This is a genomic window from Haematobacter sp. (assembly GCF_032102465.1).
GTDB lineage: Bacteria > Pseudomonadota > Alphaproteobacteria > Rhodobacterales > Rhodobacteraceae > Haematobacter.
In genome coordinates, this window is record NZ_DAMDHB010000031.1 from 1 (window position 1) to 46390 (window position 46390).

At 66.3% G+C, this 46390-nt stretch carries 42 protein-coding genes, 1 tRNA gene, 1 pseudogene and 2 riboswitches; of the genes and pseudogenes, 16 read left to right on the top strand and 28 right to left on the bottom strand.

Annotation, left to right across the window (positions count from 1 at the left end; translation table 11 throughout):
* Together RT513_RS16055 and RT513_RS16060 are read right to left on the bottom strand one after the other, a co-directional pair.
* On the bottom strand, positions 1-324 hold a 324-nt coding region (locus tag RT513_RS16055), incomplete at its 3' end, for a transposase (RefSeq protein WP_313534151.1).
* Positions 325-938: 614 nt separating this feature from the next.
* Positions 939-1595 (bottom strand): recombinase family protein, encoded by a 657-nt coding sequence (locus tag RT513_RS16060; RefSeq protein ID WP_290690678.1) that lies wholly within the window; start codon positions 1593-1595, stop codon positions 939-941.
* A 455-nt stretch (positions 1596-2050) separates the two neighbouring features.
* Between RT513_RS16060 and RT513_RS20855 the strand changes: the two genes are divergently transcribed.
* Together RT513_RS20855 and RT513_RS16065 are read left to right on the top strand one after the other, a co-directional pair.
* Positions 2051-2464 carry an excalibur calcium-binding domain-containing protein gene (locus RT513_RS20855; protein WP_290690748.1) on the top strand — a complete coding sequence of 138 codons (414 nt, stop codon included), beginning with the start codon at positions 2051-2053 and terminating at the stop codon, positions 2462-2464.
* Complete coding sequence (locus tag RT513_RS16065) at positions 2461-3297, top strand: abortive infection family protein (protein ID WP_290690680.1); 837 nt, start codon at positions 2461-2463, stop codon at positions 3295-3297. Before RT513_RS20855 ends, RT513_RS16065 begins: the two co-directional genes overlap by 4 nt.
* 112 nt (positions 3298-3409) lie before the next feature.
* On the opposite strand, the gene RT513_RS16070 is transcribed toward RT513_RS16065, so the two are convergent.
* From RT513_RS16070 to RT513_RS16100, 7 genes are all read right to left on the bottom strand, one after another.
* A tRNA-Ala gene (locus RT513_RS16070) sits at positions 3410-3485 on the bottom strand.
* 144 nt (positions 3486-3629) lie between these two features.
* On the bottom strand, positions 3630-6467 hold the full coding sequence (gene gcvP, locus RT513_RS16075; RefSeq protein WP_290690682.1) for an aminomethyl-transferring glycine dehydrogenase: 2838 nt from the start codon (positions 6465-6467) through the stop codon (positions 3630-3632).
* Positions 6468-6485: 18 nt separating this feature from the next.
* Positions 6486-6833, bottom strand: a complete 348-nt coding sequence (locus tag RT513_RS16080) for a VOC family protein (protein WP_088216544.1) — start codon at positions 6831-6833, stop codon at positions 6486-6488.
* The gene (gene gcvH / locus RT513_RS16085) at positions 6830-7189 is read right to left on the bottom strand and encodes a glycine cleavage system protein GcvH (protein WP_088216577.1); all 360 of its coding nucleotides are present in this window, start codon (positions 7187-7189) and stop codon (positions 6830-6832) included. Before gcvH ends, RT513_RS16080 begins: the two co-directional genes overlap by 4 nt.
* A 30-nt stretch (positions 7190-7219) precedes the next feature.
* Positions 7220-8335, bottom strand: coding sequence for a glycine cleavage system aminomethyltransferase GcvT (gene gcvT / locus RT513_RS16090; protein ID WP_290690685.1), 1116 nt, complete (start codon positions 8333-8335; stop codon positions 7220-7222).
* A 69-nt stretch (positions 8336-8404) separates the two neighbouring features.
* Positions 8405-8467, bottom strand: a riboswitch (glycine riboswitch).
* A gap of 3 nt (positions 8468-8470) precedes the next feature.
* A riboswitch (glycine riboswitch) is annotated at positions 8471-8559 on the bottom strand.
* Between the two features lie 128 nt (positions 8560-8687).
* On the bottom strand, positions 8688-10049 hold the full coding sequence (locus RT513_RS16095; protein WP_290690688.1) for an ammonium transporter: 1362 nt from the start codon (positions 10047-10049) through the stop codon (positions 8688-8690).
* Positions 10050-10077: 28 nt separating this feature from the next.
* A complete protein-coding gene (locus RT513_RS16100) occupies positions 10078-10416 on the bottom strand; it encodes a P-II family nitrogen regulator (protein WP_088216578.1) in 339 nt (112 codons plus the stop codon).
* Positions 10417-10712: 296 nt separating this feature from the next.
* On the opposite strand from RT513_RS16100, the gene RT513_RS16105 reads away from it, so the two are divergent.
* A complete protein-coding gene (locus tag RT513_RS16105; RefSeq protein WP_290690693.1) occupies positions 10713-12920 on the top strand; it encodes a transglycosylase domain-containing protein in 2208 nt (735 codons plus the stop codon).
* 290 nt (positions 12921-13210) lie between these two features.
* On the opposite strand, the gene RT513_RS16110 is transcribed toward RT513_RS16105, so the two are convergent.
* The 5 genes from RT513_RS16110 to RT513_RS16130 form a co-directional block, all read right to left on the bottom strand.
* Positions 13211-13831, bottom strand: coding sequence for an ABC transporter substrate-binding protein (locus RT513_RS16110; RefSeq protein ID WP_313534152.1), 621 nt, complete (start codon positions 13829-13831; stop codon positions 13211-13213).
* Positions 13812-14630 carry a VacJ family lipoprotein gene (locus RT513_RS16115; RefSeq protein ID WP_290690698.1) on the bottom strand — a complete coding sequence of 273 codons (819 nt, stop codon included), beginning with the start codon at positions 14628-14630 and terminating at the stop codon, positions 13812-13814. The genes RT513_RS16110 and RT513_RS16115 overlap by 20 nt, the downstream gene beginning before the upstream one ends.
* A 107-nt stretch (positions 14631-14737) precedes the next feature.
* Positions 14738-16231 (bottom strand): UdgX family uracil-DNA binding protein, encoded by a 1494-nt coding sequence (locus tag RT513_RS16120; RefSeq protein WP_290690701.1) that lies wholly within the window; start codon positions 16229-16231, stop codon positions 14738-14740.
* Positions 16231-17415, bottom strand: a complete 1185-nt coding sequence (locus RT513_RS16125) for a putative DNA modification/repair radical SAM protein (protein ID WP_290690702.1) — start codon at positions 17413-17415, stop codon at positions 16231-16233. Before RT513_RS16125 ends, RT513_RS16120 begins: the two co-directional genes overlap by 1 nt.
* Before the next feature lie 92 nt (positions 17416-17507).
* Positions 17508-18422: a 2-hydroxyacid dehydrogenase gene (locus RT513_RS16130; protein ID WP_088216551.1), complete on the bottom strand. Its 915-nt coding sequence runs from the start codon at positions 18420-18422 to the stop codon at positions 17508-17510.
* A 168-nt stretch (positions 18423-18590) separates the two neighbouring features.
* Between RT513_RS16130 and RT513_RS16135 the strand changes: the two genes are divergently transcribed.
* Together RT513_RS16135 and RT513_RS16140 are read left to right on the top strand one after the other, a co-directional pair.
* The gene (locus RT513_RS16135) at positions 18591-19214 is read left to right on the top strand and encodes an exopolysaccharide biosynthesis protein (RefSeq protein ID WP_088216552.1); all 624 of its coding nucleotides are present in this window, start codon (positions 18591-18593) and stop codon (positions 19212-19214) included.
* 12 nt (positions 19215-19226) lie between these two features.
* Positions 19227-19886 carry a sulfite oxidase-like oxidoreductase gene (locus RT513_RS16140; RefSeq protein WP_088216553.1) on the top strand — a complete coding sequence of 220 codons (660 nt, stop codon included), beginning with the start codon at positions 19227-19229 and terminating at the stop codon, positions 19884-19886.
* Here RT513_RS16140 and RT513_RS16145 read toward each other — a convergent pair.
* The 11 genes from RT513_RS16145 to coxB all read right to left on the bottom strand — a co-directional run bounded on the left by RT513_RS16145 (position 19874) and on the right by coxB (position 29804).
* The gene (locus RT513_RS16145) at positions 19874-21325 is read right to left on the bottom strand and encodes an FAD-binding oxidoreductase (protein ID WP_088216554.1); all 1452 of its coding nucleotides are present in this window, start codon (positions 21323-21325) and stop codon (positions 19874-19876) included. The two genes, RT513_RS16140 and RT513_RS16145, sit on opposite strands and share 13 nt — an antisense overlap.
* 60 nt (positions 21326-21385) lie before the next feature.
* Positions 21386-22198 carry an MBL fold metallo-hydrolase gene (locus RT513_RS16150; RefSeq protein WP_290690704.1) on the bottom strand — a complete coding sequence of 271 codons (813 nt, stop codon included), beginning with the start codon at positions 22196-22198 and terminating at the stop codon, positions 21386-21388.
* Positions 22199-22270: 72 nt separating this feature from the next.
* Positions 22271-22852, bottom strand: a complete 582-nt coding sequence (locus tag RT513_RS16155; protein ID WP_088216556.1) for a GNAT family N-acetyltransferase — start codon at positions 22850-22852, stop codon at positions 22271-22273.
* Positions 22852-24108 carry a pitrilysin family protein gene (locus RT513_RS16160; protein WP_290690705.1) on the bottom strand — a complete coding sequence of 419 codons (1257 nt, stop codon included), beginning with the start codon at positions 24106-24108 and terminating at the stop codon, positions 22852-22854. Before RT513_RS16160 ends, RT513_RS16155 begins: the two co-directional genes overlap by 1 nt.
* A complete protein-coding gene (gene thrC, locus RT513_RS16165) occupies positions 24109-25497 on the bottom strand; it encodes a threonine synthase (RefSeq protein WP_290690707.1) in 1389 nt (462 codons plus the stop codon). It abuts the gene before it with no gap.
* Positions 25494-26198, bottom strand: a complete 705-nt coding sequence (locus tag RT513_RS16170) for an SURF1 family protein (RefSeq protein ID WP_290690708.1) — start codon at positions 26196-26198, stop codon at positions 25494-25496. The genes thrC and RT513_RS16170 overlap by 4 nt, the downstream gene beginning before the upstream one ends.
* Before the next feature lie 71 nt (positions 26199-26269).
* Entirely contained in the window at positions 26270-27076 is an 807-nt protein-coding gene (locus RT513_RS16175; RefSeq protein WP_088216560.1) for a cytochrome c oxidase subunit 3, read from the bottom strand.
* 25 nt (positions 27077-27101) lie between these two features.
* The gene (locus RT513_RS16180; protein WP_290690711.1) at positions 27102-27674 is read right to left on the bottom strand and encodes a cytochrome c oxidase assembly protein; all 573 of its coding nucleotides are present in this window, start codon (positions 27672-27674) and stop codon (positions 27102-27104) included.
* Positions 27671-27871 (bottom strand): hypothetical protein, encoded by a 201-nt coding sequence (locus tag RT513_RS16185; RefSeq protein ID WP_088216562.1) that lies wholly within the window; start codon positions 27869-27871, stop codon positions 27671-27673. The genes RT513_RS16180 and RT513_RS16185 overlap by 4 nt, the downstream gene beginning before the upstream one ends.
* 2 nt (positions 27872-27873) lie before the next feature.
* Entirely contained in the window at positions 27874-28815 is a 942-nt protein-coding gene (gene cyoE, locus RT513_RS16190) for a heme o synthase (RefSeq protein WP_290690715.1), read from the bottom strand.
* Between the two features lie 89 nt (positions 28816-28904).
* The gene (gene coxB, locus RT513_RS16195) at positions 28905-29804 is read right to left on the bottom strand and encodes a cytochrome c oxidase subunit II (RefSeq protein ID WP_290690717.1); all 900 of its coding nucleotides are present in this window, start codon (positions 29802-29804) and stop codon (positions 28905-28907) included.
* 165 nt (positions 29805-29969) lie between these two features.
* On the opposite strand from coxB, the gene tldD reads away from it, so the two are divergent.
* From tldD to RT513_RS16250, 11 genes are all read left to right on the top strand, one after another.
* Positions 29970-31394, top strand: a complete 1425-nt coding sequence (gene tldD, locus RT513_RS16200) for a metalloprotease TldD (protein ID WP_290690720.1) — start codon at positions 29970-29972, stop codon at positions 31392-31394.
* A gap of 200 nt (positions 31395-31594) precedes the next feature.
* Entirely contained in the window at positions 31595-32773 is a 1179-nt protein-coding gene (gene dprA / locus RT513_RS16205; RefSeq protein ID WP_290690751.1) for a DNA-processing protein DprA, read from the top strand.
* Positions 32774-33372: 599 nt separating this feature from the next.
* The gene (locus tag RT513_RS16210; RefSeq protein WP_088216564.1) at positions 33373-33618 is read left to right on the top strand and encodes a glycine zipper 2TM domain-containing protein; all 246 of its coding nucleotides are present in this window, start codon (positions 33373-33375) and stop codon (positions 33616-33618) included.
* 14 nt (positions 33619-33632) lie between these two features.
* On the top strand, positions 33633-33989 hold the full coding sequence (locus tag RT513_RS16215) for an EF-hand domain-containing protein (RefSeq protein WP_088216565.1): 357 nt from the start codon (positions 33633-33635) through the stop codon (positions 33987-33989).
* Between the two features lie 117 nt (positions 33990-34106).
* Positions 34107-36752: a type I DNA topoisomerase gene (gene topA / locus RT513_RS16220; protein WP_290690725.1), complete on the top strand. Its 2646-nt coding sequence runs from the start codon at positions 34107-34109 to the stop codon at positions 36750-36752.
* A gap of 83 nt (positions 36753-36835) precedes the next feature.
* Entirely contained in the window at positions 36836-37561 is a 726-nt protein-coding gene (locus RT513_RS16225; RefSeq protein WP_088216567.1) for a CoA transferase subunit A, read from the top strand.
* Complete coding sequence (locus RT513_RS16230; protein WP_035709430.1) at positions 37561-38208, top strand: 3-oxoacid CoA-transferase subunit B; 648 nt, start codon at positions 37561-37563, stop codon at positions 38206-38208. The genes RT513_RS16225 and RT513_RS16230 overlap by 1 nt, the downstream gene beginning before the upstream one ends.
* Positions 38201-38494, top strand: a complete 294-nt coding sequence (locus RT513_RS16235; RefSeq protein ID WP_290690732.1) for a GNAT family N-acetyltransferase — start codon at positions 38201-38203, stop codon at positions 38492-38494. The genes RT513_RS16230 and RT513_RS16235 overlap by 8 nt, the downstream gene beginning before the upstream one ends.
* 771 nt (positions 38495-39265) lie before the next feature.
* Positions 39266-41719 carry a ligase-associated DNA damage response DEXH box helicase gene (locus RT513_RS16240; protein ID WP_290690735.1) on the top strand — a complete coding sequence of 818 codons (2454 nt, stop codon included), beginning with the start codon at positions 39266-39268 and terminating at the stop codon, positions 41717-41719.
* Entirely contained in the window at positions 41716-42381 is a 666-nt protein-coding gene (gene pdeM, locus RT513_RS16245) for a ligase-associated DNA damage response endonuclease PdeM (RefSeq protein ID WP_290690737.1), read from the top strand. Before RT513_RS16240 ends, pdeM begins: the two co-directional genes overlap by 4 nt.
* A gap of 61 nt (positions 42382-42442) precedes the next feature.
* A complete protein-coding gene (locus RT513_RS16250) occupies positions 42443-42883 on the top strand; it encodes a PaaI family thioesterase (RefSeq protein WP_290690740.1) in 441 nt (146 codons plus the stop codon).
* 264 nt (positions 42884-43147) lie between these two features.
* On the opposite strand, the gene folD is transcribed toward RT513_RS16250, so the two are convergent.
* The 3 genes and pseudogenes from folD to RT513_RS16265 all read right to left on the bottom strand — a co-directional run bounded on the left by folD (position 43148) and on the right by RT513_RS16265 (position 46175).
* Positions 43148-44041: a bifunctional methylenetetrahydrofolate dehydrogenase/methenyltetrahydrofolate cyclohydrolase FolD gene (gene folD, locus RT513_RS16255; RefSeq protein ID WP_290690743.1), complete on the bottom strand. Its 894-nt coding sequence runs from the start codon at positions 44039-44041 to the stop codon at positions 43148-43150.
* An 83-nt stretch (positions 44042-44124) separates the two neighbouring features.
* Positions 44125-44421 (bottom strand): annotated as a pseudogene (locus tag RT513_RS16260) (chorismate mutase); the annotation flags it as partial.
* Positions 44422-44504: 83 nt separating this feature from the next.
* Positions 44505-46175, bottom strand: a complete 1671-nt coding sequence (locus RT513_RS16265) for a formate--tetrahydrofolate ligase (protein ID WP_290690745.1) — start codon at positions 46173-46175, stop codon at positions 44505-44507.
* Between the last annotated feature and the right edge of the window lie 215 nt (positions 46176-46390).

The window sequence follows — 46390 nt, forward strand, 5'->3', positions numbered from 1 at the left end:
CGTCGGCGATCTGCTGCAGTCGGAGATCGCCGAGAAGTTGGCACGATCCTTGCGCAGGATCTCGTTCGTCTGGCGCAGCTCGCGGTTCTCGCGTTCCAGTGCCTTCACCTTCTCAGCCATCTCGGTCGGAATACCCGCCCGCTTGCCGCTGTCGACCTCGGCCTTCTTGACCCACTCGTTCAGCGTATGGGCAGAACAACCGATCTTCGCCGCAATCGACACGATTGCCTGCCAGCGCGACCCATGCTGACCCTCGTTGTCGAAGACCAGCCGCACCGCCCGTTCACGCACTTCAGCGGAAAACTTGTTCGTCGTCTTGCTCATGATGCTCCATCCTACTCAGGAGTTGGAGCCTCCGGCAAAACCGGGGCGGTTCAGTTGACCTCCACCTTGAGCTTCTCAATCTCCACCTCTGCGCGCGCTGTCATGCTCATGCTCATGCTGTCCACCTCGGGCATGGAAAGGTCTCCTACAGAAGATAGGCACGGTTGCCTTGACGATCCAGCAAAAAGGCCCCCGAAAGGGCCTCGTAAGGTCGGGTTGGGATGTCGGAGGGGAGGCTGTGTTAGCTGCCCGAGAGAGCCTTCAAGACGAAGCCGGTGATACCCGCTACGCCCAGGACGAAGCCCGCCCCTGCCGCAAAAGGTAGCCACAGAGGTTGGCGATTGATCCTCGCGGTTTCCTCAATCAGCCAGGCAATCTCCGCCCGCATCTTGTCGTCGGCAAGGGCTTGCTCCGCAGGTGTCACGTTGGGGCTCGATTGAAGGTGCGTTGTGGCGACAGTCTAGCACCCTAACGACGATCACAAAACAGATAGGGGCACCTACGGCTTCCGTCCGCGACCGACAGATATGGGGCCGAAGAGCCACATAAGTCCCGCGACCGCCCCGATAGCTGGAGGACAATGACGACGTAATCGACAACTTGGGCGACGGCGATCATGCTCCCGTCCTCCCCCGCATTTCCCACTTCACCAGCACCGCCTCCGCCGCAGCGAGGTCCTTAGTGATCCTTTGGGCCGTCGGTCGGGTGAGCCCTGCGGCCTTCGCTATGGCAGATGCCCCGGCCCCCTGCGCGAGCATATCCCGAACCATAGCCAACTGGCTCCGGTCATAGCTTGGGGCGCGTCCCGGATACTTCTGCGGTTCATTATCCCTCGCAGCCGCTATGCCCGCCTTCTGGGCCTCCTTCTTGGCCTCCGCCTGTGCCTGTGCCGTCGCGGCCATGAAGCCGATGAGCGCGTTTCTCACGGCTTGCTGGACAGGGTCAGAGGTTGCCCCGTCGAAGGTCATGGTGTTGATCACGGTCTTGATGATTACACCGCGCCGCATGAGGTCGCGTATGGTGTCCGTTACGTCGGCGTAATTGCGCCCCAGGCGATCCACCCAACGCACCACGAGGACATCCCCGCGCCGGAGCATGTCAAAGAGCCTCCGCCCCTCAGCCCTCTCCCGGAGCAGTGTGGAGACGCCGGACACACCGTGATCCGCCACAACCTCATCTATCGTGAAGCCCGCTCTCTCCGCCTGAGTGCGCTGGTGGTCTAGCGTCTGGTCCGCAGTGGACACACGAGCGTAAAGGATGGTCTTGGACATAAGCGCTCCGCCAACAAGGGTAATGCCCATATACATAACCGACCACAATCACAAGTCAACCCTTATGGGCACCTTTCCTCTCACCTCTCGGAGTGATCGTTAGAGTATACCCCGTGGGCACGAGCCCGAATTCCGCTTGCCGCAGGGCGTCGAGGTGTTAACCATTCGTTAATATTTGGAGAAGTGCTTTGCGCTGTTTTGCTTTTGCTGCCGCCATTGCGGTCCTTTTGTTAGGCTGTACTACGCCTCCCCCAACCGCGCGGTATGCTGCGATGACGACACCAGAGCTTTGGCGTCAGCATCACACCGTAAGTGCCCCTTATGATCTTGCCGTGATCGAAGCAGAGCTGGGCTATCGTGGGCAGAGCGTGAGCGGATCGGACTACGTCGGGCAACGCACCTCGTCCGGAGTTGGCACGAAGAGCTATGCACGGACGTTACCCGTCACCAACGACATGAATTGCGCGGACTTCCCGTCCCCGGCTGCGGCGCAACGTTTCTTCCTAGCGAATGGGGGCCCCCTCCAAGACCGTCATGGATTGGATCGAGACGGTGATGGGATGGCCTGTGACTGGGGCAGAACCGTCAAGCGCAACGCCGCCAAGACCCGACCCAAGCCGGTGGTTACGAGTTCAAGAACCTACTCCAGCAGTCGGTGCTACGTTGGCCCACGGGGTGGGACGTACACGATCACCGCCAGCGGTCGAAAGAACTACGGGGGCTGCGAAATCGACCCACACCGGGGGGGGTGTCATGGAACCTTGCCGGTCGAGGTCAGGGCCTCGGATTTTTGCGGCAAAATTCGTTTGGACGGGTGCGGACGTTCGGCGAATAGTGCAGAGGATGGCGACTATAGGGCATCCAGTTGAGTGAACGCATTCCGTCCCAGGTTGTTGGTGTCGTTGGTGACGTTTTCAACGATTGCTACACTCATTCGGATATAGACCGCCTTTTCGCATATGCGGATGCCCCTGGAGATCCCCCGGACGGTAACAAGGTCAAGAAGACCGTTGAATGGCTTCGGCGGACAAACAAGTATTCATCAGCGCCGCTCAAAGTGCTTGGGGCATTGCTTGAAGAGATCATGGAGAAAGACCCCGATGGGCTGAGCGTCGCCCCTCATTGGGCGCAAAATTCAGAACAGGCCGACAAGTTGCGCAAGCACCAAATAAAACTTGCGGATGCTCTTGCGAGAGCGGGTCTGAGTTACGCGAACGGGGGCCACATCACCGATGCGTCGGCAAGTCCAGTTTTCTCACTGCGCGACATTATCGAGCAGGGGGGACTATCTGCCGTCGCTATCGAGATGGAGCGATCTTTGAAGCAGGTCGATGCCGACCCGAATGCCGCCGCTCACTACGCTGCGAACATCTTGGAGGCCACACTCAAAGCCTATCTCGTGAAGAAAGCCATTCCTTTTAACGACGAAAGCGACACGCTCAACAAGCTGTGGGAATCTGTCCGTGACCATATCGGCATCAACCCGAAGGACCTCGCAACGAAGGACCTCAAGAAAATCGCCTCTGGTCTGAACAGTATTGTGGATGGCACGATGTTCTTACGGAACAAGAAAAGTGGTGCCCACGGTCGCACGGAGCAGCAGACCAAGGAGAACGCTCTTCGTCCGCGCCATGCACGGTTGGCGATTCATTCGGCCCACACGCTTGCGGCGTACGTTCTGGAATGCCTATCCGGGAAGTAGTTGACCGGATTTGTTCGTCCGGTAGGGCAACTGGTCAGAATGGATTCTGGGGGCAAGAATACACACCCCTAACCTATTAATTATGCTAGCAATATCTGGAAACCGGATGAGTTGGTGGAGCAGAGGGGGATCGAACCCCTGACCTCGTCATTGCGAACGACGCGCTCTCCCAACTGAGCTACTGCCCCTCACCGTGGTGGGCTTTTGGACCATGTGAGAGAGAGTGTCAAGCGAGCGCTGCGGATTTTCCGCGCCGATCGACGTTCGCCGCGGCAGCCGGACTGGCGGGGGCTCGCTGCCCCCGTCAGTCCGACTCCTTCAAACGGGCTCCGTCATTCGGCCGCTTCGGCATAGGCCTCCATCGGCGGGCATATGCAGATCAGGTTGCGGTCGCCCCAGACGTTGTCCACCCGTCCCACGGGCGGCCAGTATTTGTCTTCGCGGAAGGAGCCGGGCGGGAAACAGCCTTGCTCCCGCGCGTATTTCCGATCCCAGTCGGCCACGAGGTCATTCACCGTATGCGGCGCGAAGCGGAGTGGGCTTTCGGAAGCCAGAAGCTCTCCACGCTCCACTGCGGCGATCTCCTCGCGGATGGCCAGCAGCGCAGCGATGAACCGGTCCAGCTCCGCCTGCGTCTCCGATTCGGTCGGCTCCACCATGAGCGTTCCGGGCACCGGGAACGACATCGTCGGGGCGTGGAAGCCGTTGTCGACCAGCCGCTTGGCAATGTCGTCCACCGTGACGCCCGCTTCCGCGAACGGGCGGGTATCGAGGATGCACTCATGCGCCACCCGGCCCGCGCGCCCCTTGTAGAGAACCTCATAGGCCCCTTTCAGCCGCGCGGCGATGTAGTTGGCGTTCAGGATCGCCACGCGGGTCGCCTGCGTCAGCCCGGCCCCGCCCATCAGCAGGCAGTAGGCCCAGGAGATGAGCAGGATGGAGGCCGAGCCGAAGGGCGCGGCGGAGACTGCCCCCTCCTCTCCCGTCTGCGGATCGGTGGGCAGGAAGGGCGCGAGATGCGCCTTCACGCCGATCGGCCCCATGCCCGGTCCACCGCCGCCATGCGGGATCGCAAAGGTCTTGTGCAGGTTCAGGTGGCTCACGTCGCCGCCGATCTCGCCCGGCTTCACGAGGCCCACCATCGCGTTCATGTTGGCGCCGTCGATATAGACCTGCCCGCCGTGCTCATGGGTGATGGCGCAGATCTCGCGCACCGTCTCCTCGAAAACGCCGTGGGTGGAGGGGTAGGTGATCATGACCGCGGCAAGGTTCCCGCCCGCCGCGGCGGCTTTCGCGCGGAAATCCTCCACGTCGATGTCGCCGTCCGGCATTGCCTTCACCGGCACGACCTTCATGCCCACCATCTGCGCCGAGGCCGGGTTGGTGCCATGGGCGGAGACCGGGATCAGGCAGATGTTGCGATGCCCCTCCCCCCGCGACCGGTGATAGGCAGCGATGGTCAGCAGCCCGGCATATTCCCCCTGCGCGCCGGAGTTCGGCTGCATGGAGAAGGCGTCATAGCCGGTGATCGTGCAGAGTTTCTGCGACAGGTCGGCCACCACCTCGGCATAGCCCTCTGCCTGATCGGCGGGCGCGAAGGGGTGCAGCGTGTTGAAGGCGGGCCAGGTGATGGGCATCATCTCCGCCGCCGCGTTCAGCTTCATCGTGCAGGAGCCGAGCGGGATCATCGCCCTGTCCAGCGCCAGATCCCTATCCGACAGGCGGCGCATGTAGCGCATCATCTCGGATTCCGCCCGGTTCATCTGGAACACCGGGTGGGTGAGATAGTCGGAGCGGCGGATCAGCGCGTCGGGAAAGCCGATGTCAGCGGCCTTGGGCGCGTCGCCCTCGACCCCAAAGGCCTTCAGCAGGCGGCCCAGCACCTCCTCATCCGCGATCTCGTCCATGGAGATGCCGACACGGTCAGTCCCCACCTTGCGCAGGTTGATGCCCTGCTCCCGCGCGGCGGCGAGAATGCCCGCCTGCCCCACGCCGACCTCGACCGTGATCGTGTCGAAGAATGCCTCCGGGCGCACGGGAAGGCCCGCCGCTCTCAGCGCCGCCGCAAGCCGGACGGTGCGGAAGTGAATGCGTTCGGCGATGGCGCGCAGGCCCTTCGGACCGTGGAACACCGCGTAGAAAGACGCCATCACCGCCAGCAGCGCCTGCGCCGTGCAGACGTTGGAGGTCGCCTTCTCCCGCCGGATATGCTGCTCACGCGTCTGCAGCGCGAGCCGGTAGGCCCGGTTGCCGCGCGCATCGACGGAGACACCGACGATCCGGCCCGGCATGTTGCGCTTGAACTCGTCCCGGCAGGACATGAACGCGGCATGCGGGCCGCCATAGCCCATCGGCACGCCGAACCGCTGGGCGGAGCCGACGGCGATATCCGCGCCCATCGCCCCCGGCTCCTTCAGCATGGTGAGCGCGAGCAGGTCGGTCGCCACCACGGCCAGCGCCTTGGCGCCGTGCAGCGCGGCGATCAGGTCGGTGAAATCCCGCACATCGCCATGGGTGCCGGGATACTGGAAGATCGCGCCGAACACCGATGCCGGGTCCAGCGTCTCCGGCGCGCCCCTGACGATCTCGATACCGAGGGGGGCGGCCCGCGTCTCGATGACCGCGAGGGTCTGCGGGTGCAGGTTCTCATCGACGAAGAACGCCGTGGCCTTGGACTTCGCGCTCCGCTGGGCCATCGTCATGGCTTCGGCGGCGGCGGTTGCCTCGTCGAGCAGCGAGGCATTGGCCACCGGCAGCCCGGTCAGGTCCGACACCATCGTCTGGAAATTCAGCAGCGCCTCCAGCCGCCCCTGCGCGATCTCCGGCTGGTAGGGGGTGTAGGCGGTGTACCACGCCGGGTTTTCAAGGATATTCCGCTGGATCGCGGGCGGCGTCACCGTGCCGTAGTAGCCCTGCCCGATCAGGCTGACCATCACCCGGTTCTTCGCGGCGACATCGGTGAGCTTCTGGAGCAGCTTGTGCTCCGCGAGCGGCGCCCAGTCGAGCGGCTCCGGCTGCCGGATGGAGGCGGGTATCGTCTGGTCGATCAGCTCGTCCAGCGACGCGACACCGACAGCGGCCAGCATCTCCTCCATCTCGGCGGGCGAAGGCCCGATATGGCGGCGGTTGGCAAAGTCGTAGGGGTCGTAATCGGTGCGCTTGTAGGTCATGGCTCCCACTCCCGGGCGTCAGGCATGGCTCAGAACGTTGACGAGATTGCCCGCCGGATCGCGAAGAAAGAACCGGCGGACGCCCCATGGCTCGACCATGGGACCGTATTCGATGGCTGCGCCCTGCGATGTCGCACGGTCCAGCACGCTGTCGAGATCATCGACCTCGATGGAGAGGGCGGGGAGCGGGGTGCCGCTGCCGCCCTCGGAGGCGAGGCTCATCTGGGTGGTGGATGCGTCCCCCGCAAGGGTGACGATGAAACCGTGATCCATCACCGGCTGAAGCCCGAACACTGCCTGATAGAAGGCGGCAAGGCGCTGCGGATCCGCCGAAGGCAAATTCGGCACGATCCGCAGGACGGTCACGAGATGAAGTCCTTGTAGGCGTCCTCATCCATGAAGTCTTCGATCAGGTCGATCGAATCGAGCTTCATCTTGAAGAACCATGCCGCCCCCTGCGCGTCGTCGTTGACGAGGGCGGGATTCTCGGACAGCACGGTGTTCACCTCCACGATCTCGCCCTCCAGGGGGGCGAGGATGTCGGAGGCGGCCTTCACGCTCTCGATCACCACGACCTCGTCGCTCTGGGCGACCATGGTGCCGGGCTCCGGCAGTTCCACGAAGACCACGTCGCCCAACTGCTCGGCGGCATAGTCCGTGATTCCGACCACGACGAGGTCACCCTCGACGCGGAGCCATTCATGTTCTTCCGTAAACCGGATCGTTCCGTTGGCGACGCTCATTTTCCCTCGCTAGCGTTTGTAAGTGGCGGGACGGAAAGGCATGTCGGTGACGGTGGCGGCCAGACGCCGGCCCCGCACCTCGCCCCAGACAGTCGTGCCGGAGGCGGAGAGTTCCATGGGAAGATAGCCCATCGACATCGGTCGCGCGATACTCGGCCCGAAACCGCCCGACGTGACTTCTCCCACGGGATCACCGCCCGTTTCGGCGGCGTAAAGGGCCGTGCCCTCCCGCATGGGGGCGCGCCCCTCCGGCAGCAGGCCCACGCGCCGCCGGGCGGCGCCGGTTTCCAGCTCTCCCAGAATACGCGGCGCGCCGGGGAAGCCGCCCGCGCGGGCGCCTCCCGTGCGGCGCACCTTTTGCATCGCCCATTCCAGCGCGCCCTCCACGGGCGTTGTCGTGGTGTCGATGTCATGCCCGTAAAGGCACAGGCCCGCCTCCAGCCGCAGGCTGTCGCGCGCACCGAGGCCGATGGGCAGCACCTCCTCCATGGCGAGGAGGGCCTCCGCCAGTGCCACGGCCTTCGCCTCCGGCACGGAGATCTCGAACCCGTCCTCACCCGTATAGCCGGAGCGGGAGATCCACAGATCCGCCCCCTCCCACGCATGGGTGGCGACATCCATGAAGCGCATGTCCGTCACACCGGGGACCAGCCGGGCGAGCGCGGCCTCCGCCTGCGGCCCCTGCAGGGCGAGCAGCGCGCGGTCGGTCAGCGGCTCCACCGTCAGGCGGCCACGGAGGGCGCGCTGCATATGGGCGATATCGTCGTCCTTGCAGGCGGCGTTCACCACGACGAACAGATGGTCGCCCCGGTTCGCTACCATCAGATCGTCCAGAATCCCGCCGTCATCGTTCGTGAAAAGCGCGTAGCGCTGGCGCCCTTCCTTCAGCCCGAGGATATCGACGGGAACCAGCGTCTCCAGCGCCTCTGCCGCGCCGTCACCGCGCAGAATCACCTGCCCCATGTGGCTGACGTCGAACAGGCCCGCGGCTTCGCGCGTATGAAGGTGTTCCTTCATCACGCCGGCAGGATATTGCACGGGCATGTCGTAACCCGCGAAGGGCACCATCTTTGCGCCGAGGCGCAGATGCAGATCGTGAAGGACCGTTTGCTTCAGCCCGGTCATCGCAGTCTCCCCGTCTCGCCGGAAAGACCCGGCACCCTGGAACGGATTACCCCCGCCCGTAGGTGCCCCCTCTGTCCCTTGCGCCTGAGATCGTTATCCCTTCGGCGGACGCAGCTGCGCCTCTCTCCAGAGTCTTTTGCCAGAACGGTCCGTTCGCCTGAGAGTTTACCGGGGCGGTTGCTCCTTCGGCACCGGGATTTCACCGGTTCTCCCGATCCTGACAGGCCCGCTCTAGCCCGAGGCGGGTGTCTCTGGCAAGGGGCTTGGCGAAGGCCGCCTGCGCCCGATCCGCCAAAAGCCGAACGGGCGGGGTTTCCCCCGCCCGTCTGCATGATTTCGCGGCAGATGCCGATCAGTAGTGGTACGCGCTTTCGCCGTGCGAGGTCAGGTCGAGGCCCTGACGTTCCGCATCCGCCGTGACGCGCAGGCCGACGATCATGTCCACGATCTTGAAGAGGATGAAGGAGGCCACGCCGCACCACACGATGGTCACGAGAACCGCCTTGATCTGAACCCAGACCTGAGCCCCCATCGTCACCCCTTCCGCATAGCCGATACCGCCGAGCGAAGAGGAGGCGAAGATACCGGTGCCGATCGCGCCCACGATGCCGCCCACGCCATGGATGCCGAAGACATCAAGGCTGTCGTCATAGCCGAACTTGATCTTCACCACCGCGACGAAGAAGTAGCAGACCACCGAAGCGACCGCGCCCAGCACGATGGCGCCGATCGGGCCGATGATGCCCGCCGCCGGGGTGACGGCGACCAGACCCGCCACCAGGCCGGAAGCCGCGCCCAGCATGGAGGCCTTGCCGCGGGCGAGCCCTTCGACGATGCACCAGGCAAGGATCGCCCCGGCCGTTGCCGTGAAGGTGTTGATCATCGCCAGCGCCGCCCCGCCGTTCGCCTCGAGGTTGGAGCCGGCGTTGAAACCGAACCAGCCGACCCACAGGATGGAGGCGCCGACCATGGTGAGCGTCATCGAATGCGGCGCCATCATGTCCTTGCCGTAGCCGATGCGCGGACCGATCACCAGCGCCCCGACGAGAGCCGCGATACCGGCGTTGATGTGGACGACCGTGCCGCCCGCGAAGTCGAGCGCGCCCCAGTTGTAGATCATGCCCGCCGAATCCCAGACCATATGGGCGATCGGGAAATAGACGATCGTGACCCAGAGCAGGATGAAGAGCATGAGCGCGGAGAACTTGATCCGCTCGGCGAAGGAGCCGACGATCAGCGCGGGCGTGATGCAGGCGAACGTCATCTGGAAGCAGATGAACACGTATTCCGGGATCACATAGTCATCCGAGAAGGTCGCGGCCATGCTGTCCATGTTCACGCCGGACAGGAACATCTTCGCCAGACCGCCCCAGTAGGGGCTGGTGGAGCCGCCGAAGGCCATGGAATAGCCGTAAACGACCCAGACCACGATCACCATCGCGGTGATGAGCGTACATTGCATGAGCACGGAGAGCATGTTCTTCGTGCGCACGAGACCGCCGTAGAACAGCGCGAGACCGGGCAGGATCATGAACAGCACGAGGATGGTCGAAACGAGCATCCACGCCACGTCGCCCTTGTCCATCGTCGGACCGGCTGCCTCCACCACCGTCTCTACGGCGGGTGCCGTGGCATCCTGCGCCCAGGCGAGAACCGGCGCGAGCGCCGTCAGCGCGGTCGCCGCTCCCCCCCAGAGAATGTTCCTCGATTTCATTTGCGAATACCTTTCTGTCCCGTCCGCGTTACAGCGCGTCGTCGTTGATTTCGCCCGTCCGCACCCGGACAGCCTGGGCCACGTCGAGAACGAAGATCTTCCCGTCGCCGATCTTGTCGGTTCGCGCGGTTCTCTGAATAGTCTCGACCACCTGATCGGCCAGCATGTCGCTTACGACGATCTCCAGCTTGATCTTCGGGACGAAGTTCACGGCATATTCGGCGCCCCGGTAGATCTCGGTATGACCCGATTGCGACCCGAAGCCCTTGATCTCGGTCACCATCATGCCGCGAACGCCAATGGACGTGAGCGCTTCGCGCACCTCCTCCAGCTTGAACGGCTTGATTGCTGCGATGATGAGTTTCACGTCCATACCCTTCCGTTAAGGGAGGCTTCTTGCGAGCCCACGGCGCTAGCAGGCGCATAAGCCCCCGTGCTGACAAGGCATTAGCTCACAAAAGCGTCATTCGCGTGAGGACAAGATGCCTGATTTTTGCACATTTGGGGCAGGTCGCATATTATTAAGGCAATTTGAAAACTCGACTGTGATCGTCTGACTCTCCCCTTCCGCTTAAATTGCGCTATGCTGCGGCATCAAATCATCAGACCGGCCCGCTTCAGGCATCCAGCTCAGGCGCGAGGACGGCGACAGGCGAGCTGAGGATGAGCAATAACGGCCGGACCCGCCCCCCCCTGGTGGCGGATCGTCGATACCCAACCGGAAAAGCAGCCGGAAAACCGCAGCCCCGCAAGGCCGCGCCCGCGAAACCGCCTGCCAAGGCGCGGCGGAAGACCAGCAACCGGCGGCGCGGCACCGGGGGCTCGGCCCTCCGCCGCATTCCGGTGATCGGCTTCTTCGTGGCACTGTTTTCCGGGTTGTTCCGGCTGTCGCTTCGGGTGGTCTGGGGCGCTGCCTGGCGGCTCGGCATGGTTGGCGCCCTGATTCTGGGCGGCGCGATCTTCTATTTCTATTCCCAGCTTCCCGATGTCACCGCCCTGCTGGACGGCCGCAACCGCGGTTCCGTCACCATGCTGGACAAGGACGGCCGCCCCTTCGCCTGGCGGGGGGAAACCTTCGGGGGGGAGATCAGCGCCCAGCACATCTCGCCCAACCTGCGGAACGCGGTGATCGCGACGGAGGACAAGCGGTTCTACAGCCACTTCGGCATCTCTCCCCGCGGCATCCTTTCCGCGGTGGCGATCAACATACAGGCCGGACGCGGGCCGTTCGAGGGCAACGGCGGCTCCACCATCACGCAACAGGTCGCGAAACTGCTCTGCCTCGGCGTGCCCTACGATCCGAAGACATGGAAGAACGAGGCGGAATACGAGGCGGACTGCCGCGTCTCCTCCCTCGTGCGAAAGATCAAGGAAGTCCCCTACTCCATGGCCATGGAGGCCAAGTATACCAAGGACGAAATCCTCACGATCTACATCTCGCGCGCCTATCTCGGCGCGGGCACGCGGGGCTTCGAGGCCGCTGCCCAGCGGTATTTCGGCAAATCCGCCGCCGAGGTCACTCCGGCAGAGGCGGCGATGCTGGCCGGACTGCTGAAGGCGCCGTCCTATTACGCGCCGACCAACAACCTGTCCCGCTCGCAGGAACGAGCGAATGTCATCATCGGGCTGATGGCGGAGCAGGGCTATCTGACGGCCAAGCAGGCGCAGCAGGCGCAGGCGCAGCCCGCGCGCCTCTCCGACAGCGCGGCCCAGCAGGCGGGCGGCTACTTCGCCGACTGGGTGATGGAATCCGGTCCCTCGTTCCTGACCACGCAGACGATGGAGGACGTGGTCATCCGCACCACGCTCGACCCCCGGCTGCAACGCGCGGCCGAATCGGCGCTGACCGACGTGTTCGGGACAAAGGTGAAGGAAGGCTCCACGGCGCAGGCCGCCATCGTCGTCATGTCGGCGGATGGGGCGGTGCGGGCCATGGTCGGCGGACGCAAGAGCCAGGTCTCCGGCGCGTTCAACCGGGCGACGCAGGCGCTCCGCCAGACCGGCTCCTCCTTCAAGCCGTTCATCTATGCCACCGCGCTCAATCAGGGGGCGCATTACAACGATTACGTGGTGGACGAGCCGCTGACGATCAATGTTCCCGGCTCCGGCCCCTGGTCGCCGCAGAACTATACCCGCGGCGAATACAAGGGGCGGGTCACGCTGACCCAGGCGTTGAAACTGTCGCTCAACATCCCGGCGGTGAAAATCTCCGAAGGCATGGGGCGGGACAACGTGCGCCGCACGGCGGAAGCCTTCGGCATCCGGTCGGACATCGCCGCCGGTCCGGCCATGGCGCTCGGAACGTCCGAAGCCACGCTGCTGGAGATGACGGGCGCCTATGCCGGACTGCTGAACGGGGGAAGCCACGTGACGCCGTATGGCCTGGTCGATCTCACGCTCCGGGGCGATTCGTCGCCGCTGATCGGGCAGACGGGCGGGATCGGCAACCGGGTGATCTCGGAGCAGGCGTCGCGGGAGCTGATCTACATGATGAACCAGGTGATCGAGAGCGGCACGGGCACCCGCGCCCGCCTGCCGGGGCGGGAGGCCGCGGGCAAGACGGGCACCACCTCCGCCGCGCGGGATGCGTGGTTCATCGGCTTCACCGCGGATTACGTCGCGGGCGTCTGGATGGGCTATGACGACAACCGTCCGCTTTCGGGCGTGACGGGCGGCGGGCTTCCGGCGGAGATCTGGCGCGAGGTGATGCTCCGCGTGCACGAGGGGCTTCCCGCCCGCCAGCTTCCGATGATCGTGCCCGCGCCGGAACCGCCCCCGCAAGTGGCCGAGGAACGGCGGGAGCAGCAGCGGCCCGGCAACCGGGTGGACGATTTCATCGGCAACATCCTGCAGTCGATTCTCGGCAACTGAAGGGCTGCTCCCGCCATCCGGCCCAAGGGCAATCAACCTTTGGTTGAGAAAGCCCTCTGGGTTGGAGCGGGAGCGGAAATCGCCTGCAATCCGGGAAATCCAGCCCGAAATCCACGCATGTCTGCCAGTTCCGGGCGGATTGCCCCAGATCCTGACACTCCAAGGCTTGTTCAGCAGCCTGTTGATGCGATGAGGCCATCGCTCCTCCGCTCCGCCGGAGCAGAACGCAAAAGGCCGGGGGTCATCGCCCCCGGCCCTTGGTTTTGGCATATATCGTCTTACGCCGGGCTTCAGCCCGCGCGTTGCAGCGCCGCCGTCAGACGCGCGACATCCCCGCCGTTCTGGTCGAGCATCGCCTGAATCTCCGTCCGCTCCGTCGCCAGCATGTTCACCCCCTCGATGATGAGGTTGAAGAACTTGTTGGCCCCGCTGCGATCGGACACCTGCCAGCGCACGTCGAACGGCTGCTGCCCGCGCAGGCGGGCAACCGAGGTCACCTCGAAGAAGCTGTTGACCTGCCGGGAGCCCGTCACCTCGATCTGCCCGCCGATGAAGTCGCGGAAGCGCTTGCCATATTTGCGCGCGATATAGCCTTGGAAAGCCTGGGTATAGGCGCGCATCTGGGCGGCAGACGTCTGCCGCGCCGCCGGGCCGAGGCAGCTTGCCGCGATGGTGGGCACGTCGGCATACTGGGAAAAGACGCGCTCGAACTCCTTGTACATCGCCTGCTCCGGCATGCCGGAGGAAATGATGCGGTTGATGTCGGCCACCAGCCGGTCGATCAGCGCGCGGGCCTCTCCCGTCGTGAGCGCGAGGGCGCGGCCGGCGGGCAGCGTGGAGACCAGCAGACCGGCACCGATCATCGTCAGCACGCTCCGGCGCGACGGCCCCTCAGCGGCCAAGAGCGGCATAGGGGTCGTAGGTGTCGGAATAGATGTCGTTCGTGCCGCTCGTCTGGGACGAAGTGCCGTAGAGGTCGTCGTAAGGGTCATAGGCATCAGCCTCCGATGATTGGTCTCCCCGCAGCTTGGCGCGCCGCGACTGCAGGTAAAGCAGTCGGGCCTGCGCATAGCTGTCGGCGCTGTCATATAGGATGGAGTCCACGAAATCCGAGTAAGCATATCGTGTTCCGAGCAGGCGCCCCACGCGCGACGCCGTCGCGATCTCGGGCACCGGGCTTTCCGCGAAAAGGCCGAGCGGGTTGCTGACCACATCGACGACCATCCCGGCCACGTCGCGGTTGGTGGACGGGCCGAGGAACGGCAGTTCGACATAGTTGCCCTCCCGCATGCCCCAGACGTGCAGCGTCTCGCCGAAGTCGGTCTCGATCCGCGGCAGACCCATCGACGTCGCCGGATCGAGAAGGCCGAGCACACCGATGGTGGAGTTCACCACGAACCGCAGGCCGTTCTGGGCAAATGTCTGCGGGCGCCCCTGAAGCGCGCCGTTGATCGCCTCGCTCGGCAGGCCGAGGTTGGAGGACACGTTGGCTACGCCGTCGCGGATCGGCGGCGGGACGATCGTGCCGTAAACCTCTGACGCGGGACGGTAGAGCACCTTGTCCACACCGACGTTGAAGGAGTGGCGACGACGGTTGCCGTCTTCATGCGGGTCACTAATACCGGAGGGAATCGGGGCGGGGCCGCAGCCGGCGACAAGTGCCGTAAGAAGGGCAAGGGCGGCTACGCTCTTGGCGGTCTGGCGGATCACGGGCTTCTCCCTGAAGAACATGGCTTGCCGGAGGGCTCGGCCCGTGCCCGGATCGCCGGTCAGGGATAGGGCGTGCGGACACGGGACACAAGCGCGAATGCCCCCGCTCACGCCGCGTTCCGCAGGAAGTCGAGCGCTGCGACAAGATCGCTGCGGAATTCCCGCTCGGCCGCCAGCCGCGCCTCCGGCTCCGGCACACGCAGGAGATAGGAGGGGTGCCAGGTCAGCAGGAGCGGCGCGCCCGTCGTATCCCTTTCAAGCTTTCCACGCCGCTGCGTCAGCCCCTTGCCGTTTCCGGTCAGTGCTTCCGCCGCCGTGGCGCCCATCCCGACAATCAGCCGCGGGCGGAGCCTGGCACGCTCTATGTCGAGCCACCACCGGCAGGCCATGATCTCTCCGCCATTGGGGCGCTGGTGCAGGCGCCGCTTGCCGCGCGGCAGGAATTTGAAGTGCTTCACCGCGTTGGTGATCCATGCCCGCTCCCGCGACAGGCCGACCTCCTCCGCCACCCGGTCAAAGAGCTGGCCCGCGGGGCCGACGAAGGGGCGCCCCGCGAGATCCTCCTGATCGCCGGGCTGCTCGCCCACGATCATCAGTTCGGCATCCGCCGGTCCCTCGCCGAAGACGGTCTGCGTCGCATGACGGCACAGGTCGCAGCGCGTACAGACCGCCGCCTGTCGCCGCGCCTCGGCCAGCGGCGGCAGTTCGCCCGGAGTTTCGGGGAGAGGCAGACCGCCCGATGTATCGGGCAGCGGCAGTTCGCCAGAAGCGGCAGGCTGCGGCAGGCGGCGCGCCGCCGCGAGCCGGACCGCGTGGGCAGGGGGGATCGTCGGCAGCGCGGCCCGCATCTGCGCCGCACGGCGGGGCGCATCGGCGATCATGCCGGGAATCAGCGATGTCTCCGGCAGGTTCTTCCAGTAACGGCGGGGCATTTCCGCGGTCATCGCCTTCACCTTCAGCCGCGCGGGGTTGAAGATGGAGACGAAATAGGTGTGCCACAGCGCCTCCGCCCCATCGGCGGGCAGGTCAGGTCGTGGCGAGGGGGGGCCGAATGTCAGCCGTTGCCCCTGCCAGAGCGCGGTCATCTCCGGCGTGGCGATCAGGAAATCCATCTCCCTGTGCCGCTCGGCAAAGAAGGGCACCGCGCGTTCGGTGATGAAGTGCTGCGGCTCGAACCACGCGGCGAAACGGAGACGCCCGCCCTCCCCCGGCGGCAGAGCGCTGAACCGGAGGAACGCGTGCATCTTGTGAATGTCGCGCCGGACCGCCTTCTCCATGCGCCGCGCCCCGTCCACCAGCGGATCGGCACGATCACCCAGCAGCCCCGGCGCGTCCTGAAGGCGGAGAAGCAGGGCATAAAGCCGGTCATGCGCCGTGCCGTCCCGGTGACAGGACACCGCCTCCGCCAGATCGAGAAACGCGCGCGGGACGCGGAGTTGCCGTTGCGGCGGCGGAAGCGGATGCTCCTGCCCCAGCAATCCCGGCGCGGCATCGCGGGTAAAGCTCACCTCCTCCGCCGGAATTCCTGCCCCCGCAAGCGCGCGCGCGGCCTCCCGCCAGACGGTGAAGGTGCCGAGGGCGGGCAGCACCACTTGCCGCATCAGAACAGCTCCAGCTGGCGGGGGGCGGGCAGAGGCGCCTCCGGGCGGCGCGTGGGCCGCCAGCCTTCCGCTGTGACGAAGGGCGCGGCCTTCCGCATCGCCGCGCCAAGCCGGAGCAGATGCTCGTAGCGCAGCCGCCGCTCCCGCCTGCTGGACAGGATGCGGTCCACCGTCTTGACGCCGAACCCCGGCACGCGGAGCAGCAATTCCCGCTCCGCCCGGTTCACATCCACCGGAAAACGATCCTGATTGGCAAGCGCCCAGGCCAGCTTCGGATCGCAGGCAAGATCGAGCATTCCCGTTTCTGGCGTCACCTCCTCCACCCCGAACCCGTAAAAGCGCAGCAGCCAGTCCGCCTGATACAGACGGTGCTCCCGCATCAGCGGGGGACGGACGAGCGGCAGCCGCGCCGAGGCATCCGGGATCGGCGAGAAGGCGGAGTAATACACCCGCGACAGGTCATAGGAGGAATAAAGCCGCGCGGCCTGCCCCAGAATGGCTGCGTCATCGGTTCCGTCCGCGCCGACGATCATCTGCGTGGATTGTCCGGCCGGGGCGAATCGCGGGGCGGAGGTGCCGCGATGGCTCACATCCCGCGCCGCCTCTCGTTCCAGACGCACCGCCCCCATGGCGCGGCGGATGCTGGCGGCATCCTTTTCCGGTGCAAGCTGGCGGAGACTCTCCTCCCGCGGCAGTTCGATGTTGATGGACACCCGGTCCGCGAACAATCCCGCCTGCCGCACCAGCTCCGGCGCGGCGTCGGGGATGGTTTTCAGATGGATATAGCCACGGAAACCATGGGTCTGGCGCAGCTCCCGCGCCACCCTCACCATCTCTGCCATCGTCTCGTCGGGGGAGCGGATGATGCCGGAGGACAGGAACAGCCCCTCGACATAGTTCCGCCGGTAGAAATCGAGCGTGAGGCCCACGATCTCCTCGACCGTGAACCGTGCGCGCCGCACGTTGGAGGAGGCGCGATTCACGCAATAGACACAGTCATAGATACAGAAATTGGTCAGCAGCACCTTCAACAGAGAGATGCACCGCCCGTCCGGCGCATAGGCATGGCAGATGCCCATGCCCCCGCCGCCCGACCGGTCCGACCCGCTGGAAGCACAGGAGGCATCGTATTTCGCCGCGTCCGACAGGATCGCGAGCTTTTCGTTCAGGGTGAGTCGCGTCATTTGTTCATGATATGTTCACGAAACCCGACCCGCAATGTCACAGGACATGGCGCGGGCCAAAACCCGCGCCCACCAATCACACGATCAGACGATCAGACGATACGCGCATCCATGGGGCGGCCCGCGATATAATCCTCAAGGTTCGAGACGACCTTGCCCGCCATGCGGGTCCGCGTCTCCATCGTGGCGCTGGCGGCATGGGGGGTGAGCACGGTGCGGGGGGAGGCGACAAGGCCCGGATGCGGGCGCGGCTCATCCTCGAACACGTCAAGGCCCGCCCCGGCGATCCGGCCCGCGTCCAGCGCCGCGACCAGAGCTGCCTCATCCACCAGTTGCCCCCGCGCGATGTTCACGAGGAACCCGTCCGGGCCGATCCTGTCAAGCATCGCGGCATCGACGACGTGGAAGGTTTCCGCCGTGCCCGGCGCGGCCAGCACCAGCGTGTCGCACCAGTCAGCCAGCCCCGCCAGCGTGTCGAAGTAACGCTGCGGCGCGCCCCGCCTGCTGCGGTTGTGATAGCCCACCTCCATGCGGAAGGCCTCTGCCCGCCGGGCGATCTCCACCCCGATGTCGCCCATCCCGAAGATGCCGAGCTTCTTGCCCGCCATGGTATGGGTGAGCCAGACCTTGCCCTCCCGCGCCCAGCCGCCGTCGCGGGCAAAGCGGTCCTGCGGCAGAAGCTCCCGGTGCAGCGCGAGGGTGAGCATGAGCGCGCAATCGGCCACGTCGTCGTTCAGCGTGCCCCGCGTGGTGGCGACGATGATGCCGCGGCGCCTGCATTCCTCCAGATCGATCTTGTCGGCGCCCACGCCGAAGACAGAGATCATCTTCACATTGGGAAGCCGTGCCAGCACCTCCTCCGGCACCCCCTTTGCGGCAAAGGTCACCACTGCCTCCACCTCCGGCATCTCGGCGCCGGTATCGCGCACCAGCTCGGCGACGACGGCAAGATCCTCCTGCGGCTGGCCGGTGAGGGGCGAAAGCTGAAGTGTCACGGGTCTGGGCATGGTCTGTCTCGCGTGATGAGGGATGGTCACAGGGGTAGCGCCCGTCACAGCGGGTTTCCAGTACCGATGCACGCGGTTCTGCGCTGCAGCGACGCATTGCAAAAACGGGGCAGGACAGGCAGTCTGCACTCAGGCAGGAGATCCCCGCAGCAGATCAAGGAACACGGCATGCAGTTCAGCGACACCCCTCAGGATCTCGGCACGACGCTGCGCACGACGATCGGGCGCATCCAGGGCAAGACGATCACGCTCCGTGCGCTGATGGAGGATATGGGGGAACAGGGGCTGCTGCTGATCTGCGCCGTGGCCTCCCTGCCCTTCCTGATCCCGGTGTCGATCCCTGGCGTGTCCACCGTCTTTGGCGCGGCGATCATCCTCATTGCCATCGCGGTCACGCTGAACCGGATGCCGTGGCTTCCCCGGAAGGTGCTGGACCGCGAGATCGCGACAGAGAAGCTCAAACCCGCGCTGGAGCGGGGGGTAAACCTCGTGGAGCGGATCAACCGCTTCATCAGGCCGCGGTTTCAGGCGATGACGGAAGGGGGTCTCATCACGCGGATCAACGGTCTCGCCATCGCGTGGTCGGGCCTGCTGCTGATGGCGCCCTTTGGTTTCGTGCCGTTCTCCAACACGCTGCCGGGGATCGCAGTGCTGCTGCTGGCGCTCGGCATGATCCAGCGGGACGGGCTGGTGGTCATCGGCGGCTATGTGATGATGTTCGGAACCATGGTGTATTTCACCGTGTTGTTCTGGCTGGCATTCCGCGCGGGGCAACTGGCCTTCGGCGGCTGAGCCGGAGGCGCCATGTCCGAAAGCGATGAGACCAAGCTGACCCGCACCAAGCGGAAATGGGCGGAGGAGGGGCGCTTTCTTACCGGGCATGTTGCGACCGGGCGTATTGCGCGGGGGGAACGCCTTCCCCCCGGCCAGCACCTGGTGAAGGACTGGCCGGTGCTCGACCTCGGCGTGGAGCCGGAAGTGCCCCTCGACCGCTGGCGGCTGGAGATCACCGGCTTTGCCCGGAACCGCACCACGCTGGACTGGGCGGCATTCACGGCGCTGCCGCAGCATGACCTGACCACCGACATTCATTGCGTCACCACATGGTCGCGCTATGACAACCCCTGGAAAGGGGTGCTGACGCGCGATCTCCTCGCCCTCGCGGAACCGATGGCGGAGGCGGGCTTCGTGCTGCTGGAAAGCGCGGATGGCTACACCACCAACCTGCCGCTCGACGATTTCGCCGCGGAGGATGCGGTGCTTGCCACCCACTGGAACGGTGCGCCGCTGACGCGGGAGCACGGCGGCCCGATGCGGCTGGTTGTGCCGCATCTCTACTTCTGGAAAAGCGCCAAGTGGCTCACCCGGATCGAATTCATCGGCCGTGACCGCGCCGGGTTCTGGGAGCGGAATGGCTATCACATGCGCGGCGATCCCTGGGCGGAGGAACGCTACTCCGACTGACCCGGCGCTGCGTGGCGCAGGGCTGCGGGCGGGATCATCACGCCCGGATTCAGGATGCCCGAAGGATCAAGCGCCCTTTTGATCGCCGCCATCGCCGCAATCCGGGCAGGGTCGCCATAATGCGCGACATCGTCCGTCCGCGCCCGACCCACACCATGTTCCGCACTGAACGCGCCGCCCCGTTCCGCCACCAGATCATAGACGAGGCGCGCTAGGCCCGCCGCCTGCTCGGCATAGTCGGCACGATCACGGCCCTCCGCCGGGAACAGGTTGAAGTGCAGGTTGCCGTCGCCCACGTGGCCGAAACAATTGATCCGCACCCCGGCCGGAGTGAGCGCCGCCTCCGCCGCCGCGATGAAATCGGCCAGCCGGGACAGCGGGACGGAAATATCGTGGCTGGAGATCGCGCCGATCCGGCGATTGGCTTCCGGGATGCTTTCGCGGAAGGCCCAGAAAGCCTGCCGCTGGGCCTCCGACGCGGCGATGACACCGTCCGTCACCAGCTCGCGCTCCATCGCCTCCGCCAGCAGGTCTTCCAGCACCGCCGCCGGATCGCCGGAGGACAGGCCGAGGTCGATCAGCACCGACCAGTCGGGAAGCGGGAGCGGCAGGCGCACGTCCGGCATCGTCTCCGCCATGAACGCATAGCCGTTGCGCCCGATCAGTTCAAAGGCCGAGACCCCCTCCCCGATCCGGTCGCGCGCAAGCGCGAGCAGCGACAGGGCCTCCGCCGGGCCGGGCACGACCACCATCGCCGCGCCCGTCGCGGCGGGACGGGGAAAGAGTTTCAGCATGGCGCCGGTGATGATGCCGAGCGTCCCCTCCGCCCCGATCAGCAGACCCCGCAGGTCGTAGCCGGTGTTATCCTTCCTGAGCCGTTTCAGCCCATGCATGATCGAGCCGTCTGGCAGCACCGCCTCTATCCCCAAGCACAGCTCCCTTGCCGTGCCGTAGCGGAGCACGTTGACGCCCCCCGCATTGGTGGAAAGGCAGCCCCCGATCTGCGCCGTCCCCTGTGAGGCGAGGGCGAGGGGGAAAAGCCGCCCGGCAGCCTCCGCCGCATGGTGGATGGCTTCGATGGTAGCGCCCGCCTCCACCGCCAAGGCGTTTTCCTCCGGCCAGACGCCTCGAACGGCGGTCATCCGGTCGAGCGACAGCAGGAGCGGCAGCCCCTCTGCCATGACCTGCCCGCCGACCAGCCCCGTGCCGCCGCCAAGCGGCACGATGGGCACAAGGGCCTCCGCCGCGGCGCGCACGATCTCCGCCACCTCCTCCGTGGACCGCGGGCGGGCAACCGCCCCGGCGTGGCCCTGCCAGCGGCCGCGCGGCTCCTCGAGATCACGGGGCTCGGGGGCCCGGAGCGTGTCGGGCGGCAGCCGGGATGCGAGCGTGGTCAGGAAATCGGCATCTGCGGGGTTGAGCCGCGGGGAATTGAACATGGGGGGCACCTCCATGCGCGGAGACAGCACACCCCGGCCTCCCGGACAAGCCCCGACTTCCTATTGCAGCCAGCGGGGTTCCAGAACGATCACAGTCGGCTCCGCGGGCAGTGACCGCAGCGACACCTCCAATTCGCTGGTTCCGGGGCGGGACGTGCGGAAGGAACCCGACATTCCGTCCAGAAAGCGTTGCAGCGTCTCCTCCCCGAACCAGTGCATCGGCAGCACGATCGACGAGCGGAACCGCTGCAAGGCCCGGATCAGCGTCGGATGGTCCAGCGTCAAGCCGCCATCCACCGGCACCATCACCACGTCAAGCCGCCCGATCATCGCATATTGCTCCGGCGTGGGCTCATGATGCAGGTGCCCGAGATGGCCGATGCACAGACCCGCAGCCTCGAAGATGAAGATCGAGTTGCCGAAATCCCGTTCCCCGCCGCGAAAGTCGCGCGTCGTGGTCGGCACGTTGCGGATGAGGATCTCGCCAAGGTCCAGATAGCGGTCGGCGGCGGAGCCATCTTCCTCCCACCCGGGCAGAACATGGGGGATACGCGGATCGGGGTTCCAGGTGAAATGCGTGGAATGCGCATTGTTCATCGTCACCACATCCGGCACCAGATCAACGCCGAGCCGCCCGGTGTAATCCGTCGCAAGGTTCAGCCCCCGCGCGGTCTGGAGAAGATAGGTCGCGTGGTTCACGAAGCTCAGCCGGACCGTCTCCTCCGGCACGGGGTCGCGCCAGGATGCCTTGTGGAGCAGCGGCGTGCCCCCGGCCAGCGCGACGCAATGGCTGGGCGTGCGGCCGCTCTCCTGCGCACCTGCAAGGGCGGGCATCAGCGCGAGTGTCGTTGCAAGGGCGGAGGCGAGGCGCATCGGCAATCTCCCGGAACGGGAAAAGCCTAGGGCGAGATGCGGGATTTCCGTCCTGACATTTCCGCGAGCGGGCTATCCGGCATCGGTGCGCCCGCGCCGGTCGTGACGGAGATTGGCGTAGAGAACGTGGTTCCGCCAGCGCCCGTTGATCTGCAGATAGCTCTGCGCAACGCCCTCATACTTGAACCCCGCCTTTTCCAGCACCCCGCGGGAGGCGGCATTTTCGGGCAGGCAGGCGGCCTCGATCCGGCTCAGGTTCAGGTCGGTGAAGGCATGGGTCACGACCCCGTCGATCGCCTCGCGCATGTAGCCCTGCCGGGCGAAAGGCTGGCCGACCCAGTAGCCAAGAACCCCGCATTGCGCAGGCCCCCGGCGGATATTGTCGAGCGTGATCGCTCCGACAAGCACCCCGTCCTCCCGCCGGATCAGGAACAGCGGCAGCGCCGTGCCATTGGCATGGGCGCGGGCGGACCAATAGACGCGGTTGGTGAAAGCCTTGCGCGCCAGATGGTCTGGCGCCCAGGCCGGTTCCCACGGCACAAGAAAGGCGGCGCTGTCCCGCCGGAGCGCGGACCAGGCACGGAAGTCGCTGTGGACCGGCAGGCGCAGCACAAGCCGCGCCGTGTCGATCTGCACGCGCCGCCGTCCGAACATCAGGCAGCAAGGTCCATGCGCAGTTGCTGAAGCTCGGGCGCGGCGGAGTCAGGCCCGTAGATCGCCATCGCGGAGGGCGCGGTGACCAGCCGTCCGGCATAGTCCCGCACCTTCTCCCGGGTCACGTCTTCGACCTGGGCGACCGCTTCATCCAGATCAGGCACACGCCCGAAGATGGCGAGCAGCCGCGCCAGCCGCTCCGCACGGGCGGAAGCACTTTCCAGCCCCATGACCAGACCCGCCTTCATCTGCGCCCGCGCCCGCGCCACCTCCGCCTCCGACATGTCGTCGGCGGCGCGGCGCAGTTCCGCGATGGTGAGTTCGGTCAGCGCGCCGATCTCCTCCGCCGAGGTGCCGGCATAGATGGTCATAAGCCCGGTTTCGTCATAGGCGCCCGCCTGGGTGAAGATGGAATAACACAGCCCCTTCTCCTCCCGGATCTTCTGGAACAGGCGGGAGGACATGCCCCCGCCCATCGCCGTCGCATAGACCTGCGCGGTGTGGAAATCCGGGTGCCGGTAGCCCGGCCCCTCGAACCCCAGCGTGAAGTGAAGCTGCTCCAGTTCCTTCACCTCCCGCCGCTCCCCGCCGGTAAAGTGCGCGGCGCTGGGGCGCAGCGTGCGCAGCGGCGACAGATGACCGAAGGTGGCCTCCGCCAGTTTCACGATGGCATCGTGATCGACGGCCCCGGCAGCCGCGAGGATCATCTCGTCCGGCCCATAGTGCTCTGCCACGAATCGCCGAAGCTCCGACTGGCCGAAGCTGCTCACCCGTTCCGCCGGGCCGAGAATGGACCGCCCGAGCGGCTGGTCCGCGAAGGCGGCTTCCTGAAGCCAGTCGAAGATGATGTCATCGGGCGTATCCAGCGCCTGCCCGATCTCCTGCAGGATGACGTGGCGCTCCACGTCGATCTCCCGCTGGTCGAAAACCGGGTTCAGCACGATGTCGGAAATGACGTCGAAGGCCAGTTCCACATCCTCGCCCAGGACGCGGGCGTAATAGGCGGTCATCTCGCGGCTGGTATAGGCATTGATGTAGCCGCCCACATCCTCGATCGCCTCCGCGATCTGCACGGCGGTCCGCTTCTTCGTGCCCTTGAACGCCATGTGTTCGAGGAAATGGGCGATCCCGTTCTCCTCCACCCGCTCATGCCGGCCGCCTGCGGTGATCCAGACACCGAGCGAGGCGGATTTCAGCGCCGGCATGGTCTCTGTCACGATGCGGAAGCCGTTGGAGAGAGTGGTGATGCGGGTCAATTAGCGGATCCTTTTCCTTATGAGGGCTTCGAGCGCCCCGAGATCGTTCGGCACGTCCGTCACACGCTCCGGCCGGTCGAACAGGTCGGCCATGCGGGGCGGCAGCGCCGGACGTATGCCCGTCGCGGCTTCCACCGCGTCGGGAAATTTTGCGGGATGCGCGGTGGCCAGCGTGACCATCGGCACGGGGCCGGAGAGATGCTCCTCCGCCACCTTCACGCCGACGGCCGTATGCGGACAGATCAGCTCCCCCGTGGTTTCCCTCACGCGGCGAATCGTGGCGGAGGTCTCCTCCTCCGACGCGCGCCCCGATGCGAAGGTGGAGCGCAATGTCTCAAGGATGCCTTGCGAAATGGTAAAGCCGGCGCCCGATTTCAACTCCTCCATCATCAGGGTGACGGCCTTTGCATCCCGACCCGCCGCCTCGAACAGCGCGCGCTCGAAATTGGAGGAAACCTGAATGTCCATGGAGGGCGAGATGGAGGGATGCACCCCTTCCATGCGGTAGCTGCCAGTGCGGAGCGCACGGTCCAGAATATCGTTCTGGTTGGTGGCGATCACGAGCTGCCCGATGGGCAGGCCCATGCGCTTGGCGATATGGCCCGCAAAGATGTCACCGAAATTCCCCGTCGGCACGGTGAAATCCACCAGCCGGTGCGGCGCGCCCAGCGACACGGCGGAGGTGAAGTAATAGACGACCTGCGCCAGAACCCGCGCCCAGTTGATGGAGTTCACCCCGGCCAGCCGTACCGAATCACGGAAGGCGAAATCGTTGAACATGTCCTTCAGGCGCGCCTGGCAGTCGTCGAAATCGCCCTCCAGCGCGAGGGCATGGACATTCTCCTCCGCCGGGGTGGTCATCTGACGCCGCTGGACTTCCGAGACGCGGCCCTTCGGGAACAGGATGAACACATCGACATTCGGCAGGCCGCGGAACGCTTCGATGGCGGCGGAGCCGGTGTCGCCCGAGGTCGCGCCGACGATCGTCACCCGCTCGCCCGACCGCGAGAGCGCGGCCTGAAAGAGCTGGCCGATGAGCTGCATCGCGAAGTCCTTGAAGGCGAGTGTCGGCCCGTGGAACAGCTCGAGCAGGAAATGGTTGGGCTGAAGCTGCACGAGCGGCGCCCGCGCGGCATGATCGAACCCGGTATAGGCCCGCGCGATGATGGCGCGGAACTCCTCATCGGTGAAGGTGTCGCCGATGAAGGGGCGCATCACGCGGAAGGCCGCCTCCTCATAGCTCTGGCCGGCCAGATCGGCGATTTCCACCGGCGTCATCTGCGGGATCGTCTGCGGAACGTAGAGCCCCCCGTCGCGGGCAAGGCCGGTCAGCATCGCGGCTTCGAAGGACAGGACCGGCGCGGCCCCGCGGGTTGAGATATAGGTCATCGGGCAGGCTTTCGCTGGGCAGGCTTTGGGTGGTTTTCCCGCGTGATACGCCAGAGCAGGTAGCCTGTCATCCCCGCCCAGACGACGGCGAGCAGAAACCAGGTGACCGCGTATTGCAGATGGTTGTTCGGAATGCCCTCCGCCCCCACGGGCACAGGCTCCGCAGCCGGGGTCATTTCGGTGGTGGTGCGGAGCACGACGAGCAGCGGCTCCGTTTCGAGTTGCGCGGCCATGGCGGGCACATCGCGGGCGAACCAGATGCCGGTCTTGGCGTCGGGGGGCGGGGTGTAGCTGTCGCTGTCGCGCGGCCATTGCAGGTTGCCGGTGATGGCCGCCTCCACCCCCGGCCGCGGAATGCCGCGCTCCATCTCCGGCAGGAAGCCCCGATCGACCAGTATCCGCCGCCCGTCCGCGGTGACGAAGGCGGTGATGACACGGTAGCCCGGCCCCTCTCCCTGCCGGGCGGACAGCACGAGGATTTCCTTGTCGGTGAACCTGCCCACCGCCGTCACGGGAAGGTAGCGATCCCCTTCGGCGGTGGGATGCAGCGGCACGGGAACCGGCGGGGCGAGGATGGCGGCATCGATCTGTGCCAGCATCTCCTCCTTCCAGGCGAGACGCTGGAGCTGCCAGATGCCGAGCGCCACCAGAATGCCGCAGCCGACCAGACCGAGGATCAGAGGCCAGAAGAGGCGACGCATGCAGAACCTTTCCAACGGAAAAGCGCGCGCCTTTCGGCCCGCGCTCTGATTTTTCAACGGCGGATGTATCCTCAGCCGCCCCAGATATAGACGGAAGCGAAGAGGAACAGCCAGACCACATCGACAAAGTGCCAATACCACGCCGCCGCCTCGAAGCCCACATGCTTGGTCTGGGTGAAATCTCCCCTGCGGGCGCGCAGCAGGCAGACGAAGAGGAAAATCGTCCCGATGATGACATGCGCCCCGTGGAAGCCCGTCGCCATGAAGAACGTGGCGCCATAGATATTGCCGGAGAAGCCGAAGGCCGCGTGGCTGTATTCATAGGCCTGGAACACGGTGAAGATGAGGCCCAGGATGACCGCGATGGTCAGGCCCGTCACCACGTCCTTGCGGTTGTTCTCATGCACCAGCGCATGGTGCGCCCAGGTGACCGCGCAGCCTGACAGCAGCAGGATCAGCGTGTTGATGAGCGGCAGGTGCCAGGGATCGAAGGTTTCGATGCCCGCCGGCGGCCAGGTGCCCGGAATGATTTCGGTGCCCTCGATCACTCCCATCGGGAAAAGCGCGTGGGCGAAGAAGTTCCAGAACCAGGCAGCAAAGAACATCACCTCGGAGATGATGAACAGGATGATACCGTAGCGCAGGCCGATATCGACCACCGCCGTATGATCCCCCGCGCGGCTTTCGCGGATCACGTCGCCCCACCAGCCGACCATCACATAGGCGACGCCGACTGCCCCGATCAGAAAGACCCACGGCCCCGAAGCATGCATCCAGAGCACCGCCCCGAACAGCATGATGAAACCGGAGACGGCGGCCAGAAACGGCCAGATCGACGGCGGGAGGACGTGATAGTCGTGATTTTTGACATGCGCCATTGCTCTTCCCTCGCTGCGCCTTCGTTCAGTTCGTTGACGTCTGCTGGACAGCCTTGGGCAGATCCAGGACGTGGAATGTATAGGACAGGGTGATCGTATGGGCGTACTTGCCCTCGCGATCGTTCACGATAGCCGGATCGACGAAGAACGTGACCGGCATCTGCACCCTTTCACCCGGCTGGAGCACCTGCTCGGTGAAGCAGAAACACTCGATCTTGGTGAAATACCCGCCAGCCGCATAGGGCGTGACGTTGTAACTCGCCTGCCCGGCTATGGGTTTGTCGGTCGGGTTGTAGGCCTCGTAGAAGGCAAGACCGGTCTCGCCGATCTTGATTTCCATCTCGTTGACCATCGGCTTGAACTGCCACGGCATCCCGCGTTCGAGCGAGGCGTCGAAGCGGATCCGCACGGTCCGGTCCAGTACCGTGTCCGGCGCCGTGGCGGCGACACTGGTCGTGCCGCCAAAACCCGTCACCCGGCAGAACCAGTTGTAGAAGGGAACCGCCGCATAGGAGAGGGCCCCCATGAGGACGACGACGCCGACAAGCCGCAAGGCGATGCGACGGCTCCGCGCGGCGTCATTCTGCGGGCCCTTCACTGCCTCGCTCCCCCGTCCTGTTCCTGCACCATGGAGGGGCGGTAGCCATGGTCGAAACCCTCCATGCTTTCGCCCTTCTCGATCTTCACGATGGTCAGTCCGAACACGATGACGACAAAGGCGCCAAGGCTCAGGCCCAGACCGAGATTGCGTCCGAAGCGTCTGCGGTGAAGTTCGTGATCCTTGGTGATCGCCATGGTCACCAGCCTCCCATGCCGAAGGAGCGCAGCGCGGCTTCCGCAAGGAAAGCGCTGAAATGCAGGAAGAGATAGAGGAGCGAGAAGGAGAAGAACCGCTTCTCCGCGCGGTAGCCATCGGCTTCCGCCACCTGTTCGTTGCGCCGCCACAGATCGACCGCACCCAGCACGAACAGGAGGTTCAGCACGACCGCCGCCGCCAGATAGACCGGCCCGCCGATGGAGGTGAAACCTGCCCCGATCGCCACCGGCGCGAGCAACAGCGCATAGACGAGGATATGCGCCCGCGTCGATTTCCGCCCGTGGGTGACGGTCAGCATCGGCACACCGGCACGGTCGTAGTCGCTGTTCATGAAAAGGGCGAGCGCCCAGAAATGCGGCGGCGTCCACATGAACACGATGAGGAACATCAGCACGCTTTCGACCGATATGCCCCCCGTCGCCACGGCCCAGCCGATCATGGGGGGAAACGCCCCCGCAGCCCCGCCGATGACGATGTTCTGCGGCGTCGTCCGCTTCAGCCAGATGGTGTAGATCACCGCATAGAAGAAGATGGTGAAGGCCAGCAGCCCCGCCGCCAGCCAGTTGGCCGCCAGCCCCAGCATCATCACCGACAGGCCGGAAAGCGCGAGCCCCACACCGAGCGCCTCGCCGCGCGCCACGCGGCCCGAGGGCACCGGACGGTTGGCGGTCCGCTTCATCACCGCGTCGATGTCGCTGTCCCACCACATGTTGAGCGCGCCCGAAGCGCCGCCCCCGAGCGCGATGAACAGGATGGAGGTGAAGGCGATGAACGGATGCACCGGCACGGGCGCCACCAGCAGGCCGACCAGCGCGGTGAACACCACGAGCGACATCACCCGCGGCTTCAGCAGGGCGAGATAATCGCCGAAGCTGCCCTCTCCGCCCTGGGTGTCCGCGTGTTGATGGAACGTGTCGCTCATGCCTGCCTTCTCTCCGCACGTCGCCGGGGCGGCGCGCTTTTTGTCAGTGGGCCTGCGTCAGCCGGTTACCCGGCTGTCGGCAGCCTGCCTCATTCGGCCTGCGCCAGCCGCACGGGCCGCTCCGAGGGGAGCGGGCCGGCATCGGCGGAGAACTCTTCCTTCGCCCGGGTCAGCCAGTCGGCATAGACCTGCGGGCTCACGACCTTCACCGTGATCGGCATGTAGGCGTGGTTGATTCCGCACAATTCCGAGCACTGGCCGAAGTAGATACCCTCCCGCTCCGCCTTGAACCAGAGCTCGGCGAGGCGACCGGGCACGCCGTCCTGCTTCACCCCGAAGGCCGGGATCGTCCAGGAGTGGATCACGTCCGCCGCCGTCACCTGCATCACGACCGTCGCGCCCACCGGAACGACCAGGGCGTTATCCACGGCGAGGAGGTAGTCCGAATCGGCATATCCGTTCTCGGCCAGATCCTCCCGCGGCAGCATGATGCTGTCGAAGGCGATGCCTTCATCGGGATATTCGTAGCCCCAGTACCACTGGTAACCGGTCGTCTTGATGCGGATATCGGCCTCCGGCATCTCCTGTTGCTTGAACAGGATCGGCAGCGAGAAGGAACCGATCACCACGAGGATCAGGATCGGCACGATTGTCCAGGTGATCTCGAGCGGTGAATTGTGCGTGAAGCGCGCGGGCTTCGGGTTGCGTTTCTCGTTGTAGCGCAGGATGCACCACACGAGAAGCAGGGTGACGAGCAGCACGATCGGCACGATGATCCACAGCAGCAGACCGTCGAGCCAGTGGATATCGCGGGCGAGTTCCGTCGCGGCGGGCTGGAAGCCGATCGCACCGTCGACCGGATGGCCCACGACCGGAAGGCCCCCGATTCCATCGGGCGGGGTTTCAGCGGTCTGTGCGCTGGCGGCAAAGCTGGCGAGGGATGCGGCGACAGTCGTGGCTAATCCCGTGAGCGTGGTCGAAAGGCGCATGTTCTCCGTCCCATATGGCGCGGCACTTCCCCGGAAAGCAGTCAGCCGTGCCTGAACCGCCTTGCGGCAGTTTCCCATTGTTTCCCTGTCCCCTGAAACCATATTAGGTCATGCGCGACAAGCAAAACGTGTGCGGCGCTTCCTGAACAAAAGTACGGTTCTTCAATGACCAGGTCCGATTCCTTCCGTCCTTTCGAGACGATGATCGACGAGGGGCGGGCGCTGGCGCTGCTGCGCGAGACGCTCTCGGGTGCGGAGGATGGCGAGATTTTCCTGGAACGGCGCCGGTCGGAGGCGCTCGTGCTCGACGATCAGCGAATCCGCTCGGCGAGTTACGATGCGTCCGAAGGCTTCGGCCTTCGTGCCGTGAAGGGCGACGTGACGGGCTATGCCCATTCCTCCGAGATCAGCGAGGCCGCGCTCCGCCGCATGGCGGAGACGGCGCGGCTGGCCGTGGGCGACGGGGGCGGCCTCATGGCCCCGCCGCCGCCCGGCACCAACCGGCGGCTCTACACGGATGAGAACCCGATCGACGGCGTCTCCTTCCCGGCCAAGGTCGATCTGCTGCGGGAGATCGACGACTGGGTCCGCGCGCTCGATCCGCGTGTGGTGCAGGTTTCCGCCAGCCTCGCCGCTAGCCATCAGGAGGTGGAGATTCTCCGCCCCGACGGCCTCCGGCTGGCCGATGTGCGGCCGATGACCCGGATCTACATCTCCGTGATGATCGAGGAGAACGGGCGGCGCGAATCCGGCTCTGCGGGGGGCGGCGGACGGGCGGGGTTGCTCGGGCTGATCGCGCCGGAGAACTGGCAGGCCGCCGCGCGGGAGGCCCTTCGCATCGCCGCCGTGAACCTCGGCGCGGAGGCGGCGCCTGCGGGCATCATGGATGTGGCGCTCGGCCCCGGCTGGCCCGGCATCCTGCTGCACGAGGCGGTGGGACACGGGCTGGAGGGCGACTTCAACCGCAAGAAGACCTCCGCCTTCGCAGGCCTTCTGGGGGAGCGTGTCGCCGCGCCCGGCGTGACGGTTCTGGACGACGGCACCATCCCGGACCGCCGCGGCTCCATCACCATCGACGATGAAGGCACCCCCTCCCGCAAGAACGTGCTGATCGAGGACGGCATCCTCGTCGGCTATATGCAGGACCGCCAGAACGCCCGCCTGATGGGCGTGGAACCCACCGGGAACGGTCGCCGGGAAAGCTATGTCCATGCCCCGATGCCCCGCATGACCAACACCTACATGCTGGCCGGGCCGGACGACCCGGAGGAAATCGTCTCCCGCGTGAAGGACGGCATCTGGGCCGTGGGTTTCGGCGGCGGACAGGTCGATATCACCAGCGGCAAGTTTGTCTTTTCCTGCACCGAGGCCTACCGCGTCACGAACGGCAAGGTCGGCGCGCCGGTGAAGGGCGCGACGCTGATCGGCGACGGACCGACCTCGCTCCGCCATGTGCAGGCGGTCGGCAATGACCTGAAGCTGGACCCCGGCATCGGCAACTGCGGCAAGGCGGGTCAGTGGGTGCCCGTCGGCGTAGGTCAGCCGACCCTGCTCATCGGTGGGCTGACGGTCGGGGGCAGCAAGCTCTGAGTCCGCGGCGGGGTCGGATTGGCCCCGTTGCACGGAAAATGGCCTGCGGCTCCGGCGCGGTGCTGCCGGGCTGACCGGAACCGCCGACATGCATGCTGCTGATTGCTCACCAATAAGGGCGGGCGGAGGATTCACCTGCTATTAACGTTCTTCGGCGACAGTGGCTCCGTGGTGCAGGATGGAGCCGGACGATGAAGGATATGCCCAGCCCTCTCCCCGCCCCTTTGCTGGCGGAGGAAGAACGGTTCGCGCGGCTCAGGCTGATCCGGTCGGCGCGAGTGGGGGTTTTGACCTTTCGGCGTCTCCTCGCGGAACATGGCTCCGCGCTACGGGCGCTGGAGGCGCTTCCCGCCCTTGCGGCGGCGTCGGGCGCGCGGGATTACCGCCCCGCCGGCGCGGCGCTCGCGCGGGCGGAAATCGCGGCTGGCCGCGCGGCAGGCGCGCGCCTGCTGTTCGAGGGAGAGCCGGATTACCCGCGCCTGCTGGCCGAAATCCCGGATGCACCGCCGCTTCTCTGGGCGCTCGGCGACATTTCCCTGCTGACGAGGCCGCTGGTGGCGCTGGTCGGCGCGCGCAATGCATCCAGCCTCGGTATCCGCATGGCGCGACGGCTCGCGGGCGCGCTGGCTGAGGCCGGGTTTCCGGTCGTCTCCGGCCTTGCCCGCGGCATCGACACCGCCGCGCATGAGGCGGCGCTTCCCCACGGCACGATCGCCGTTCAGGCGGGCGGCATCGACGTGATCTATCCCCGGGAAAACACCGATCTCGCGGCCCGGATAGGAGCCTCCGGCCTGCGCCTGAGCGAGCAGCCGCCGGGAATGCAACCGCTGGCAAGGCATTTCCCGCAGCGCAACAGGATCGTTTCCGGCCTCAGTCACGCCGTGGTGGTGGTGGAGGCGGCTCCCCGTTCCGGCAGCCTCATCACCGCGCGGAACGCGCTGGATCAGGGGCGGGAGGTGATGGCCGTTCCCGGTCATCCGCTGGATGAACGCGCGGGCGGATGCAATCTGCTCATCCGGGAGGGGGCGCTTCTGGTGCGGGGGGTGGAGGATGTGATCGCGGCGCTCGCAGCGCTTCCCGGCCAACTCCCGTGTCCCGGCAAAGGGGTGCCACGGCCCCCGGATGCGCCAATTTGTCGCGGCCGCCCGGACCTTGGGGCGCGCGGTCCCCGGTCGGCCGGGGACTTGTCCGCCGCTGCCCGGGACAATGCTCCGCTTCCTCATCTGATTCTGGATCGGCTGAGTCGCAGCCCCGTGCCGGAGGATCAGGTGCTCCGCGATCTCGGCATCAGCGTGGGAGAGGGCGCCCCGGCCCTGCTCTCCCTTGAGCTGGAGGGCCGCGTGCTTCGCCATCCGGGTGGCCTGCTGAGCCGGGCATGACGCGCAATGAGACCGGGATGCTGTTCGATCAGGACATCCCTTTCCTGAAGGATACGCCCGCCATGCAGGACGGGCGGCAGTGCAGCCCCTCCCACCCGTGCGGCCAGGCCGGCTCACTGCCACGTTTTCCGGCGTTTCCACGTCCCCGCCCGCGCACGGCGTGGCAGTCAACAAGCAGGGATTGCTCGGGCCACGGGCACACGTCCCCGCCCATCCGAGCGGCACGGCCCGTCCGATCAGACCGTCAGTATCGGAGTTTTTCCGGCCCCTCCCGCGCGCTTATGGTCTCCGCCTCCTGCAAAACGGGTCCGACCGGGGGCGGAGCGCGCCTATCGCCTCCACCTTGCCCGCGGGCAGCAACCTCGGCTGCCACCTCGCTCCGCCTCCGGCGCACACGGGTCCGACAGCGACCAGCACGAGACCGCTTTCGGCCGCCCGGTTTCGAGCGACGCCCGGCATTGCTGACGAAAACAGCGTCCGCGCGCGACCGGGATGCGGCGCGCGATATGCCGCCTGCATATTTGACTCGTTCCATGCCTGCGTCACCTTGAGGGCATGGCAGACGCGCCCGGACGCGTCGAAACTCAACGGAGGATCGTATGTTGAAACGAACCGGATTGCTGTGCTGCGCTGCGGCATTGGCCCTCGCGGCCTGCGGCCCCACGACACCGGAGGAGCGCGCCTATCGTCAGCATGAGGCCGGATGTATCGCGGGCAGCGTGACCGGTGCCGTGTTGGGGGCCGCGCTCGGCAATGCCTTCGGCGGCGGGTCGGGCCGGACGATCATCACCGCGACCGGTGCGGCGCTCGGCGGTCAGGCCGGTAACCAGCTGACCTGTGGCTGAGGGGAGAGACAAGAATGAACCGCAAACTGATCCTCGCCTGCGCCGCGACGCTTCTTGCGACGCCTGTGCTCGCGCAATCCGAAGGCGTGGGCGTGATTGACGAACGCGTCCTCCAGCTCATGGATTCCAACGGCGACGGCACCGTCACCCGGGCCGAGATGCAGGCCTATGCCGAACGGGCCTTCACCCAGCTCGACACCAACGGCAACGGGCGGCTTGAACCGTCGGAGACAGGCCAGATCCTGTCTGCCTCCCAGTTCCAGATCATGGACAAAGACCGGAACGGCTGGCTCTCGAAGAAGGAGTTCACCGATCAGATCATGGCCGACTTCGCCTCCGCCGACAAAAACGGCGACGGCGTTCTGCGCTGATTTGCGCGCGGGGGACGGCTGCCCTGCCGCCGCCCCCCGGTTGACAAGCGGGGCGTCCCGTCACATGTAAGCCGCCGCGCGGCCGACACTCACACCTGCGCCGCGGCAGGAGGATGAATGGCTGTCGTCGTCGTCGAATCGCCCGCCAAAGCCAAGACCATCAACAAATACCTTGGCCCCGGTTTCACCGTTCTGGCCTCCTATGGCCATGTCCGCGACCTGCCGCCGAAGGATGGCTCCGTCGATCCCGAGCACGATTTCTCCATGAAGTGGGAGGTTGCCTCCGACAGCAAGAAGCATGTCAAGGCGATCACCGACGCGCTGAAGGATGACGACACGCTGATCCTCGCCACCGACCCCGACCGGGAGGGGGAGGCCATCTCCTGGCACCTGAAGGAAGCGCTGTCCAAGTCAATCGCCAAGAAGAAGGTCTCCCGCGTGACCTTCAACGCCATCACCAAGGATGCCGTCACCAAGGCCATGGAGGCCCCCCGCGACGTGGATATGGAGCTGGTGGAAGCCTACCTCGCCCGCCGCGCGCTCGACTATCTGGTGGGGTTCAACCTCTCGCCCGTGCTCTGGCGCAAGCTGCCGGGGGCCAAGTCGGCAGGCCGGGTGCAGTCCGTCTGCCTACGGCTCATCGTCGAGCGGGAGATGGAGATCGAGGCGTTCCGCGCCCGCGAATACTGGTCCGTGACGGCGGTGCTGGTCACGCCGCGGGGGCAGGAATATCAGGCGCGGCTGACGGTTCTGGGCGGCAAGAAGCTCGACCGCTACGACATTCCGACGGCAGAGGCGGCGGAGATCGCGGTGCAGGCGATCCGCTCCCGCGACCTGACGGTGCAGGGTGTCGAATCGAAGCCCGCAAGCCGCAACCCCTCCCCTCCCTTCATGACCTCCACCCTCCAGCAGGAGGCGTCGCGCAAGTTCGGCATGGGCGCGCGGGCCACGATGACGGCGGCCCAGCGGCTCTACGAGGCGGGCTATATCACCTATATGCGGACCGACGGGATCGACATGGCCCCGGAGGCGGTCTCCGCCGCACGGGCGGAGATCGGCCGGCGCTTCGGCAAGGACTACGTGCCGGACAGCCCGCGGCTCTACAAGAACAAGGCCAAGAACGCGCAGGAGGCGCATGAGTGCATCCGCCCGACCGACATGTCGGTGTCGGCGGAAAAGCTCGGCGTCTCCGACACCGACCAGCGGCGGCTTTATGAGTTGATCTGGAAGCGGACCATCGCCAGCCAGATGGCCAGCGCCCGGATGGAGCGGACGACCGTGGACGTGACCTCCGCCGACGGGCAGGTGGGCCTGCGCGCCACGGGGCAGGTCGTGCTGTTCGACGGGTTCCTCAGGGTTTACGAGGAAGGCCGCGACGACGATGGCGATGAGGACGGCGCCCGGCTGCCGCAGATCATGCAGGGCGAGGGCGCGGAAAAGCGCGACATCCAGCCCGAGCAGCACTTCACCCAGCCGCCCCCCCGCTACACGGAGGCCACCCTCGTCAAGCGGATGGAGGAGCTGGGGATCGGCCGGCCCTCCACCTATGCCTCCATCGTCACGACGATCCAGGACCGGGAATACGTCCGCAAGGAGAAGAACCGCCTGATCCCGGAGGACAAGGGCCGGCTCGTCACCGCCTTTCTGACCAACTACTTCCGCCGGTATGTCGAATACGACTTCACCGCCGATCTGGAGGGGCAGCTCGACGACATCTCCGCCGGGGAGCGGGACTACAAGGATGTGCTGGCGCGGTTCTGGAAGGATTTCTCCGCCGCGCTGGAGGGCACGTCGGATCTGCGGATCTCCGAGGTGCTCGACAAGATCGACGAGGTTCTGTCCCCGCACCTCTACCCGCCAAAGGCCGACGGCTCCGATCCGCGGCTCTGCCCGCTCTGCGGCAAGGGCGATCTGCACCTGAAGACCGCCCGCTCCGGCAGCGCCTTCATCGGCTGCTCCAACTATCCCGAATGCCGCTACACGCGCCCCCTCTCCGCTCCCGGCGGGGATGAGGAGGCGTTGTCCGCCGATGGCCGCATCCTCGGCAATGACGAGGCGGGCCTGCCCATCACCATCCGCACCGGCCGCTTCGGCCCCTATGTGCAGCGGGGGGAGGCGTCGGAGGATGTGCCCAAGCCGCCCCGCGCCTCGCTTCCCAAGGGCTGGGCGCCGGGCGAAATGACGCTTGAGAAGGCGCTGCAGCTTCTGGAACTGCCCCGGCCCATCGGTGACCACCCGGAGGACGGCGTGCTGGTGGAGGCGGGCATCGGGCGCTTCGGGCCCTATGTCAAACACGGCACCACCTATGCCAACCTGCCGGATGTGGAAGAGGTCTTCACCATCGGCATGAACCGCGCGGTGGAGGTGCTGGCCCAGAAAGCCTCCCGCGGACGCGGCGCGGCCAAGGCGGCGCCGCTGAAGGAACTCGGGGAGCATCCCGACGGCGGCCCCGTGCAGGTGATGGCGGGGCGGTATGGCCCCTACGTCAAATGGGGCAAGGTCAATGCGACCCTGCCCAAGGAAGTGCAGCCGGAGACCGTCACGCTGGAGGAAGCGCTGCCCCTGATCGCCGCGAAGGCCACCAAGGGGGGCAAGAAGGCGGCACCGAAGAAAGCGGCAGCCAAGAAGGCTCCGGCAAAGAAAGCGCCGGCGAAAAAGGCCACCGCAAAAACGGCCACCGCAGAAACGGCGCCTGCGAAGACGGCTGCCGCGAAAAAGCCGGCGGCAAAGACTGCCGCAAAGAAAGCCGCCTCCAGCGAGTGAGGGGCGGCCCTTGCTGCGGGCGCATTGACATGCCCCGCCCCCGTTGCCACAACTTCCGCGAGGGAAACGGACGGGAGGACCGGATGGGGAAGATCTACGGCAGCGCTGAGGAGGCTCTCGACGGCCTTCTGTTCGACGGGATGCTGATCGCCGCGGGCGGTTTCGGCCTCTGCGGCATCCCGGAACTCTGCATTTCTGCGATCCGGGACGCAGGCACCAAGGAACTGGTCATCGCCTCCAACAACTGCGGGGTGGATGAATTCGGGCTGGGCCTGCTGCTCCAGACCAAGCAGATCCGCAAGATGATCTCCTCCTACGTGGGCGAGAACGCGGAATTCATGCGGCAATACCTGTCGAACGAGATCGAGGTGGAGTTCAACCCGCAGGGCACGCTGGCCGAGCGGATGCGCGCGGGCGGGGCGGGCATTCCGGGGTTCTACACCAGGACCGGCGTCGGCACGATCATCGCGGACGGCAAGGAACACAAGGAGTTCGACGGGGAGACCTATATCCTCGAACGCGGTCTGGTCGCCGATCTCTCCATCGTCAAGGCGTGGAAGGCCGACGAGACTGGCAATGTCGTTTTCCGCAAGACCGCCCGCAACTTCAACCCGCCCGCCGCGACCTGCGGCAAGATCTGCGTCTGCGAGGTGGAGGAGATCGTGCCCGTCGGCTCTCTCGACCCGGACGAAATCCACCTGCCGGGCGTCTATATCCACCGGCTGATCCAGGGCCATCACGAAAACCGCATCGAACAGCGCACCACGCGCGCGCGCCCGGCCTCCGCCGCGGCAGGGGAGGAAGTCTGATGGCCGGCGAGGTGAAGAAGGGCTGGGACCGCAACCGCATGGCCGCGCGCGCCGCGCAGGATCTGCAGGACGGCTGGTATGTGAACCTTGGCATCGGCATTCCGACGCTGGTCGCGAACTACATCCCCGAGGGCGTGAACGTCACGCTGCAATCGGAAAACGGCATGCTCGGCATCGGTCCCTTCCCCTATGAGGGCGAGGAGGATCCCGATCTGATCAACGCGGGCAAGCAGACGGTGACGGCGCTTCCGCAGACTGCTTTCTTCGACAGCGCGCAGAGCTTCGCCATGATCCGGGGCGGCAAGATCGCCATGGCCATCCTCGGCGCGATGGAGGTGTCGGAGACGGGTGATCTGGCCAACTGGATGATCCCGGGCAAGCTGGTGAAGGGCATGGGCGGGGCGATGGATCTTGTCGCCGGGGTGAAACGTGTGGTCGTCGTGATGGATCACGCGAACAAAGCGGGTGAGTCGAAAGTTCTGAAGGAGTGCACGCTCCCGCTCACCGGCAAGGCGGTGGTGGACCGCATCGTCACCAACCTCGGAGTGCTTGACGTGGTGCCGGGCGGCCTGAAGATCGTGGAGCTTGCGGATGGCGTGACCGAGGCGGAGCTTCGGTCCCTAACGGAGGCTACGATCGTTGACTGAAGCAAAAATCGAAAGAGAAGTCTCGGGCAGCAAGGGCCGCTACGTGGTGCAAAAGGACGGATCGGAGGCGGAACTGACCTATTCCATCGCCTCGCCCCGCCTCATCATCGCGGACCATACCGGCGTGCCCCCCGCCTTTCGGGGCGAGGGCATCGGCAAAGCACTGGTGGAACGGCTGGTGAGCGACGCGCGGGAGGAGGGGGTGAAGATCTACCCCACCTGCCCGTTCGTCATCGCTTTCCGGCAGCGCCATCCCGAATGGGCCGACGTCTTCGCCGAGGACTGAGCCATTCGCATGAGAATGCGGATGCCACCCGGTCTGCCCCGAGATATCCCGACCGGCGGCTGAGCCCTTGTACAGAGTGCGATCAGGGACCGTCGTCCGGCGGCGGTCCTTATGTTCCCGCATACTCACGGCCTGCCGCGCGATACTCCGCCGCGAGGCTGAAGTCCCGCGCGGCGTGAGACTAAGAACTGTCGCCCGGGGGTCGTTATCGACGCCCTCGAGATACGGATGCCCGCGGCTTGCTGCAAGATATTCCGGCCCGCGGCTGAGCCCCTGCACGCTGTGCGGGCAAGGACCGTTGCCTGGCGGCGCTCCTGATTGCATGAGACGTTTCTGAATCGCTGGGTGAATGCCATCGCGCATCAAGGGCCTGGCCTGGGAATTGTAGCAAGCAATGCCTTTGCGTTGACCTTCCGGGGGATGACGGGTCAGCCCTTGCGTAGTCTGCGGCTTCGTCGCTCCATCCTTTCCCTGCATCGTTCCGTCAGCGGTCGGGGCACGGCGAGGCGGGAGGTTGCGCCTCGCAAGCGGGATAGTCAGCGTGGGGCCCGGGCACGCGCTTCTGCCGCGCAAGCGGAATGGTCGGCCCGACGGCGCGGGAGCAGCGCTTCCACCGCGCAAACGGGACAGTCGGCCTTCTGCCGGTGAGCCGGTAACGGGGAGCACAGCCGCAATGCTGCGGAGCAGTCCCCTGCGCGGAACGGAAAGCCTGCCCCTCAACCACAACGCGGACCACTCGAAGCCGGGCAGGCGCGCTCCTAGATAAGGGGGATGAGCACCCTTCCCCCCCCGTTTCACGACTGGTTCTCCGCACGTGGCTGGTCTGTCCATCCGCATCAGCGGGCGATGCTGGACCATGCGGCGGAGCCGGCGCTGCTGCTCGTCGCACCGACGGGCGGAGGCAAGACGCTGGCGGGGTTCCTGCCGTCGCTCATCGACATCGCCGCTGCGCCGAAACCCGGTCTCCACACGCTCTATGTCTCACCGCTCAAGGCGCTGACGGCCGACATCCGGCGCAACCTTCTCCGTCCGATCGAGGAGATGGCGCTGCCGATCCGCGTGGACGACAGAACCGGCGACACCAGCCAGACCCGCCGCAAGCGTCAGCGCGCCGACCCGCCCCATATCCTGCTCACCACGCCTGAAAGTCTGGCGCTCATGCTGTCCTATGAGGATGCGCCCCGGGTTTTCGCCGGGCTGAAGCGGGTGATCGTCGATGAGATCCATGCGCTTGCGGACTCGAAGCGCGGGGATCAGCTCATGCTGTCGCTCGCACGGCTGGAGATGCTGGCGCCCGGTCTCCGGCGCGTGGGCCTGTCGGCGACGGTGGAGGATCCGCCCGCGCTCGGCCGCTTTCTCGCCCGCCATCCGGCGCCCTGCCGGATCCTTGCTGCCGATCCCGGCCCGGACCCGGACATCGCCATGCTCGCGACCGAAGTCCCGCCGCCCTGGGCAGGCGGCGGCGGGCGCTATGCCATTCCTGCGATCCTGGAGGAGGTGAAGCGCCATCGCACCACCCTGATCTTCCACAACACGCGGGCGCAGGCGGAACTGTTCTTCCGCGATCTTTGGCTGGCGAACGGGGATGATCTTCCCATCGCCATCCACCATGGCAGCCTCGCACGGGAGGCGCGGGAGCGGGTGGAGGCGGCGATGACGGCGGGCGCGCTCCGCGCCATCGTCTGCACGGGGAGCCTCGATCTCGGTATCGACTGGGGCGATGTCGATCTGGTCATTCAGGTGGGTGCGCCCAAGAACGTCAAGCGCCTCGTTCAGCGGATCGGGCGGGCCAACCACCGCTACAATGCCCCGTCCAAGGCGCTGCTGGTGCCCGCGAACCGGTTCGAGGTGGTGGAATGTCAGGCCGCGCTGGACGCGATGCGCGATCATGCGCTGGACGGGGAGCCGCGCGGCCCCGGCCCGCTCGACGTGCTCTGCCAGCATATCGCGGCCACCGCCGCCGCCGGACCCTTCGATGCGGACCGGCTTTACGCCGAGGTGGTGACTGCCGGGCCTTATGCAATGCTGAAGCGGGCCGATTTCGACGCCTGTCTGGATTTCACCGCGACGGGCGGCTATGCGCTCCGGGCCTATGACCGCTGGCAGCGGCTCCGGCAGGGGCCAAACGGCCTGTGGCAGCTTCGCGATCCGCGGAGCGCGCAGACCATCCGCATGAACCTCGGCACGATCATCGACACCGACAAGCTGCGCGTCCGGTTCCGCGGGCAGGGTCAGCCGCTGGGAGAGGTGGAGGAGGCCTTCGCCGCCACGCTGACACCCGGCGACACCTTCCTGATCGGCGGTCAGGTGGTGCGCTACGAAGGTCTGCGCGACCTGACGGTGGAGGTGAGCCGCAGCCCCGGCGCCGATCCCAAGATCGCGGTGTACGACGGCACCAAGTTCGCCACTTCCACCCTGCTGACCGACCGGATCCTCGACATCTTCGCCCGGCGCGACTGGCCCGGCCTTCCGCACCACACGGCGGACTGGCTGGCGCTGCAACGCGACATCTCCCGCCTGCCGGAACGCGACCGGCTGCTGATCGAATGCTTCCCCCATGACGGGCGCATCCATCATTGCATCTACGGTTTCGCGGGGCGGAATGCGCAGCAGACGCTCGGCCTTCTGCTCACGCGCCGGATGGAGGAGGAGGGGCTTGGCCCGCTGGGCTTCGTCGCGACCGATTATGCCACGCTGATCTGGGGGCTGGAGCCGATGACGGACGCCGCCCCGCTGTTCGACCGGGCGCGGCTCCGGGAGGGGCTGGAGGGCTGGTTGCAGGGCAATGCGGTGATGAAACGGTCCTTCCGCGCGGTCGCCACCATCGCCGGGCTCATCACCCGCAACCTGCCCGGTCAGCGGAAATCGGGGCGGCAGGCGACCTTTTCCTCCGACATCCTCTACGACACGCTCCGCCGCTATGACCCCGATCACCTGATGCTCCGCGCCACGCGGGAGGAGGCGATGCGCGGGTTGGTCGATTTCGGCCGGATCGAGACGATGCTGGACCGCGTGGGCGACCGGATCGACCTTGTGCGGCTCGACAGGGTGACCCCGCTTTCCGCGCCGCTGATGCTGGAGCATGGCCGGGTCCCGATCGACGGCGCGGGGCGGGAGCGTCTGCTCGCCGACAGGGCGGAGAGGTTGCTGGAGGAAGCCGGGCTAGCCGACCTGCAAATCGCCGACTTGCGAATCCCGGAGGCGCAGGTCAAGAACGGAGCATGAACGGTTTCACGTTTCAGCTTCAGGGCGCGCGGCTGACGGCCCTCTCCTCCGGTGCGCTGTGGTGGCCGGAGCGGGGAGTACTCACCGTGTCGGACCTGCATTTCGGCAAGGCGCGGCGCGCGGCCCGGCGGGGGGGCCAGCTTCTGCCGCCCTATGAGGTGGCCGAGACGCTGTTCCGTCTGGAGACGCTGGTGGATGCGCTCCGCCCGGCCACGGTGATCGCGCTTGGCGACAGTTTCGACGATGCCGCGGCGGCGGATGAGATCGGGGAGGAGGAGCGGCTGCGCCTTCTTCGCCTGATGGCGGGGCGTCGCTGGCTCTGGGTGGAGGGCAACCACGACCCCGGTCCCGTGGCGCTTGGCGGCGCGCATGTGGCGGCGGTGACGGTCGGGCCGCTGGTCTTCCGCCACATCGCGGAAGAGGCCAGCGGCGAGGTTTCCGGCCATTATCACCCCAAGGCCCGTCTGGGCTTGGGGGGCGCCAGCGTCTCCCGCCCCTGCTTCCTGATCGACGGCACGCGGGTCATCATGCCTGCCTTCGGCAGCTACACCGGCGGGCTTGGCTGCAAGAGCCCGGTGCTTGCCTCCCTCATGGCACCCGGGGCGCTCGCCGTGCTCACCGGACCTTCGGCGCGCGCCGTGCCCATGGCGGCGGTTGGCTGAACTTCCGCTTCCCCCGGCGGGAAAAACCCGCAATTGTCTGACAGAAAGAGGGAGGGACCGGATGGACACCGCGACAGAACCGCTGGAGAGCCGTATTCGGGCAAGTTTCGCGCGGCAATCCATGCTCGCGACGCTGAAGGCGACGCTGGATGAGGTGACGGAGGGTCGCTGCGTCATCTCCGCCCCCCTCCTGCCAGAAACCCGCCAGCAGCACGGCGCAGGTCATGCGGGCGCCACCTTCACGCTGGTCGATACGGCGGCGGGTTATGCGGCGCTGACGCTCATCCCTCCGGGCACGGAAGTGATGACGGCGGAAATGAAGATCAACCTGCTCTCCCCCGCCATCGGCGACCGGCTGATCGCGACGGGGGAGGTCGTGCGTGCCGGACGGCGGCTCATCGTCGTGCGCGGCGAAGTGGTGGCGGAGGAGGCGGGGCGAACCCGCACCATCGCCATCGTGCAAGGGACGATGATCCCGGTCGATCCGCCCGCGGGGGCCTGATCCCCCGCCATCGGTCGCCTTCCTCGCCGACGAGGCCAGCGCCCTCGCAGGCTGCTGAGAAAGGTTTCCAGCTCTGCGTTGGAGCTGAAATCGTTCGCAATCAGAAGAAATCCAGCCGGAAATCCACCTGTTTTGAGGCGCTCCGGGGGCGGTTTCCCGACTTTCAGAGCACAGGCATGAGGCTTCTGAACTTTTTCAGCAGCCTGCCAGATCAAGATGGCTCCTGTGATACCGCCTTACACATTGGAAGCTACGCGTCGGGCCTCAGAGTGTCAGCCCCTCCGGCTCTGCCAGCCCGTTCGCCCGTGCACAGGCCGTGAGCGTATTGGCCAGAAGGCAGGCAATGGTCATCGGCCCGACGCCGCCCGGCACGGGAGTGATCGCGCCCGCGACCTCCGCCGCCTCGTCAAAGGCCACGTCGCCCGCCAGCCGTGTCCGGCCCTCGCCCGAGTCGATGCGATTGATGCCCACATCGATGACGACAGCTCCCGGACGGATCCAGTCGCCCCGGATCATCCCGGGGCGGCCCACCGCCGCCACGAGGATCTCCGCCTCGCGGCAGAGCGCGGGAAGGTCGTGCGTCCGGCTGTGGGCAACGGTGACCGTGCAGCTTTCCCGCAGCAGAAGCTGCGCCATCGGCTTGCCGACGATGTTGGAGCGCCCGACGACCACCGCCCTGCGCCCCGCCAGATCGCCCAGCTGGTCGCGGAGCAGCATCAGGCAGCCGAGCGGCGTGCAGGGGACCATCGCCTTCTGCCCGGTGGCGAGACGCCCCACGTTGATGACGTGAAACCCGTCCACATCCTTCGCCGGGTCGAGGGCGTTGATGACCCGCGCCTCGTCCATATGGCGCGGCAAGGGAAGCTGGACGAGAATGCCATGCACCGCGGGATCGGCGTTCAGCCGGTCAATGAGGGCGAGAAGCTCGGCCTCCGGCGTTTCGGACGGCAGGCGATACTCGAAGCTCTCCATCCCCGCGGCACGGGTCTGGACACCCTTGTTCTTCACATAGACCTGACTGGCCGGATCCTCTCCCACCAGAACCACGGCGAGACCGGGGATGATATCCGCCTCCGCCCTGATCCGCGCGGCCTCCACCGCCACACGTTCCCGGATGCCGGCGGCGAAAGCCTTGCCGTCGATGATCTTTGCCGTCATTCCGTCTGTCCTTCCGATGGGCTGGCCAATGAGTTGGTCGGGGGGCCGGCCAATGGGCTGGTCGGTGGGTTAGCCGAGGCATTGGCCGATGGGCCGAGCACCTGCTCCTCGCGCGCGATGGACCAGTCGATGAGACGCCGCCAGAGCGCCTCCGCCAGGTCGGGGTCCAGACCGAGCTCCGTGCCCGCGCGGCGCACATTGGCCACGACCTCCTCCACCCGCGCCTCGATACGGGCGGGCAGGCCTTCCGCCGGTTTCAGCTGCGCGGCACGGTCGATATAGGTCGCGCGGCGCACCAGAAGGGCTACGATCTCACGGTCCAGCGTGTCGATGGCGGACCGGAGTTCGACCATCGACCGGCAGTCCTGTGGCTGTTTCAAGGCGGTCTCCCGCGCTGTGGGCGATGGCGCCTCTTAGCCGCTGGAATACCGCCTTGCAATCGGGCCCGGTGCCGAAAGCGGCTTCAGAACAGCCCCTGAATGTTGCCCTTGCCATCCAGCCGGATGGTTTCGGCGGCAGGGTGGCGCGGCAGCCCGGGCATCGTGCGGATCTCGCCGCAAAGGACGACGACGAAACCCGCCCCCGCCGACAGCCGCACTTCCGTCACCGGCAGGGTGAAACCGGTCGGCGCGCCGCGGAGCGCGGGGTCGGCGGAGAAGGAATACTGCGTCTTGGCCATGCAGACCGGCAGGTGGCCATAGCCCTCCTCCTCCCAGCGGCGGAGCTGGCTGCGGGCCTGCTCGGGCAGGTTCACGTCGGCGGCGCCGTAGATCTGGCGGGCCACGGTGGCGATCTTCTCCTCCAGCGGCAGGTCGGCAGGGTAGAGCGGCCTGAACCGCGCCTCGCCGGACCGCGCGATCTCCGCCACCCAGCGGGCGAGCGGCAGAAGCCCTGCCGAGCCATCGGCCCAGTGGGTGCAGGGATAGGCCTCCGCCCCCGCTTGCCCCGCCGCCTCGATCAGCGCCTGCGTCTCCTGCGGCGTGTCGGAGGAGAAATGATTGATGGCGACCACCGCAGGCACGCCGAACTTCCGCACGTTCTCGATATGCCGCACGAGGTTGGCCGCGCCACGGCGCACGGCCTCCACATCTTCCCGCCCCAGATCCTCGCGCGCCACGCCGCCGTGGAACTTGATGGCCCGCACCGTGGCCACGATCACTACCGCATCCGGCTTCAGCCCCGCCGAGCGGCACTTGATGTCGAAGAACTTCTCCGCCCCGAGATCGGCCCCGAAACCGGCCTCCGTCACCACGAAATCGGCGAGACGGAGCGCCGCCCGCGTCGCGGCGACGGAGTTGCAGCCATGCGCGATATTCGCGAACGGCCCGCCATGCACGAAGGCCGGCGTATGTTCTAGCGTCTGGACAAGGTTGGGCTGCATCGCATCCTTGAGCAGCACCGCCATCGCGCCGTCGGCCTTCAGGTCGCGGCAATAGACCGGCGACCTGTCACTGCGGAAGCCGATGACGATACGGGCAAGCCGCTCCTCCAGATCCGCCAAGTCCTCCGCCAGACAGAGGCAAGCCATCACCTCGGACGCCACGGTGATGTCGAAGCCCCCTTCGCGCGGATAGCCGTTCGGCGCACCGCCAAGGCCCAGGACCACCTCGCGCAGCGCGCGGTCGTTCATGTCCACCACACGCTTCCATGCCACGCGCCGCTGGTCGATCCCCAGCGCGTTGCCCCAGTAGATGTGGTTGTCGATCATCGCGGACAGCAGGTTGTGCGCCGCTCCGATGGCGTGGAAATCCCCGGTGAAATGGAGGTTCATGTCCTCCATCGGGATCACCTGTGCATAGCCGCCGCCCGCCGCCCCGCCCTTCATGCCGAAGGAGGGACCGAGGCTTGCCTCGCGCAGGCAGATCGCCGCCTTCTCGCCGATGCGCTGCAACCCGTCGCCCAGGCCGACGGTGGTCGTCGTCTTGCCCTCGCCCGCGGGGGTGGGGTTGACGGCGGTGACGAGGATCAACCGGCCCTCCGGCCTGCCCTCCAGGGTCTTCAGATAGGCGGGATCCAGCTTGGCCTTGTCGCGGCCGTAGGGGATCAGCGCCTCCGGCGGGATGCCGATCCGCGCGCCGATCTCTGCGGGGGGCAGCTTTTCCGCCGCTCGGGCGATGTCGATATCGGACAGCACGGGGTCTCTCGCTTGCTCGCTCCTGTTGCCAGCGGTTCTGGCCGATGGCGGGCCGCTTCGCAAGCCGCGTGTGGCAGGAAAGGCGCGCGGAGGGTGGATGACTCCTGCCCGCCTTTCCGGTATGTTAGCGCTAACCATGCTTGGTCTGTCGGGGAGAGGCGCATGACGACGACGGTAGCGATCAACGGATTTGGCCGGATCGGGCGGAACATATT

Coding starts and splice junctions, on each gene's coding strand:
- RT513_RS16130 (WP_088216551.1), bottom strand. CDS start 18,422: ATGCCCAGACCCGTGACACTTCAGCTTTCGCCCCTCACCGGCCAGCCG.
- RT513_RS16145 (WP_088216554.1), bottom strand. CDS start 21,325: ATGTTCAATTCCCCGCGGCTCAACCCCGCAGATGCCGATTTCCTGACC.
- RT513_RS16250 (WP_290690740.1), top strand. CDS start 42,443: ATGGACACCGCGACAGAACCGCTGGAGAGCCGTATTCGGGCAAGTTTC.
- folD (WP_290690743.1), bottom strand. CDS start 44,041: ATGACGGCAAAGATCATCGACGGCAAGGCTTTCGCCGCCGGCATCCGG.
- RT513_RS16225 (WP_088216567.1), top strand. CDS start 36,836: ATGGGGAAGATCTACGGCAGCGCTGAGGAGGCTCTCGACGGCCTTCTG.
- RT513_RS16110 (WP_313534152.1), bottom strand. CDS start 13,831: ATGCCGCTCTTGGCCGCTGAGGGGCCGTCGCGCCGGAGCGTGCTGACG.
- gcvT (WP_290690685.1), bottom strand. CDS start 8,335: ATGACCGGGCTGAAGCAAACGGTCCTTCACGATCTGCATCTGCGCCTC.
- RT513_RS20855 (WP_290690748.1), top strand. CDS start 2,051: ATGAATTGCGCGGACTTCCCGTCCCCGGCTGCGGCGCAACGTTTCTTC.
- gcvP (WP_290690682.1), bottom strand. CDS start 6,467: ATGACCTACAAGCGCACCGATTACGACCCCTACGACTTTGCCAACCGC.
- RT513_RS16105 (WP_290690693.1), top strand. CDS start 10,713: ATGAGCAATAACGGCCGGACCCGCCCCCCCCTGGTGGCGGATCGTCGA.
- thrC (WP_290690707.1), bottom strand. CDS start 25,497: ATGACCTATATCTCAACCCGCGGGGCCGCGCCGGTCCTGTCCTTCGAA.
- RT513_RS16210 (WP_088216564.1), top strand. CDS start 33,373: ATGTTGAAACGAACCGGATTGCTGTGCTGCGCTGCGGCATTGGCCCTC.
- topA (WP_290690725.1), top strand. CDS start 34,107: ATGGCTGTCGTCGTCGTCGAATCGCCCGCCAAAGCCAAGACCATCAAC.
- cyoE (WP_290690715.1), bottom strand. CDS start 28,815: ATGAGCGACACGTTCCATCAACACGCGGACACCCAGGGCGGAGAGGGC.
- tldD (WP_290690720.1), top strand. CDS start 29,970: ATGACCAGGTCCGATTCCTTCCGTCCTTTCGAGACGATGATCGACGAG.
- RT513_RS16230 (WP_035709430.1), top strand. CDS start 37,561: ATGGCCGGCGAGGTGAAGAAGGGCTGGGACCGCAACCGCATGGCCGCG.
- RT513_RS16240 (WP_290690735.1), top strand. CDS start 39,266: ATGAGCACCCTTCCCCCCCCGTTTCACGACTGGTTCTCCGCACGTGGC.
- RT513_RS16215 (WP_088216565.1), top strand. CDS start 33,633: ATGAACCGCAAACTGATCCTCGCCTGCGCCGCGACGCTTCTTGCGACG.
- RT513_RS16095 (WP_290690688.1), bottom strand. CDS start 10,049: ATGAAATCGAGGAACATTCTCTGGGGGGGAGCGGCGACCGCGCTGACG.
- RT513_RS16155 (WP_088216556.1), bottom strand. CDS start 22,852: ATGTTCGGACGGCGGCGCGTGCAGATCGACACGGCGCGGCTTGTGCTG.
- RT513_RS16175 (WP_088216560.1), bottom strand. CDS start 27,076: ATGGCGCATGTCAAAAATCACGACTATCACGTCCTCCCGCCGTCGATC.
- pdeM (WP_290690737.1), top strand. CDS start 41,716: ATGAACGGTTTCACGTTTCAGCTTCAGGGCGCGCGGCTGACGGCCCTC.
- RT513_RS16170 (WP_290690708.1), bottom strand. CDS start 26,198: ATGCGTCGCCTCTTCTGGCCTCTGATCCTCGGTCTGGTCGGCTGCGGC.
- RT513_RS16125 (WP_290690702.1), bottom strand. CDS start 17,415: ATGACGCGACTCACCCTGAACGAAAAGCTCGCGATCCTGTCGGACGCG.
- RT513_RS16185 (WP_088216562.1), bottom strand. CDS start 27,871: ATGGCGATCACCAAGGATCACGAACTTCACCGCAGACGCTTCGGACGC.
- RT513_RS16135 (WP_088216552.1), top strand. CDS start 18,591: ATGCAGTTCAGCGACACCCCTCAGGATCTCGGCACGACGCTGCGCACG.
- RT513_RS16060 (WP_290690678.1), bottom strand. CDS start 1,595: ATGTCCAAGACCATCCTTTACGCTCGTGTGTCCACTGCGGACCAGACG.
- RT513_RS16140 (WP_088216553.1), top strand. CDS start 19,227: ATGTCCGAAAGCGATGAGACCAAGCTGACCCGCACCAAGCGGAAATGG.
- dprA (WP_290690751.1), top strand. CDS start 31,595: ATGCCCAGCCCTCTCCCCGCCCCTTTGCTGGCGGAGGAAGAACGGTTC.
- RT513_RS16150 (WP_290690704.1), bottom strand. CDS start 22,198: ATGCGCCTCGCCTCCGCCCTTGCAACGACACTCGCGCTGATGCCCGCC.
- RT513_RS16120 (WP_290690701.1), bottom strand. CDS start 16,231: ATGCGGCAAGTGGTGCTGCCCGCCCTCGGCACCTTCACCGTCTGGCGG.
- coxB (WP_290690717.1), bottom strand. CDS start 29,804: ATGCGCCTTTCGACCACGCTCACGGGATTAGCCACGACTGTCGCCGCA.